51 protein-coding genes and 1 riboswitch (1 of these 52 only partly in view) are annotated in these 56,961 nt (G+C 68.8%); of the genes, 14 read left to right on the top strand and 37 right to left on the bottom strand.

Going from position 1 to position 56,961, the window contains the following annotated elements; translation table 11 throughout:
- Window positions 1-308: 308 nt before the first annotated feature.
- The 3 genes from ACFOWZ_RS32375 to ACFOWZ_RS32385 all read right to left on the bottom strand — a co-directional run bounded on the left by ACFOWZ_RS32375 (window position 309) and on the right by ACFOWZ_RS32385 (window position 3,603).
- Complete coding sequence (locus ACFOWZ_RS32375; protein ID WP_382377749.1) at window positions 309-1,649, bottom strand: polysaccharide lyase 6 family protein; 1,341 nt, start codon at window positions 1,647-1,649, stop codon at window positions 309-311.
- Between the two features lie 135 nt (window positions 1,650-1,784).
- Window positions 1,785-3,125 (bottom strand): polysaccharide lyase 6 family protein, encoded by a 1,341-nt coding sequence (locus ACFOWZ_RS32380; RefSeq protein WP_382377750.1) that lies wholly within the window; start codon window positions 3,123-3,125, stop codon window positions 1,785-1,787.
- 43 nt (window positions 3,126-3,168) lie between these two features.
- On the bottom strand, window positions 3,169-3,603 hold the full coding sequence (locus ACFOWZ_RS32385; RefSeq protein WP_030468079.1) for an NUDIX hydrolase: 435 nt from the start codon (window positions 3,601-3,603) through the stop codon (window positions 3,169-3,171).
- A 72-nt stretch (window positions 3,604-3,675) separates the two neighbouring features.
- On the opposite strand from ACFOWZ_RS32385, the gene ACFOWZ_RS32390 reads away from it, so the two are divergent.
- Complete coding sequence (locus ACFOWZ_RS32390; RefSeq protein WP_382377751.1) at window positions 3,676-4,608, top strand: SPFH domain-containing protein; 933 nt, start codon at window positions 3,676-3,678, stop codon at window positions 4,606-4,608.
- A complete protein-coding gene (locus ACFOWZ_RS32395; protein WP_382377752.1) occupies window positions 4,608-4,814 on the top strand; it encodes a hypothetical protein in 207 nt (68 codons plus the stop codon). Before ACFOWZ_RS32390 ends, ACFOWZ_RS32395 begins: the two co-directional genes overlap by 1 nt.
- A gap of 160 nt (window positions 4,815-4,974) precedes the next feature.
- On the opposite strand, the gene ACFOWZ_RS32400 is transcribed toward ACFOWZ_RS32395, so the two are convergent.
- On the bottom strand, window positions 4,975-5,703 hold the full coding sequence (locus tag ACFOWZ_RS32400; protein ID WP_382377753.1) for a PIG-L deacetylase family protein: 729 nt from the start codon (window positions 5,701-5,703) through the stop codon (window positions 4,975-4,977).
- 143 nt (window positions 5,704-5,846) lie between these two features.
- On the opposite strand from ACFOWZ_RS32400, the gene ACFOWZ_RS32405 reads away from it, so the two are divergent.
- The 3 genes from ACFOWZ_RS32405 (at window position 5,847) to ACFOWZ_RS32415 (ending at window position 9,402) form a co-directional block, all read left to right on the top strand.
- A complete protein-coding gene (locus ACFOWZ_RS32405; protein WP_382377755.1) occupies window positions 5,847-8,111 on the top strand; it encodes a glycoside hydrolase family 3 N-terminal domain-containing protein in 2,265 nt (754 codons plus the stop codon).
- A 122-nt stretch (window positions 8,112-8,233) separates the two neighbouring features.
- A complete protein-coding gene (rpsT, locus tag ACFOWZ_RS32410) occupies window positions 8,234-8,500 on the top strand; it encodes a 30S ribosomal protein S20 (RefSeq protein ID WP_030468084.1) in 267 nt (88 codons plus the stop codon).
- A gap of 95 nt (window positions 8,501-8,595) precedes the next feature.
- A complete protein-coding gene (locus ACFOWZ_RS32415; protein ID WP_382377757.1) occupies window positions 8,596-9,402 on the top strand; it encodes a class I SAM-dependent methyltransferase in 807 nt (268 codons plus the stop codon).
- 46 nt (window positions 9,403-9,448) lie between these two features.
- Here ACFOWZ_RS32415 and ACFOWZ_RS32420 read toward each other — a convergent pair whose 3' ends face one another.
- Genes ACFOWZ_RS32420 through ACFOWZ_RS32430 form a run of 3 tightly spaced genes read right to left on the bottom strand, consistent with a single transcriptional unit; the run spans window position 9,449 to window position 10,319 of the window.
- On the bottom strand, window positions 9,449-9,658 hold the full coding sequence (locus ACFOWZ_RS32420) for a DUF2283 domain-containing protein (RefSeq protein WP_382377759.1): 210 nt from the start codon (window positions 9,656-9,658) through the stop codon (window positions 9,449-9,451).
- On the bottom strand, window positions 9,646-9,960 hold the full coding sequence (locus tag ACFOWZ_RS32425; protein WP_382377760.1) for a DUF4258 domain-containing protein: 315 nt from the start codon (window positions 9,958-9,960) through the stop codon (window positions 9,646-9,648). The genes ACFOWZ_RS32420 and ACFOWZ_RS32425 overlap by 13 nt, the downstream gene beginning before the upstream one ends.
- On the bottom strand, window positions 9,960-10,319 hold the full coding sequence (locus ACFOWZ_RS32430) for a hypothetical protein (protein ID WP_382377762.1): 360 nt from the start codon (window positions 10,317-10,319) through the stop codon (window positions 9,960-9,962). Before ACFOWZ_RS32430 ends, ACFOWZ_RS32425 begins: the two co-directional genes overlap by 1 nt.
- 170 nt (window positions 10,320-10,489) lie before the next feature.
- On the opposite strand from ACFOWZ_RS32430, the gene ACFOWZ_RS32435 reads away from it, so the two are divergent.
- Window positions 10,490-11,281 (top strand): helix-turn-helix domain-containing protein, encoded by a 792-nt coding sequence (locus ACFOWZ_RS32435; protein WP_382377763.1) that lies wholly within the window; start codon window positions 10,490-10,492, stop codon window positions 11,279-11,281.
- On the opposite strand, the gene holA is transcribed toward ACFOWZ_RS32435, so the two are convergent.
- Entirely contained in the window at window positions 11,266-12,243 is a 978-nt protein-coding gene (gene holA / locus ACFOWZ_RS32440) for a DNA polymerase III subunit delta (RefSeq protein WP_382377765.1), read from the bottom strand. The genes ACFOWZ_RS32435 and holA overlap by 16 nt on opposite strands.
- 78 nt (window positions 12,244-12,321) lie before the next feature.
- Window positions 12,322-12,452, top strand: a riboswitch (SAM riboswitch).
- An 11-nt stretch (window positions 12,453-12,463) separates the two neighbouring features.
- On the opposite strand from holA, the gene thrC reads away from it, so the two are divergent.
- The gene (gene thrC, locus ACFOWZ_RS32445) at window positions 12,464-13,720 is read left to right on the top strand and encodes a threonine synthase (RefSeq protein ID WP_382377766.1); all 1,257 of its coding nucleotides are present in this window, start codon (window positions 12,464-12,466) and stop codon (window positions 13,718-13,720) included.
- Window position 13,721: 1 nt separating this feature from the next.
- Here the strand turns inward: thrC and ACFOWZ_RS32450 are convergent, their stop codons facing one another.
- The 10 genes from ACFOWZ_RS32450 to ACFOWZ_RS32495 all read right to left on the bottom strand — a co-directional run bounded on the left by ACFOWZ_RS32450 (window position 13,722) and on the right by ACFOWZ_RS32495 (window position 24,233).
- On the bottom strand, window positions 13,722-16,517 hold the full coding sequence (locus ACFOWZ_RS32450) for a DNA internalization-related competence protein ComEC/Rec2 (RefSeq protein WP_382377767.1): 2,796 nt from the start codon (window positions 16,515-16,517) through the stop codon (window positions 13,722-13,724).
- A gap of 679 nt (window positions 16,518-17,196) precedes the next feature.
- The gene (locus tag ACFOWZ_RS32455; protein ID WP_382377768.1) at window positions 17,197-17,880 is read right to left on the bottom strand and encodes a helix-hairpin-helix domain-containing protein; all 684 of its coding nucleotides are present in this window, start codon (window positions 17,878-17,880) and stop codon (window positions 17,197-17,199) included.
- Window positions 17,881-17,967: 87 nt separating this feature from the next.
- Window positions 17,968-18,861, bottom strand: coding sequence for a DegV family protein (locus ACFOWZ_RS32460; RefSeq protein WP_382377769.1), 894 nt, complete (start codon window positions 18,859-18,861; stop codon window positions 17,968-17,970).
- A 20-nt stretch (window positions 18,862-18,881) separates the two neighbouring features.
- On the bottom strand, window positions 18,882-19,631 hold the full coding sequence (octT, locus tag ACFOWZ_RS32465) for a diglucosylglycerate octanoyltransferase (RefSeq protein WP_382377770.1): 750 nt from the start codon (window positions 19,629-19,631) through the stop codon (window positions 18,882-18,884).
- Window positions 19,592-20,197 (bottom strand): histidine phosphatase family protein, encoded by a 606-nt coding sequence (locus ACFOWZ_RS32470; RefSeq protein WP_382377771.1) that lies wholly within the window; start codon window positions 20,195-20,197, stop codon window positions 19,592-19,594. The genes octT and ACFOWZ_RS32470 overlap by 40 nt, the downstream gene beginning before the upstream one ends.
- 8 nt (window positions 20,198-20,205) lie before the next feature.
- The gene (rsfS, locus tag ACFOWZ_RS32475) at window positions 20,206-20,589 is read right to left on the bottom strand and encodes a ribosome silencing factor (protein WP_030468098.1); all 384 of its coding nucleotides are present in this window, start codon (window positions 20,587-20,589) and stop codon (window positions 20,206-20,208) included.
- Between the two features lie 142 nt (window positions 20,590-20,731).
- Window positions 20,732-20,935: a transcription antiterminator/RNA stability regulator CspE gene (cspE, locus tag ACFOWZ_RS32480; RefSeq protein ID WP_030468099.1), complete on the bottom strand. Its 204-nt coding sequence runs from the start codon at window positions 20,933-20,935 to the stop codon at window positions 20,732-20,734.
- 85 nt (window positions 20,936-21,020) lie between these two features.
- On the bottom strand, window positions 21,021-21,602 hold the full coding sequence (gene nadD, locus ACFOWZ_RS32485; RefSeq protein ID WP_382377773.1) for a nicotinate-nucleotide adenylyltransferase: 582 nt from the start codon (window positions 21,600-21,602) through the stop codon (window positions 21,021-21,023).
- Window positions 21,603-21,781: 179 nt separating this feature from the next.
- Entirely contained in the window at window positions 21,782-22,951 is a 1,170-nt protein-coding gene (locus tag ACFOWZ_RS32490; protein WP_382377775.1) for a cytochrome P450, read from the bottom strand.
- Between the two features lie 16 nt (window positions 22,952-22,967).
- Window positions 22,968-24,233, bottom strand: a complete 1,266-nt coding sequence (locus tag ACFOWZ_RS32495) for a glutamate-5-semialdehyde dehydrogenase (protein WP_382377776.1) — start codon at window positions 24,231-24,233, stop codon at window positions 22,968-22,970.
- A 213-nt stretch (window positions 24,234-24,446) separates the two neighbouring features.
- Here ACFOWZ_RS32495 and ACFOWZ_RS32500 point away from each other — a divergent pair, with 213 nt between their 5' ends.
- The gene (locus ACFOWZ_RS32500) at window positions 24,447-26,531 is read left to right on the top strand and encodes a RecQ family ATP-dependent DNA helicase (protein WP_382377777.1); all 2,085 of its coding nucleotides are present in this window, start codon (window positions 24,447-24,449) and stop codon (window positions 26,529-26,531) included.
- Window positions 26,532-26,690: 159 nt separating this feature from the next.
- Window positions 26,691-27,632, top strand: coding sequence for a PrsW family intramembrane metalloprotease (locus ACFOWZ_RS32505; RefSeq protein ID WP_382377778.1), 942 nt, complete (start codon window positions 26,691-26,693; stop codon window positions 27,630-27,632).
- Here ACFOWZ_RS32505 and ACFOWZ_RS32510 read toward each other — a convergent pair.
- The gene (locus tag ACFOWZ_RS32510) at window positions 27,629-29,836 is read right to left on the bottom strand and encodes a choice-of-anchor P family protein (RefSeq protein WP_382377779.1); all 2,208 of its coding nucleotides are present in this window, start codon (window positions 29,834-29,836) and stop codon (window positions 27,629-27,631) included. The two genes, ACFOWZ_RS32505 and ACFOWZ_RS32510, sit on opposite strands and share 4 nt — an antisense overlap.
- Before the next feature lie 143 nt (window positions 29,837-29,979).
- On the opposite strand from ACFOWZ_RS32510, the gene ACFOWZ_RS32515 reads away from it, so the two are divergent.
- Complete coding sequence (locus ACFOWZ_RS32515; protein WP_382377780.1) at window positions 29,980-31,170, top strand: cytochrome P450; 1,191 nt, start codon at window positions 29,980-29,982, stop codon at window positions 31,168-31,170.
- Here the strand turns inward: ACFOWZ_RS32515 and ACFOWZ_RS32520 are convergent.
- Window positions 31,148-31,558, bottom strand: a complete 411-nt coding sequence (locus ACFOWZ_RS32520; protein WP_382377781.1) for an anthrone oxygenase family protein — start codon at window positions 31,556-31,558, stop codon at window positions 31,148-31,150. The two genes, ACFOWZ_RS32515 and ACFOWZ_RS32520, sit on opposite strands and share 23 nt — an antisense overlap.
- Before the next feature lie 81 nt (window positions 31,559-31,639).
- On the opposite strand from ACFOWZ_RS32520, the gene ACFOWZ_RS32525 reads away from it, so the two are divergent.
- Window positions 31,640-32,542 carry an AraC family transcriptional regulator gene (locus ACFOWZ_RS32525; protein ID WP_382377782.1) on the top strand — a complete coding sequence of 301 codons (903 nt, stop codon included), beginning with the start codon at window positions 31,640-31,642 and terminating at the stop codon, window positions 32,540-32,542.
- Here the strand turns inward: ACFOWZ_RS32525 and ACFOWZ_RS32530 are convergent.
- Window positions 32,524-32,898 carry a VOC family protein gene (locus tag ACFOWZ_RS32530; RefSeq protein WP_382377783.1) on the bottom strand — a complete coding sequence of 125 codons (375 nt, stop codon included), beginning with the start codon at window positions 32,896-32,898 and terminating at the stop codon, window positions 32,524-32,526. The two genes, ACFOWZ_RS32525 and ACFOWZ_RS32530, sit on opposite strands and share 19 nt — an antisense overlap.
- Window positions 32,899-32,933: 35 nt before the next feature.
- Between ACFOWZ_RS32530 and ACFOWZ_RS32535 the strand changes: the two genes are divergently transcribed.
- A complete protein-coding gene (locus ACFOWZ_RS32535) occupies window positions 32,934-34,199 on the top strand; it encodes an MFS transporter (RefSeq protein WP_382377784.1) in 1,266 nt (421 codons plus the stop codon).
- On the opposite strand, the gene ACFOWZ_RS32540 is transcribed toward ACFOWZ_RS32535, so the two are convergent.
- From ACFOWZ_RS32540 to ACFOWZ_RS32570, 7 genes are all read right to left on the bottom strand, one after another.
- Complete coding sequence (locus tag ACFOWZ_RS32540) at window positions 34,144-34,341, bottom strand: VOC family protein (protein WP_382377785.1); 198 nt, start codon at window positions 34,339-34,341, stop codon at window positions 34,144-34,146. The two genes, ACFOWZ_RS32535 and ACFOWZ_RS32540, sit on opposite strands and share 56 nt — an antisense overlap.
- 200 nt (window positions 34,342-34,541) lie before the next feature.
- Window positions 34,542-35,669 (bottom strand): glutamate 5-kinase, encoded by a 1,128-nt coding sequence (proB, locus tag ACFOWZ_RS32545; protein WP_382377786.1) that lies wholly within the window; start codon window positions 35,667-35,669, stop codon window positions 34,542-34,544.
- 3 nt (window positions 35,670-35,672) lie between these two features.
- Window positions 35,673-37,124: a GTPase ObgE gene (obgE, locus tag ACFOWZ_RS32550; RefSeq protein ID WP_382377787.1), complete on the bottom strand. Its 1,452-nt coding sequence runs from the start codon at window positions 37,122-37,124 to the stop codon at window positions 35,673-35,675.
- Between the two features lie 102 nt (window positions 37,125-37,226).
- On the bottom strand, window positions 37,227-37,484 hold the full coding sequence (gene rpmA / locus ACFOWZ_RS32555; protein WP_030468120.1) for a 50S ribosomal protein L27: 258 nt from the start codon (window positions 37,482-37,484) through the stop codon (window positions 37,227-37,229).
- A gap of 14 nt (window positions 37,485-37,498) precedes the next feature.
- Window positions 37,499-37,810, bottom strand: coding sequence for a 50S ribosomal protein L21 (gene rplU, locus ACFOWZ_RS32560; RefSeq protein WP_030468121.1), 312 nt, complete (start codon window positions 37,808-37,810; stop codon window positions 37,499-37,501).
- Window positions 37,811-38,050: 240 nt separating this feature from the next.
- Window positions 38,051-41,113, bottom strand: a complete 3,063-nt coding sequence (locus ACFOWZ_RS32565; RefSeq protein ID WP_382377788.1) for a translation initiation factor IF-2 N-terminal domain-containing protein — start codon at window positions 41,111-41,113, stop codon at window positions 38,051-38,053.
- A gap of 226 nt (window positions 41,114-41,339) precedes the next feature.
- A complete protein-coding gene (locus tag ACFOWZ_RS32570; protein ID WP_382377789.1) occupies window positions 41,340-42,065 on the bottom strand; it encodes a TIGR03936 family radical SAM-associated protein in 726 nt (241 codons plus the stop codon).
- Window positions 42,066-42,270: 205 nt separating this feature from the next.
- On the opposite strand from ACFOWZ_RS32570, the gene ACFOWZ_RS32575 reads away from it, so the two are divergent.
- Window positions 42,271-43,686, top strand: coding sequence for a S8 family peptidase (locus ACFOWZ_RS32575; protein ID WP_382377791.1), 1,416 nt, complete (start codon window positions 42,271-42,273; stop codon window positions 43,684-43,686).
- 86 nt (window positions 43,687-43,772) lie between these two features.
- On the opposite strand, the gene ACFOWZ_RS32580 is transcribed toward ACFOWZ_RS32575, so the two are convergent.
- From ACFOWZ_RS32580 to ACFOWZ_RS32600, 5 genes are all read right to left on the bottom strand, one after another.
- Window positions 43,773-45,734, bottom strand: coding sequence for a TIGR03960 family B12-binding radical SAM protein (locus ACFOWZ_RS32580; protein WP_382377792.1), 1,962 nt, complete (start codon window positions 45,732-45,734; stop codon window positions 43,773-43,775).
- A 205-nt stretch (window positions 45,735-45,939) separates the two neighbouring features.
- Entirely contained in the window at window positions 45,940-46,782 is an 843-nt protein-coding gene (locus ACFOWZ_RS32585) for an ABC transporter permease (RefSeq protein WP_382377794.1), read from the bottom strand.
- Window positions 46,779-47,552: an ABC transporter permease gene (locus tag ACFOWZ_RS32590; protein WP_382377796.1), complete on the bottom strand. Its 774-nt coding sequence runs from the start codon at window positions 47,550-47,552 to the stop codon at window positions 46,779-46,781. Before ACFOWZ_RS32590 ends, ACFOWZ_RS32585 begins: the two co-directional genes overlap by 4 nt.
- A complete protein-coding gene (locus ACFOWZ_RS32595) occupies window positions 47,552-48,466 on the bottom strand; it encodes an ABC transporter ATP-binding protein (RefSeq protein ID WP_382377798.1) in 915 nt (304 codons plus the stop codon). The genes ACFOWZ_RS32590 and ACFOWZ_RS32595 overlap by 1 nt, the downstream gene beginning before the upstream one ends.
- A gap of 42 nt (window positions 48,467-48,508) precedes the next feature.
- On the bottom strand, window positions 48,509-49,303 hold the full coding sequence (locus tag ACFOWZ_RS32600) for a hypothetical protein (RefSeq protein ID WP_382377800.1): 795 nt from the start codon (window positions 49,301-49,303) through the stop codon (window positions 48,509-48,511).
- 114 nt (window positions 49,304-49,417) lie between these two features.
- Between ACFOWZ_RS32600 and ACFOWZ_RS32605 the strand changes: the two genes are divergently transcribed.
- Window positions 49,418-50,005, top strand: coding sequence for a GNAT family N-acetyltransferase (locus tag ACFOWZ_RS32605; protein WP_382377801.1), 588 nt, complete (start codon window positions 49,418-49,420; stop codon window positions 50,003-50,005).
- A gap of 109 nt (window positions 50,006-50,114) precedes the next feature.
- On the opposite strand, the gene ndk is transcribed toward ACFOWZ_RS32605, so the two are convergent.
- The 4 genes in view from ndk to pulA are tightly spaced (at most 56 nt apart) and all read right to left on the bottom strand, a layout consistent with a single transcriptional unit that may run on beyond the window.
- Window positions 50,115-50,525: a nucleoside-diphosphate kinase gene (ndk, locus tag ACFOWZ_RS32610; protein ID WP_355555910.1), complete on the bottom strand. Its 411-nt coding sequence runs from the start codon at window positions 50,523-50,525 to the stop codon at window positions 50,115-50,117.
- 56 nt (window positions 50,526-50,581) lie between these two features.
- Window positions 50,582-52,024 carry a DHA2 family efflux MFS transporter permease subunit gene (locus ACFOWZ_RS32615; protein WP_382377802.1) on the bottom strand — a complete coding sequence of 481 codons (1,443 nt, stop codon included), beginning with the start codon at window positions 52,022-52,024 and terminating at the stop codon, window positions 50,582-50,584.
- A gap of 40 nt (window positions 52,025-52,064) precedes the next feature.
- On the bottom strand, window positions 52,065-52,547 hold the full coding sequence (locus ACFOWZ_RS32620; protein WP_382377803.1) for a MarR family winged helix-turn-helix transcriptional regulator: 483 nt from the start codon (window positions 52,545-52,547) through the stop codon (window positions 52,065-52,067).
- 50 nt (window positions 52,548-52,597) lie between these two features.
- Window positions 52,598-56,961: the 3' portion of a pullulanase-type alpha-1,6-glucosidase gene (gene pulA / locus ACFOWZ_RS32625; protein ID WP_382377804.1), read on the bottom strand. It continues 1,036 nt past the right edge of the window; only the last 4,364 of its 5,400 coding nucleotides appear in the window; its start codon lies beyond the right edge, outside the window; its stop codon occupies window positions 52,598-52,600.

Consider the following 56,961-nt stretch of genomic DNA (forward strand, 5'->3'; position numbering starts at 1 on the left):
TCATATTACTGGCTGTGTTTCGGCACGCTGTTGAGTTCTCAAAGAACACGCGCTCACCGGATCCGATCTCCGTTTCCGGAGACTTTCACTCGGGGCTTGTGTTGCTGAAGCTTATTTGGTGTTGCTCGCCGGTGTCAAATCGGCCTCTCAGAGGCTCTTTGTCTTCCGGCTTTGCCCCGCTCGTTCCGGTTTTGATTTCCGGCCCGTTCCGCGCTGGCAGAGAGAACATTACACGGGCCTGTTTCGATCTCCAAATCGGGGGGTCCTGGTGACCGCGAAACGTGCGATCACCAGGACAAACGCTCGTGTCAGGGCGCGGAGACCCCGACATCGGCACTCGTGAGCGGCTTCCGGATCGCCGACGAGCTGTACTCGTCCGCCCCCACATCGGGCTTGCCGACGCGGGACTGCGGGTCGAAGTCACGCGTCACGTACGAGTACGTACCCGCGGAGGTCTCGATCGCAGGGCTGTCCGACGACAGACGCAGCAGACCGTTCGCGTCACCCACCAGCTTCGGGTCGACCGAGCGGTAGCCCGACGAGATGCCGGCAGTCCCACCCCAGATGATGTTGCCCTCGTACTTCACCGTCGAGCCGCTCATCATCTCGATGAACCTCGACGACGAGCCCTTGATGATGTTGTTCGCGAACACGCAGTCCTTGGGCGCGTAGGTATCGGTGTCGTTGTCGACCACGGCGCCCGTTCCGATCAGAGTGTTGAACGCGACGGTCACGCGGTCCGGCCGGTCGTGCAGCTTCGAGGTGGGGCCGCTGTCGGCCTCGGAGCCCCTGCCGAACACGATCGCCCGGTCACCCGAGTTCTCCACGTAGTTGTTGAACACCTTGTGGTCGTTCCCGTGGAACCGGATGCCGCTGCCGAACAGCAGGTTGCCCTCGACCGTGCTGCGGTGGCCGTGACGCAGGACGATGTAGCCCTTGCTGTTGCGGATCGTGTTGAAGCGGATCGTGTTGTCCGATGCCTTCACCGAGATGGCCTCGGAATCACCGTTGGCCTTGTCGAAGAGGTTGTTCTCGATGACCGCGTAGGCGGAGAGCTGCTGCTTGTAGCTGTAACCGAGCCGGATCGACTCGCCGCCGTTGTCCCCGGTGTAGCTGTGGTTGTAGAAGTAGTTGTGGTGGACCTTCGTCCTTTGGGCGATCTTGCCGTCAGGTCCCGCGATCTGCAGGTACACGCCCTGGTTCGAGCGGTTCGAGAACGTGTTGTGGTCGACCTCCACGTCGTTGGCGCTGACGGTGAGCGAGTCACCGTTCTTGTCGCCGTTGAACGTGGTGCGGGTGATGCGGGTCGCCTCCGCCTCCGCCGGCACGGACAGGGTGCTCGTGCCGTTGAAGACGAAGCCCTCGATCGTCACGCCGCGGACCGCACCGAACTCGAAGCCACCGGCGTTGAACACGGCGCCGCCGGCCTGCTTGGCCGCGATGGTGATCTTCGACCTCGTGATCTTGATCGGCTTGTCGGCGCGGTGCACGCCGTTGGCGAGCACGATGCGCTGACCTGCTCTCGCTGAGTTGATCGCGGCCTGCAGGGCGGTCACGTTCGGCACGCTGACGACCGCGGCGTGCGCGGGCGCCTGGACGAGGGACGACAGCAGGGCGGCCGCACCCACTGCGGCCAGTGATCGGATCATTTGCCAACTCCTGTGGTGGCCCAGCGGCGACGGTGGACCGAACGTAGTGCGGAGTTCCTGCGGACGGGGCAGTTCGGCCGGGGCCGCTTGCCCCGTCCAGCAGGGATGGATCCGATGTCTGCCCTCAGGGGCAAGCTACGGCGCTGACGGCCCCACGTCGGCCTTGGTCAGGGCCTTGCGGATCGCCGACGTGCTGTACTCGTCCGCTCCGACGTCCGGCTTGCCGGAACGTGCCTGCGGGTCGAAGTCACGCGTCACGTAGGAGTAGGTGCCGACTGACGCGTCGATGGCCGGGCTACCGGCCGTGAGACGGAACAGCCCGTTGGCGTCCTTCACGAGCTTTGGGTCGATGGAGCGGTAACCGGACGAGGGCATGCTTCCGCCGTTGCCGCCCCAGATGACGTTGCCCTCGTACTTCACGACCGAGCCGCTGTGCATGGAGACGACGCCACCCGACGAGCCCTTGATGACGTTGTTCGCGAGCACGCAGTCCTTCGGCTTGAAGTCACCTCCGTCGCTGTCGACCACCGCGCCGGTGCCGATCAGCGTGTTGAACGCGACCGTCACGCGGTCCGGCCGGTCGTGCAGCTTCGAGGTGGGGCCGCTGTCGGCTTCCTTGCCGGAACCGAACACGATCGCGCGGTCGCGGGTGCTCTCCACGTAGTTGTTGTAGATCTTGTGGTCGTTGCCGTGGAACCGGATGCCGCTGTTGAACAGCAGGTTGCCCTCGACGGTGGTGCGGTTGCCGTGGCGCAGGACGATGTAGCCCTTGCTGTTGCGGATCGTGTTGTAGCGGACGGTGTTGTCCGAGGACTTCACCGAGATCGCCTCGGCGTCGCCGTCCGCCTTCTCGAACAGGTTGTGCTCGATGATCGCGTTCGCGGACTTCGACTGCTTGTGGCTGTAGCCGAGCCGGATCGACTCGCCGCCGTTCGCGCCGCTGAACTGGTGGTTGTAGAAGTAGTTGTGGTGGATCCAGGTCCGTTTGGCGATGTCGCTGCCGGGACCGGTGACCTGCAGGTACACGCCCTCGTTGGTGCGGTTGGAGAACGTGTTGTGGTCGACCTGCACGTCGTCGGCGCTGACGCTGAGCGAGGCGCCGCTCTTGTTGCCGTTGTAGGTGTTGCGGGTGATGCGGGTCGCCTGCGCCTCGGCGGGCACGTCCAGCTTGCTCGTGCCGTCGAAGACGAAGCCCTCGACGGTCACGTTCCTGACGGCGCCGAGCTCGAACCCGCCGCTGGTGAACACGGTGCCGCCGACGGTCTGCGCGGCGATCGTGATGCCGGACCTGGTGACCTTGACGGACCCGTCGTGCACACCGCCGGCGAGCACGAGGCGCTGACCGGGCCGGGCGGAGTCGATCGCGGCCTGCAGGGAGGACGCGCTCGACACGGTGACGACCGCCGCGAAGGCGGGGACGTGGACGAAGGACGACAGCAGGGCGGCCGCGCCGACAGCGGCCAGTGATCGGATCATTCGCCAACTCCAGGGATGGGAAGCTGGCGGCGGTAGGGCCAAACTAGCGCAAGATTCCGGCAGGTGGGGCAGTTCGGTGCAAACCGAGGGCCGTATCGACCGAGGGCACCCTGTCGAGTTGTCCGATGTCTGCGACGGGGAACCACTGCGCGAGGTCGGTCGTGCCGTCCACCTCGTACCGCAGCTCACCACCCACGATCCGGACCTCGTACATGATCCTCAACGCGTGGTAGTCGCGGTCGGCCTCCTCGCGGAGCTCGGAGTCGATGCCGATCAGCCGCAGCACCTCGACCTCGAACCCGGTCTCCTCCTCGAACTCCCGGATGACCGCGTCGTGCGGGTGCTCCCCGTGGTCGATGCCACCGCCGGGCAGGATCCAGCGCTTGCCGTTCGGGCCGAGCCAGCGCGCCAGCAGGATCTCGTCGTCGTCGTTGATGCAGACCCCGTACGCGGCCACGCGCTGCTTCTTCACCCTCATGCGGATCAGCCTAACTGGCGATCACCCGCAAAAAGTGATATCACTTAGCTACTACTTCGATAGGGGGTTCGGATGAGCGCGACGATCGACGCGACAGTGCACATGCCGGCGCCTGTCGTGCGTGAGAAGCACGCACGGGAGCTGCCCGGTCTGCCGATGTTCTTCGCTGGACTGGTGGTGTTGGCCGTGGGTGTGTGGATGTTCGTGCTGGGGGTCATGAAGGCGGAGGAGACCGGCGGCAACCCGCCGGCGGGGCTCCTCATCGCCGCGGTGCTGTTGTTCCTGGCCGCGGCACTGATCATGAGAGGGCTCTTCACCGTCGCGCCCGGCGAGGCGCGCGTGTTGCAGTTCCTCGGCCGTTACGTCGGCACGGTCCGCACAGACGGTCTGCGGTGGGCGAACCCGTTCACCACGCGGCAGAAGATCTCGACTCGGATCCGCAACCACGAGACGGCGACGCTCAAGGTCAACGACGCGGACGGCAACCCGATCGAAATCGCCGCCGTCGTCGTCTGGCAGGTGGAAGACACTGCGCGCGCACGGTTCGAGGTGGACGACTTCGTGCGGTTCGTCGGCATCCAGACGGAGACCGCCGTACGGCACATCGCGACCAGCTATCCGTACGACAACCACGACGAGGCCGGTCTGTCGCTGCGGGAGAACGCGGACGAGATCACCGAGACGCTCGCCATCGAGATCTCGGCACGCGTGCAGTCCGCAGGCGTGAAGGTGATCGAGTCACGGCTCACGCACCTCGCATACGCGCCGGAGATCGCCCACGCCATGTTGCAGCGGCAGCAGGCGGGCGCGGTCGTGGCGGCACGGACCCGGATCGTGGAAGGCGCCGTCGGCATGGTCGAGCTCGCGTTGCAGCGGCTCGCCGAGCAGGACGTCGTCGAGCTCGACGAGGAGCGCAAGGCCGCGATGGTCTCGAACCTGCTCGTCGTCCTGTGCGGTGACCGCTCCACTCAGCCCGTGGTGAACACCGGGTCGCTGTACACCTGATGGCTGAGCGCAAAAGCGTTCTGCTCAGGCTCGATCCGGCCGTGCACGACGCGTTGAGCAGGTGGGCGAACGACGAGCTGCGCAGCACCAACGCGCAGATCGAGTTCCTGCTGCGGCGCGCACTGTCGGACGCGGGCCGGCTGCCCGGCGACGCGAAGAACATGCCTCGCCGGGGCAGGCCGCCGAAGAAGGCCGAGCCCGACTAGCGCCTGTATCGAAGTCCGGTTCGATGAGAGTCGAGCTTGAGGTGGTTCCTGGTGGTGCGGCCGGACGACCCGCATACCGGTGTTGTATGTGGGTCGTCCGGCCGTGCCGCCAGGGGCCGCCTCGGGCCCGGCTATCGCGGATCGGACTTCGATACAGGCGCTAGAGCTCCGGTCGTGCCTGCAGGTCGTGGGCGCGGAACAGCACAGCGTGCTCGACGCCCATCGCCTGGCCGCCCATCGCGGCGATCTTCGGGATGAAGTCCGCGGGGGCGGGATGGCCGGGAAGTGCGGCCAGGTACGCGGCGTGGGCTTCGAGAGAGGCCACGCCGCGCCGCAACGGTTCGCCCGTCACGTCGACGCCGTGGGTCGGGTTGGCGAACGCCGGCTGGAGGTACCAGCGCGGCGAGTGCGGTTCCTCGGTCTGGTCGGGGAAGACCCAGCGGTTGCCCGCGTCCCTGATCGCGTCGAGGGTCGCGAGTCCGGCCGCGCGGTGGTCCGCCTGGTCGAACCCGTACGGCGTCTCGACCTCGAAGCTGCTGCCGAGCACGACGTCGGGCTTGAACCGGCGGATCTCGCGGCAGATGTCCCGGCGCAGGTCGAGTCCGTAGACGAGGACGCCGTCCGGGTGGTCGAGAACGGTCAGGTGCTCGACGCCGACCGCGGCGCAGGCGGCCTGCTGCTCGGCCAGGCGCAGGCGGGCCGTCTCCTCCGGAGGGTTCGGCATGCCGGCCTCGCCTCGGGTGAGCAGGAGGTAGCCGACCTCGATGCCGTTGGCGGTCCAGCGGGCGACGGCGGAGGACACGCCGTACTCCATGTCGTCGGGGTGCGCGACGACGCAGAGCACGCGCTGGAACTCTTCCGGGAGTGCGGGCAATGTCATGAATGGCATCATTCCTTGTTTCAGCGCAGGAGGCTGAACAGGCGTTTCACCAGCATGAAACCGCTCTCACGGAGTTCCCCCGTTCGGCGGGTGTTCCGCCCTGCTCCTCCACGCGATCGTGTGCGGCGGGCGCACGGGAGCGTGGAGGAGTCTTGTCTTTGTTTTCCCGCAGGCGCGCCGGTCTCGGCGTGCTGGGCGTTGCTGTGCTGATCGCGTCACTGACACCGGCTGGTGGTCTGGCGGCGGGCAAAGAGATCTATTTGGACGCTCGGGCGTCGACGGAGCGACGGGTCGAGGACCTGCTGCGGAGGATGACGCTCGAGGAGAAGATCGGGCAGATGGCGCAGATCCGCGTCGGGAAGCTGCGCGGTGACTGCAACAACGCCAACGGTCCGTTGGTCGAGTCCTGCCTGAAGGCGGTGCTCTCCGACGCGCACGTCGGTTCGATCCTGTCCGGCGGTGGTGACGCACCGGTCGAGAACACGCCCAGGGCGTGGGCCGAGATGAACAACGCGATTCAGCGCTATGCGTTGGAGCACAACAGGTTGAAGATCCCGATCATCTACGGCGCGGACGGCGTGCACGGGCACAACAACGTCATCTCCGCGACGATGTTCCCGCACCAGATCGGGCTCGGCGCGACGTGGAACCCCGGTCTGCAGGAGAAGATCGGTGTGTCCGCATCGAAGGCGTTGCGCGCAACGGGTGTCTTCTGGAATTTCGCCCCTGTGTCGGACATCGCGCGTGACACCCGTTGGGGCCGTTACTACGAGACGTACAGCGAGGACTCGTTCCTCGCGGGGCAGCTCGCCGCGGCGAATGTCCGCGGGCAGCAGTCCAAGGTGGACGACACCGCGCAGCTGACGGCGACGGCGAAGCACTTCGCCGGTTACTCGGCACCGGCGAACGGGCACGACCGCGCGGCCGCGCAGATTCCGATCCGGCAGCTGCAGGACGTGGTGCTGCCGTCGTTCCAGGCGCAGTTCGACGCGGGCGTGCGCACGGTGATGATCAACTCCGGCTCGCTCAACGGGGTGCCGGTGCACGCGTCGAAGTACATGTTGCAGACGCAGCTGCGGCAGCGCATGGGTTTCAAGGGCGTCGCGGTGTCGGACTGGCAGGACATGAAGTACCTGGTGGACCGGCACAAGGTCGCGCCCGACTACAAGACGGCGATCGCGATGAGCGTCAACGCCGGTGTGGACATGGCGATGGAGCCGTCGAACGCGGCGGAGTTCACGTCGCTGCTGCTGGCGAACGTGCGCGACGGTTCGGTGTCGCGCGGGCGGATCGACCAGGCCGTGCGGCGGGTGCTCAAGCTCAAGTTCGACCTGGGGCTGTTCGAGAAGCCGTACGTCGACCCCGCCAAGGCGGATGCGGCTGTCGTCGGCGTGGACCGGGACCTGGCGCGGCAGGCGGCCGCCGAGGGCACGGTGCTGCTGAAGAACGACGGCGTGCTGCCGTTGTCGAACGCCGCCAAGAAGATCGTCGTGACCGGGGAGACCGCGGACGACGTGCGCCGTCAGCTCGGTGGCTGGACCGTGGAGTGGCAGGGCGTGCCGGACGACTCGCCGTTGCCGCCGACCGCGACCGTGCTGACCGGTGTCCGCGAGGCCGTTCCCGGTGCGTCCGTTGTGCACGCTGCGACGCCTGCGGCTGCTGTTGCCGAGGCAGCTGGTGCGGACGCGGTCGTCGTCGTCCTGGGTGAGAAGCCCGGTGCGGAGGGCCCTGCCGACACGGAGAACCCGGCGCTGACCGCCGAGCAGCAGGCGTGGGTGGACGCGGTGCAGGCGACCGGCAAGCCCGTGGTCGTGGTGCTGCTGACCGCGCGTCCGCAGGTGCTCGGCGGTGCGGCGGACGCGAACGCGCTGGTCGCGGGCTGGTTGCCGGGCAGCGAGGGCGGCCGGGCGATCGCCGACGTGCTGTTCGGCGCGGTGAACCCGAGCGGCAAGCTGTCGGTGTCGTGGCCCAAGGCACTGGGTGACCCGACGCTGACCTACGACCAGCTGCCGGGCGCGAACACGTCGGCTTCTGCCAAGTACGACCCGCTGTACCCGTTCGGACACGGCCTGTCATACACGTCGTTCGCGACGTCGGGCACCTCCGTGTCCGTTGACCGCTCCACGGGCGTGGTGAAGTTCACGGTGGCGAACACCGGCGCGCGCGCTGGCACCGTGGTGGTGCCGGTCTACGTGCGGCAGCCGGCCTCACCGGTGCTCACGCCCGACCAGCGCCTGGTGGGCTGGAGTCGTGTGGAACTCGCTGCGGGACAGTCGGAGCAGGTCGAGGTGTCGTTCAAGCTCTCGCAGCTGGCGCTGACGGTCGGCGACGTGGACGGCGACGGGCGGCGTGAGGTCGCGCGGGGCGGTTACGAGGCCGTGGTGGGCGCGGAGAAGGCCACGTTCACGGTGCGCTGAGCAGGCCTGATATCCTTCGTCGTCGTGAACGCGCGGCACTCCGCCGTGGAGGAGAGCCAGCTCAGGCTGGTGCCGACGAAGCGCATCACGAACTCCGGTTTCGACAAGAAGGGTGATGTCGCATGGCGAACATCAAGTCCCAGCTCAAGCGGATCAAGACCAACGAGAAGGCGCGCCTGCGCAACAAGTCGGTCAAGTCGTCCCTGAAGACGGCCATCCGCAAGTTCCGCGAGGCTGCCGAGGCCGGTGACAAGGCGAAGGCCCTGGAGCTGCTGCAGGACGCGTCCCGCAAGCTCGACAAGGCCGCCACCAAGGGCGTTATCCACGCCAACCAGGCCGCCAACAAGAAGTCGGCGATGGCGCTGCGCGCGAACCAGCTCGAGGGCTGATTCCGCTGTAGAGCTTTGCTGAGAAGGGCCCGCTCCGGTGAGCGGGCCCTTCTCGCTGTTCCCAGCCGGTGTGCCTGCACGGTAGGCGTAGATCCATGGAATCGCTTCCGCGGATCGACTTCATCGAGCTCCACGACCTCGACCGCACCCCGGCCGTGCTGCGGACCCTGCACACCGAGTCCATCGCGTTCATCTACCGGCTCACGGATGCCGCGCGGGAGTACTCGCGGCCGTTGGCGCTGGCTCTGCGCACGGGCGCGGACAGCCGGATCGTCGACCTTTGCTCGGGTTCGGGCGGGCCTGTGCCGTTGATCCAGCGGCGACTGCACAAGGAGGGCGTCCACACACACGTGACGCTGACGGACCTGGTGCCGAACGTGCGCGCGTTCGAGCGTGTGCAGGCGGAGAACCGTCGTCGGCTGCCTGACTCGTGTTGCTCCCTGGACTACGTGTCTTCTTCGGTCGATGCCACGGCCTGCCGGATCGAGGGCACGCGCACGATTTACGGCGCGTTCCACCACTTCCCGCCGCCGCTCGCTCAACGGATGCTGCAGAACGCCGTCGACGCAAGACAGCCGATCGTCGTCGTGGACACCAAACGGTCGTTCCTGTATATGTTGCTCTTCCCGTTCCTGCTCACGCTGGCCGTGCTGGTGTCGGCGCCGTTCCAGCGCAATCCCCTGCCGCGTTACCTGCTGCGGCTGGTGCTCACCTACGTCGTGCCGGTGCTGCCGTTCATGATGTTCTTCGACAGCGTCGTGTCGTTCCTGCGCATGTACGGACGCGGTGAGCTGCGGCGGATGGTCGACGGCCTGGACCGCACCGAGTCGTTCGGCTGGACGATCGGCGTCGAACCCGGCTTCACAGGCGCCCAGTACCTGATCGGGATTCCGCGACGGTGAGACGGCGGAAGGGGCCTCACCCGCGTGGAGTGAGACCCCTTCGTCGTCAGTCGCGCAGTTCCCTCGGCAGCTGGCGCTCGGCGTCGAGCAGTTCGATGCCGAGCAGCTCCCCGTCGGCTCCGAAGTCGAGCACGACAGCGATGCTGCCGTCCTCATCGGTGACGGTGACCTGCTTCGCGGCCTCGCCGGGCCCGATCTCGCGGAACCCGATGTAGGCGGCGTTCACCGAACGGTCCCAGCTGACTAGTTGCGCCATACCGTCACAACGTAGCCGTTGTTGTTGGCAACGACGGTGATCTTGCGATCCGTGTACTTCCACGTGCCGTTGCTCTGCTTCTTGGCGCGGTTGCAGGTGTCGTGCACGACGTTCTCGACGTGGTCGGACGTGATGCGTCGCGCCGCCATCTGCTCCTGGGCGTGCAGGCTGTAGCCGGACACGAAGCACGGCGCGCCCGCCTGCACCTGCAGCACCGGTTCGGGAGGCACCGCCTGCGCGATACCGGTGGCGATGAACATGGCCGCCAGCACGGCGGCGCAGAGCCTGACCAGGCCTGCCATCACGCGTCGTACTCGAAGAGGTAGACGCTCGCGACCGAGCCGGGATGCGCCCAGTCGAACGGGATGCGCTTGCCCTTCGGGCACGCCGCCCTGCTGAACTCCGTGTTGCCGCTCGCGAACACCGCCTTCACCTTCGCGCACTGGCCGTCCGCGTCGGTGTCCTCGACCCAGCCGCTCACGCGGATCTTGCCGTCCCGGCAGCTCAGCTCCCAGTGCGCCTTGGCACCGGACGTCTTCGGGTTCTTGACCTCGCCGCAGCCACCCATCGCGGACATGCCCTCCGCGTTCGCCGTCGCGGCGCCGGACAACGACAAGCCCACCAGTGCCAAACCGGTCAACGCAGCGCGAATTCCACGCACGTCAGCCACCCCTCGTTTTGTGTTGGATTCCGATTCGTTGAGGCACCCGGCCGGGGCGGGACTGAGCTTTCCGAGATCAGCGGCGGTCGTACAAGTGGATGCGGCCGTCCGGTCAGTCCGACCTTGTCCGGCCTGGTCAGGGGCGCCTCCGGACGGCATGATCGGGAGACGTGAACAGCCAGGGGGAGTTCATCGCGTCGTTGCGCGAGCTGAAACAACGGTCCGGCCTCACCTATCGCCAGTTGGAGAAACGCGCCGCCGAGCGGGGAAAGGTGCTGGCGCGCAGCACTCTGGCCGACGTGCTCGCGGGAAAGCGGCTACCGGCACCGGACGTGCTGGACGCGTTCGTGCACGCGTGCGGTGAAGGTGACCAGGTCGACTCGTGGCAGCAGGCCCGCGCCTCGATCGCCGAACCCGCTGCGACACCGGCGGTCCAGCGACGTCGTTCGGTGTGGTGGTCGGCGGCTTCCGCGCTGGTGGTCGTCGCCGCGGCGGGCACCTGGTTCGCGGTGTCCGGTGGCCGGGACGCGCCCGCCGGCACCTCGGTCCCGACCTCACCGGTGCGGATCAGGCCGGTCGCCGCGCCGGACCTGTGCCTGACCGACGGACACGTGCGCGACGGCCGCTACGGCCCGCTAGTGGCCGTGCAACGACCGTGTTCCGCCGTGGCACCGCAAACGACCACGCTCGAACCACTCGGTTCCGGCGCGTACCGCATCGCGTGGCACCACCCGCAGTTCGGCAAGGGATGTCTGAAGGTGCTGGAGGACGGTCTGCTGGAGCCGTGGGACGACTGCACCAAAGCCACGCCCTTCACCCTCGAACACTCGGAGGCCGAGTACACCCTGCGCGTCGAAGGCCGCGGCTGCGTCGGCATCGCGGGCACGGGCGAGAGCGCCGAGGCACTCGTCGGTGCGTGCGATCAGCGGTTCATGATCGACACCGCTCAACGACGGCCGTGAGCGGCCACGATCCTGAGCACGGCACGCTCCAGCGCGTAGTCGGCGTCGGCCGCCACACCCTTCACGTCGGCGTTGAGCCCCGCGACCACCTGCATCGCGTCGGCGAGACCGGACTGGTCCCAGCCGCGCGCCTGGGCCTGCGCCTTCTTGATCTTCCACGGCGGCATGCCGAGCGGACCCGCCAGGCTGAACGGGTCGGCACGGCCCACCGCGGACACCCGCGCGACCGTGCGCACCGCGTCCGCGAGCGCGTCCGCGACCAGCACGTGCGGCACGCCGAGCTGCATGGCCCAGCGCAACGCCTCCATGGCTCCCGCACGGTCACCGGTCACGGCCTTCTCCGCGACCGCGAACCCGGTCACCTCGGCCTTGCCCTGGTGGTAGCGGCGGATCTCGTCGACCGTCACCTTGCCGTCGGTGTCCGACACGAGCTGTGACGCCGCGGCGGCGAGCTCGCGCAGGTTCGTGCCCACGGCGTCGATGAGCGTGGCGACGGCCTCCGGATCGATCTTGCCGCCCGCCCGCCGCACCTCGTTGCGCACGAACGCCTCCCGCTCACCGGGCTTGGTGATCTTGGCGCACTCGGTGACCGCGGCACCGGCCTTCTTCAGCTGTCCGGGCAGGTCCTTGGCCGCCTTGCTGCGACCACCGCCCGTGTGCACGACGACGAGCGTGACTCCGTCCGCGGGCGCCTTGACGTAGGAGAGCACCGTCTCGGCGATCTCCTTGGTGATGTCCTGCGCGCTCTGCAGGACGATCACGCGCCCCTCCGCGAACAGCGACGGGCTCACCAGCTCGGCCAGCTCGGGAGGAGTGAGGTCAGTCACCTGCACACGGGTCAGATCGGCGTTCGGATCGACCTCGCGTGCGGCCTCGAGCGCCGCCCGAACAGCACGTTCGACCAGCAACTCCTCCTCGCCGACGACGAGGTGCAGTGACTCCGGTGCGCTCACGCTCCGCATCCTCCCACGTCCCGGATCGTGGACGTCGGTGGCTGAGCCGCGGACTGTTGCCGTAGCTTGGTGGCCACAACTGAACACCGCTCATCCAGAGGGGCAGAGGGACCGGCCCGAAGAAGCCCCGGCAACCGGCGTCAGCAGCAGTGCATCACTGCGCGCGGACGATCACGGTGCCAATTCCGACCCGTTCGATTTCGCGGGAAAGATGAGGAGATACCTCGCGATGACTGCTGTCACTGTGCCCACGAGCACGACCTTCGACCTCGGCCCCGCCCGTGCACTGCTGTGCCGTGAGTGCGGAAATGAGACCCCTCTCGCTGCTGAGTACGCCTGTCTGGAATGTTTCGGGCCGCTGGAAGTGGCCTACGACTTCGGCAGGATCCGGCGCGAGGACATCGAGGCCGGCCCCAAGTCGATCTGGCGCTACCGCGGCCTTCTCCCCGTTCCGTCCACTGTGGAACAGCACCCGAACACCGACCCCGGCGGCACCCGCCTGGTCAAGGCCGACAACCTCGCCAAGGCCCTGGGCGTCCGCAAGGTCTGGGTGAAGGACGACACCGGCAACCCCACCCACTCGTTCAAGGACCGCGTGGTCGGCGTGGCCCTCGCCGCGGCCCGTGAGCTCGGCTTCAAGGTCCTGGCCTGCCCGTCCACCGGCAACCTGGCGAACGCCGTCGCCGCGGCCGCCGCCCGCGCGGGCTGGCAGTCGGTCGTGCTGGTTCCCTCCTCTCTCGAGCGCGCCAAGATCCTGATGAGCGCGGTCTACGAAGGCGCCCTGATCGCCGTCGACGGCAACTACGACGACGTGAACCGCCTGGCCCAGGAACTCGCCGCGGAGCACGAGGACTGGGCGTTCGTGAACGTCAACGTCCGCCCGTACTACGCGGAGGGCTCGAAGACCCTCGGCTACGAGGTCGCCGAGCAGCTGGGCTGGCGCCTGCCCGACCAGATCGTGGTGCCGATCGCGTCCGGCTCGCAGCTCACCAAGGTCGACAAGGCGTTCCGCGAGCTCGGCCAGCTCGACCTCGTCGAGGCCACCCCGTACCGCGTGTTCGGCGCCCAGGCCACCGGCTGCAGCCCGGTCTCCGCCGCGTACAAGGAAGGCCACGACGTCATCCGCCCGGTCCGCCCGGACACCATCGCCCGCTCGCTGGCGATCGGCGCCCCGGCCGACGGCCCCTACGTCCTCGACGCGGTGCGCCGCACCAACGGTGCCATCGAGGACGTGACCGACGAAGAGGTCGTCGAGGGCATCAAGCTCCTCGCCCGCACCGAGGGCATCTTCGCCGAGACCGCCGGCGGCGTGACCGTGGCGACGGCGAAGAAGCTGATCGAGGCGGGCCAGCTCGACCCGGACGGCGAGACCGTGCTGCTCATCACCGGCGACGGCCTCAAGACCCTCGACGCGCTCGGCGACACGATCGGCCCGCGCGCGACGGTTCCACCGTCGGCCGAGGCCGTCATCAAGGCGCTGGGCTAAATCACCTCCTTCCGGTCCGGGGACGCTCACACGTCCCCGGACCGCGTTGTGTCAGAAGGAAATCGCGTCGGTCCTGAGCCAACCGGTGCGCGGAAAGCGTTGCAGGCCCTCCATCACGTGCGGTCCGACCGGGCTCGCCTCCGCGCGCCACGCCACGATCCGTTGCGGCCACGGGCATTCCGCCTTGAGCGCGTTGTAGTGGTAGTCGTGCCAGGCCTGCGGCGTGATCCTCAGGTCGTCGTCGAACACGTACTCCGACATGAGGTCGTAAGCCTCCTCCGGTTTCGCGGCCTTCGTGGGCGGCAGCACGTGTGTGGTGATCGCCTTGTACGTGAGCGCGCGCGTGCCGTCTTCGAGCGTTTCGCAGATGTAGAAACCGAAATCGGGTTTCAGCTCTTCGTGCGGCCACGGCGTGGCGGAGTAGTTCATCTGCCACAGCGCCCACGCGAGCCCCGGTGTGCCACCGGGGATCGGGTAGCGCCCGTTGAACAGCCTGACCCAGACGTCGTTCATCTCTTCTCCTTCGTACGATTCGGTTTCCTGGCAACACCGCCAGGTCGCCGTCCTTGTCCGTGCGCAGCACCAGGGCGCCTCCCGCCCGCAACACGTCGAGCACGTGCGGGCTCGGATGGCCGTACCTGTTGCCCGTGCCGACGCTCACCAGCGCCACTCGTGGCCGCACGGCCTTGAGGAACGCGGGCAGCGAGTACCGCGAGCCGTGGTGCGGCACCTTGAGCACCTCGGCCGCGAGATCCCGCTCCCCCAGCAACGCCGCCTGGCCGGCCAGCTCGACGTCACCGGTGAGCAGCACGCGACCCGCTCTGGTGTGCGCTTTGAGCACCAGCGAGTAGTCGTTCACCATCGTGTTGGTGTCCTGGGCGACCGGTGGCCGCCGCGGTCCGAGCACCTCCAACTCCAGTCCTGGCAAGGCGAACCGCTCGTCCGCCTTCGGTTCCACCACCCGCACACCGTGTGTGCGGGCCTGCTCGCTGACCTCCCTCCACGCCCACGCGGGCTCCTTGAGCGGACCCACCGCCACCGCACCCACCGCACGCCCGGTGAGCACCGCGGCGAGACCGCCGACGTGATCCGCGTGCAGATGCGTCAGCACCACGAGCGGAATCCTCTTGATTCCCAACGTCTTCAGGCACCGGTCGACCGCACCGGGATCGGGCCCGGTGTCCACGACGACCGCTCGGTCCGCGTCGTCAGTGGCGAGAACGAGCGCGTCGCCCTGCCCGACATCGCAGCTGACGGCCTTCCACCCGTCCGGCGGCCAGACCGGCGCCACGACCTTCAACGGCACCAGCACCACGAACCCGCCAACGAGCACCGCGACGACCAACGTCCGCGTCTTCTTCAGCCGCAGCAACAACACTGTTGCCGCCACGACAGCGACCAACGCGATCGCCCCGACCCACCCCTCGGGCCAGCTGACCGACGCACCGGGCACGGCCGCCGCCTGCCGCCCGACCTGGATCAGCCAGGTCACCGCGGGCCCGGCGACGTGGGCCACCAGCTCCGCAGCTCCGGGCCAGAGCGGCGCTGTCACCGCCGCCACCACGCCCAGCACCGTCGCCGGCGCGACCACCGGCCCGGCGACCAGGTTGGCCACCACCGACACGAGGCTCACCTGACCGGACAGCCCGGCCACCACGGGAGCCGTGGCGAGACTCGCGGCCGTCGGCACCACGATCGCCTCGGCCAGTCCGTTCGGCACACCGCGTTGCTTGAGCGCCCGCGCCCACTTCGGCGCAACGAGCACCAACGCCGCCGTCGCGACCACCGACAACGCGAACCCCGGATCACCACCCAGCGCCGGATCAACGAACACCAGCACCAGCACGGCCGCCGCGAGACTCGGCAACGTGGACCGCTCCCGCCCCAGCACCAACGCCAGCAAGGCAACGGCACCCATGACCGCGGCCCTGAGGACGCTGGGCTCTGGCCCTGCCAGGACCACGAACCCGACGAGCGCCACCATCGCCGCAACGGCCGCCTTCCGCGGCCCGAGACGTCGCAGCAGCAGGTAGACCGCCCCGCACACGATGGCGAGGTTCGCGCCGCTCACCGCCAGCAGGTGAGCCAGGCCCGCGGTCCGGAACTCATCCACGATGCGCGGCACCATCTGCTCGGTGTCGCCCACCACGAGCGCCGGCAACAGCCCGGCCTCCTCGTCGCCGAGAACGCCACTGGCTCGTCGCAGGCCGTCGCGGAGCTCATCCGCCCAGCTCTGCCAGACCGGAGGCGGCTGAGGGTCGATCGGCGGGCCGCGGACCCTCAGCATCGCCGAGGCCAGGTCACCGCCCCGGGGTGGAGCGAGTGTGCCTTTGACCGTGACTTCCTGGCCTGGCAACAGATCCCGCCACTTCGCCGCCGGTGCGAGCAGCACGAGCTGGGCCCCGTTCGCGGTCGCGGTGATGACGACGTGATCGACACCGGCCTGGTGGCCGCCGAAGCCCTCGGCCCGGATGCCGCGCGGTCTGGTGCTGAGCTCGACGGTCAGGGTGGTGCTGCGGCCTTCGTTGGCGGCCAGGCGAAGCGGGTGGGTTTCGGCCCTGAGGACGTGACCGCCGACCCAGGCTGCTGCTACCGGTCCGGAGATCAGAAGGGCTATCGCGCAGGTTCTGGTCCACCACGCTCTGCGCCACCCGACGAAGCCGATCGCTCCGGCTGTCAGTCCGGTCAGGACTGCCGCTTGCCAGCTGAGGAACAGGCCGGTCGCGGCGGTGGTCCAGACGGATGCTGCGGCCGGGACCAGGCGGTGGTCGTGGGCTATCTGGTGTTTGCGGACCATCCGGGCCTCCCCTGGGTGGCGCTGGGATCAGGGGTTGGGCTGCCTTGCCGGGGTTGGGGAGGGCTCGGGGTCTGGTTGTGGTGGGTGGCTTTGGGCTGATTGGTCGCGGAGTGGCCGGTGGGGTCGTGGCGGGGCTGGGTGGGGAGGTGAACGGACATGAGTGGCTCCTGATGAGGGGAACTAGGGGTTGTCTGGGTGGGGCGGGGCTGGCCCGCATGAGCGGTCAGCAGGCGAAGGACGACGGGCGACGGCCGGCAGACGGCTGCGGGATGATCGACGATCTTGAAGCGGCGCACGTAGGTGAGGCGGACGGATTGACGGGCTCCCGACGAGCAGGGTTAGGAGGTTGCATCACACAAGCGGCACCGCGGACGCTCCGGCGCCAGAGGGAGTGGGTAAGGCGGCGGGAGCGAGGGTGGCTGGTAGGCGGTCAGCAGGCGGCGGACTGCGGTTGTCAGGAGGCTGGGGCGGCGGCGTCTCGGGGTGGCGGGGCGGTGGAGGGGGAAGTCGAGGCTTACGGCGTGGGGGTGGTTGTGGTCGGTGTGGAGGGTTGTGGGCCGGGTCAGGTGGTGGAACTGGGCTCTCGTGCGGGTGTAGTGGGCCACGGCCGTGGTCACGGTCAGGTGGTGGAGGTGGGCTTTGGTGCGGGCGTAGAGGGCCAGGGCTGTGGTGGCGAGGGTCATGTGTGGACCAGGTCGGCCAGCTTGGCCAGCTTCGAGTCGCCTATGCCTTCCACGTCGCGGAGGTCGTCCACTGAGGCGAACGGGCCCTTGCGTGTGCGGCGGTCCACGATGCGTTGGGCCGTCACCGGGCCCACACCGGGGAGGGCGTCCAGTTCTGTCGCGGTGGCGGAGTTCAGGTTCAGCTTCGACGGGACGGCGCCTGCTGGGGCCTGAGGTGGGACGCCTACCGCGACCTGTTCGCCGTCGGTGAGTTTGCGGGCGAGGTTCAGGTCGTGGAGGTCGGTGCCCGGTTTTGGGCCGCCAGCCAGGCGGACGGCGTCGGCCACTCGGGCGCCTGACGTCACCGTCACCAGACCTGGGGTGGCGACCTCGCCGATCACGTTCACGACCAGTTCGGGGGCCTGGGCCGTGGTGCTCACCAGAGCCAGGACGGGCGCCTGCTCCGCGGCGGGGCTCTGCCACCAGCTGCCCAGGCCGATCACGGTGCACGCGACGGCTATGCCGAGAGCGAGGAGGCCTCGGCGCGGGAGACGCGGCAGGCGGAGACGGCGGCGGGGTGGGCCGTGCTCGTCGGAGTCCTCCGAGCGCGCGAAGACCAGGGTCGGGTCGGCTCTCACTCTGTCGGCCAGGGCGGCCAGGCGTTCGCTCGGGCGGTCGTCCGGATGGGGGCGGGGGAACATGCGGGGGACGTTACGGAGCGGGAGGGGTGGGGAGGTGGGGCGAGTTGCGGGGCTGTGGATTACTCGCTGGTTGTGGACAGGTCGCGATCACTCACGGCTCGGGGACGGGGAATTGTCGGGGGTCTGTGGGAGGCTGTCGGGTCCTCCCGGCAGCACCACCACGCCCAGCACCCCTGGGCCCGTGTGAGCGCCGATCACCGCGCCGACCTCGGAGATCACGCATCCCGTGGAGCCGGGCAGGCGCTCGTCCAGGCGCGTCGCCAGTTCCGCGGCGCGTTCGGGAGCGGCCAGGTGGTGCACGGCCAGGCCCACCGGCCCGTCACCCGCCGCGGCCGCCGCAAGGTCGACCAGACGGCCCACGGCCCGGCTCATCGTGCGCACCTTCTCCAACGGCACGATCCGGCCGTCGTCCATGTGCAGCAACGGCTTCACGGCCAGCGCGGTCCCCACCAGCGCCGCCGCCGTGCCGATCCGCCCGCCCCGGCGCAGGTGCTCCAGCGTCTCGAGGCAGAAGAACATCCGGCTCTCCCGGGCAGCGGACGACGCGGCCTCCTCGACCTCGGCGTGCGATCGCCCGGCGGTGACAGCGGCACAGGCGCGCAGCACCGAGAACCCGAGCCCCATGCCCGTCGAACGCGAGTCGACCACGCGGATGCGAGACGGGTCGATCTCCTCGGCCGCCAGCCGTGCGGCCTCCCACGTGCCGGACAGCTCACGAGAGAGATGGATCGACACGACCGCATCGGACGACGACAGCACGTCCCGGTACACGTCAGCCATCTCGCCCGGTGTGGGACGCGACGTGGTCACCCGGCGGTGCTCGGCCAGGGCGGCGGCCAGCTCGAACGGGCCGAAGTCCACGCCGTCGAGACGTCCGGCGCCGTCCACGGCCACGTGCAGCGGCACCACGGTGATCGAATGGCGCTTCGCGAACCCCTCGGGCAGGTATGCCGTGGAGTCGGTGACGATGGAGATGCGCACGAGCGACGAGCCTACGGGGCTCACTCCTCCGAGGGACTCAACGCCACGGACGAGATCAGCGCGGCCATCGCCTTGCCGACGAGCTCGTGCCCCTCCCAGCCCCAGTGCATCCCGTCCGGATTCCCGGCACCTGACCGCACGTGCTCCCCGATCACAGCCGGCAGGTCCAGCAACGGCACCTCCGCACGTGAGGCCCACCCGCGCACGGCCGCAACCGCAGCCGCGTGTCCCTGATGCGCGGACGCGTACGTTTCCGCGCGGTGCACCGACGGCACGATCCCGATCGTCGGCATCGTGTACTGGAGGTTGCGCACCGACTGCAGCATGTCCCGCAAATAGCGCGCGGTCAGTGCAGGAGGCAGCGCCGCGCGCGCGTAGGGCGCCAACAGCGGTTGAGCCGTCTTGTAGCACTCACGAACCCACCGCCGCAGCCAGTCCGGCCGCACATAACGCAGCCCCTCGCGCAGATACGTGGGCAACGGCGAGGGCAGCGTGTCCATGCTGCCCACCGCGAACACCAGCACGTCCGTACGAGGCAGCAACGACCAGATCCGCGGATCCCCGGTCAACGCCCACCAGGCATCGCGTGCCGTCCACCCGAACCCGGCCGCCAGCTCCGCCGAACCACCCAGCTCCGCGGCGCAGATGTTGTGCCACAGCCGAGGATGATCAGCGGGTAACGGCCCGGACGGCCCGAAGAACGACAGCGAGTCCCCGAGGACGAGCAGTCTCAACGCGTGGTGCCCGCGTTGTACGACGTCAGCCGCCACCGGTCGTTGCGGCGGGTGAACACGGTCCAGTGGCAGTTCGAGATGCCGCCGAGCTGCGACCAGGTCTGCACCGGCAGGTCCAGCAGGCGCCCGGTCAACGCGCTGATCAGGCCACCGTGCGCGCACAACATGACGGTCCCGGAGAACTCCGCGTCCACTTCCTGCACGACCTGGATGGCTCGCTCGGCCACCTCGACGCGCGACTCGCCGTCCGGCGGTGTGAAGGTGGGATCGGTGCGCCAGATGGTGACCTGACCTGGCCACTCCTGCTCCACCTCAGCGACGTTCAGCCCCTGCCACTTGCCCAGATGCGTCTCGCGCAGCCGTTCGTCGATCCGCAGCGGGATCTCCGTCGACGACGTGAACACCCCGGCGGTGTTGCGCGCGCGTTGCAGGTCGGACGCCACGACGATCTCCGGTTCGAACCCGGCGAGCACCGGCACGGCGAACCTGGCCTGGTTCAGGCCGGTCTCGGTGAGCGCCGAGTCCAGATGACCCTGCAGGCGACCTGTCGCGTTGTAGTCGGTCTCACCGTGCCGCCACAGCACGAGCCGGCTCAGGGCCATCTGCTACCTCATTCAGCCGTGGAGTCGGCGGGGACGTCCGCTTCGAACTCGATGCGCGGGCAGTCCTTCCACAGCCGCTCCAGGCCGTAGAAGCTGCGCTCCTCGACGTGCTGCACGTGCACCACGACGTCGACGAAGTCCAGCAGAACCCACCGGCCCTCGCGGGCCCCTTCGCGGCGCACCGGCTTCGTGCCGGCCTCCCGCAGCTTCTCCTCGATGTTGTCGACGATCGCGCCGACCTGCCGCTCGTTCGGAGCGGACGCGATCACAAACACGTCCGTGATCACGAGCTGGTCGGAGACGTCGAGCACCGTCACGTCGTGCGCCTTCTTGTCGGCCGCTGCGTTCGCCGCGACCAGCGCCAGCCGTCGTGCCTCGTCGGTGGCTGCCACGTCACTCCTCTGACTTCCGGCGAGCGTCGATACGCCCACACGAGTTACTGAGGGTACCGGCGAGCGCCAACGGGTACTTCGCGCCCAAGCATGACGAAGGCCACCTCAGCGCCCTGAGGTGGCCTTCACGTGCCGCCGAAGCTTAGAGCGGGCGGACCTGCTGGGCCTGCGGCCCCTTCTGGCCCTGTCCGACCTCGAACTCGACCTTCTGGTTCTCCTCGAGCGAGCGGAACCCCTTGGACTGAATCTCCGAGTAGTGCACGAAGACGTCAGCCGAGCCGTCGTCGGGGGCGATGAAGCCGAACCCCTTCTCGGCGTTGAACCACTTCACGGTGCCTGTAGCCAAAGTCTTGCCTTCCACGAACCAGCAACAACGCGATGATTGTTGCTCCCCGAGACCACGGATGCACGCGAAATCCACTCGAACGTGGTCACGACTCGGAGTACAAGCCCGTTTTGGCGATGTACTGGACCACACCGTCTGGGACCAAATACCAAACCGGCTGGCCGGAAGCAGTGCGTGCGCGGCACCCGGTGGACGAGATGGCCATGGCCGGGACCTCGATGAGCGAGACGGCTCCTGGCGGCAGGTGATGGTCGTCCAGCGTGTAGCCCGGACGGGTGACCCCGATGAAGTGGGCGAGCTCGAACGCGTCGGCGGCGCGCTTCCACGACAGGATCTGCTCCAGCGCGTCGGCGCCGGTGATGAAGAACAGCTCCGCGTCGGGGTACTGCTTCTTCAGGTCCGTGAGGGTGTCAACGGTGTACGTGGGGCCTTCGCGGTCGATGTCGACCCGGCTGACGGAGAAGCGGGGGTTGGACGCGGTGGCGATCACGGTCATCAGGTAGCGGTCCTCGGCGGCGGAGACCTCTCGCGATGCCTTCTGCCAGGGCTTTCCCGTCGGCACGAAGATCACGCGGTCCAGGTCGAACCTGGCCTGCACCTCGCTGGCGGCCACGAGGTGGCCGTGGTGGATGGGGTCGAACGTGCCACCCATGACGCCGATGCGCATCAAAACAGCGTAGACCGGCGCCGGGCCGCTCCCGTGGCCCGGCGCCGGTCGTGCTGATCACACCGCACGGCCCTGAGGGAGGACGGGCCGTTCGGGTCGCGGCCCACCCCGAAGCAGAGCCGCGTGATGGAGGAACGCACGCGTCCGTCCCCCATTACGCGACTCGGCCAAGATTTTCCTCACCAGGCCACGACGAGCCGCACAGGGCCCCTGACCAGCGAACCCTTGCGAAACTCGACGGGTTCCGCGAGCCGCAGACCCGGCATCCTGCGCAGGATCGCACCGAGCGCGACCTGCAGCTCCATCCGTGCGAGCTGCGAACCGAGGCAGAAGTGGATGCCGTGCCCGAACTGGAGGTGCTGGCCCACCTCGCGCTCCACGTCCAGTTCGTCGGCGTTGGGATAGATCGACTTGTCGTGGTTCGCCGACGACAGGACCACCAGCACGGCGTCGCCTTCCTTCACCAGCGCGTTGCCGACCTGGACGTCCTCGGTGGCGATGCGGGTGAAGCCGGCGGCGCTGCCGAGCGGGATGAACCGCAGCAGCTCCTCGATCGCGTTGGGCAGCGTCTCCGGGTTCTCGCGCAGGCGTTTCATGGCGTCCGGGTGCTCGAACAACGTGATGACGCTGTTCGCGAGCATGTTCGCCGTCGTCTCGTGGCCGGCCACCAGCAACGTGATGCCGAAACGGACCAGTTCGTCCTCACTGAGGCGGTCGTCGTTGTCACGAGCCGCAACGAGCGCACCCATCAGGTCGTTCGTGGGCTGCGCACGGCGTTTGGCGACGAGGTCGGTGAAGTAGCCATAGAGGCTCATCATGCCGTGCATCGCCTCTTCGGGCGTGTGGCCACCGATCGTGGACAACACCTGGTTCGACCACGTGCGGAACTCGGCGCGGTCCTCGAACGGCACGCCGAGCAGCTCGCAGATGATCGTGATCGGGAACGGCATCGTGAAGCCCTCGACCAGGTCGCCGGGGTTGTCCAGGCGGTCGAGCAGCTCGTCGGTGATCTGCTGCGCGCGCGGCCGCAGCTCCTCGATCCGACGCACCGTGAACGCCTTCGACACCAACCGGCGCATGCGCGCGTGGTCCGCGCCGTCGTGCGTGAGGATGGACTCGCCCGGTGCGATGAGGGGCTGCATCCTCGGCACGTCCTGGTTGACCGTTCGCGCTCGGCTGAACCTCGGGTCGCCGAGGACGAACTTCGTCTCTTCGTAGGACGTGACGAGCCAACCCTCGCCGCCGAACGGGAACGTCACGCGCGAGACGGGTTCCTCACGCCGTAAACGTTCGTAGGTCGGATCGAGGGTCAGGCCGTCGGGTTCGGAGAACGGATACGTGGGAGCCATGTCTCCGAAGGTAGAGCTACGCCTTCGGGCGGGTGTGTCCTTCGCCCCACACGACCCATTTAGAGGACGTCAGCTCGGTTAGGCCCATCGGGCCGCGCGCGTGCAGCTTCTGCGTGGAGATGCCGATCTCCGCGCCCATGCCGAACTCCGCGCCGTCGGTGAACGCCGTGGAGGCGTTGACGAACACCGCCGCCGCGTCCACACGGGCCGTGAACCTGCGTGCTGCTGCGACGTCGTTCGTCACGATCGCTTCGCTGTGGCCGGAGCCGTACGTCGCAATGTGCTTCACCGCGTCGTCGAGAGAGTCGACAACCTTCGCCGCGATGTCGAGGCTCAGGTACTCGGTGCCCCAGTCGTCGTCGGTCGCCTTTTCGACATGCGGCTGCTGAGCGAACTGCTCGTCGCCGTGGATGGTCACGCTCTCCTGCTGCAACGCCTTGGTGATGCGCGGGACGAACTCCGCCGCGACGTCTTTGTGCACCAGCAGCGACTCCGCGGCGTTGCACACGCTCGTGCGGCGCGTCTTGGCGTTGAGGACGATGGCCTCGGCCATGTCGAGGTCGGCGTGCGAGTCCACGTAGACGTGGCAGTTGCCGACGCCGGTCTCGATCGTGGGAACCGTCGCCTGCTCGACGACCGCGTTGATCAGACCGGCGCCACCGCGCGGAATCACCAGGTCGACCAGGCCGCGCGCGGTGATGAGGTGCGTGACGGACGCGCGGTCGTGGCACGGCAGCAGCTGCACGCAGTCGGCCGGCAGGTTCACGCTTTCGAGTGCGTCGCGCAGGACGGCGACGAGCGTGGTGTTGGAGTGCTCGGCGGTCGAGGAACCGCGCAGCAACGCGGCGTTGCCCGACTTCAGCGCGAGACCGGCGGCGTCGACCGTGACGTTCGGACGGCCCTCGTAGACCATGCCGACGACGCCCATCGGGACGCGGACCTGCTTGAGCTCCAGACCGTTCGGGAGGATGCCGCCCTGGATGACCTCGCCGACCGGGTCGTTCTGTCCCGCAACGGTTTCGAGGCCCTTGGCGACGCCTTCGATCCGGGCCTCGGTGAGGGTGAGACGGTCGAGGATGTTCTCCGGGAGACCCGCTGCCCTGCCCGCTTCGAGGTCCTTCTGGTTGGCCTCGATGATCTCTGGCGCGCGCTGGCGGAGCGCGGCGGCCATCTCCTGGAGCGCGGCGTCCTTGCGCTCGCGGGTGGCGAGGACGAGTTCGTCGGCGGCGACGCGGGCGCGGCGAGCTGCCGCGTGCACCTGGTCGCGCAGGTCATCAGTCACCCTTCACACATTACGACCCGTGTGTGGACAGCAGAGAACGGGTTTCCCGGACCGCGAGTTCGCGTCGGTCGTCCGGTCACCTCTTCGGGGCAACCGCCGAAGGCGATTCGGGCCGAAGCGGTGGCCGGACGACCGACCGAGGGCGAACTCGCCGCCGTCTGCGGAGCAGCGGCAATCTGAAACTGTCAGACCTGCCTGGCAAGCTTGCTCCCCATGGACGACATCGCACTGCGAGAACTGGCGGAGGAGCGGCTCCGGGCACTGGCAGGCCCTGAGGCCGTGCTGCGCGAGGACCAGTGGACCGCGATCCACACCCTCGTGGCCCAGCGCCGCAGAGCGCTCGTCGTCCAGCGCACCGGCTGGGGCAAGTCGGCCGTGTACTTCATCGCGACGGCGTTGCTGCGTCAGCTCGGTGAGGGACCCACGGTCATCGTGTCGCCACTGCTCGCGTTGATGCGCAACCAGATCGACGCGGCGGCACGGGCGGGTGTGCACGCGGTGACGATCAACTCGGCGAACACCGACGAGTGGGACGCCGTACAGGAGCAGGTCGCGGCCGGCGACGTCGACGTGCTGCTGGTGAGTCCGGAACGGCTGAACAACCCCGATTTCCGGGACGCGGTGCTTCCTTCCCTGACGGCGTCCGCGGGCATGCTCGTCGTCGACGAGGCGCACTGCATCTCGGACTGGGGGCACGACTTCCGGCCGGACTACCGCAGGCTGCGGACGTTGCTGACGGAGCTGCCACCGGGCGTGCCGGTGCTGGCGACGACGGCGACGGCGAACGACCGGGTGGTGCACGACGTCACCGAGCAGCTGGGGCTCGGCGCCGACGAGGGCACCCTGGTCCTGCGCGGGCCGCTGGACCGCGACAGCCTGCGTCTCTCGGTCGCGCTGCTGCCCACCGCGGAGTCGCGCCTCGGGTGGCTCGCGGAGCAGCTCGACCGGCTGCCCGGTTCCGGGATCATCTACACCCTCACGGTCGCGGCGGCGGACGACATCGCGGCGTTCCTCGCGTCACGGGGCTTCGCGGTGGCCGCGTACTCGGGCAAGACCGAGCCCGCCGAACGCGAACGCGCCGAGGAGGACCTGCTGAACAACCGGGTCAAAGCGCTCGTCGCCACCTCTGCGCTGGGCATGGGTTTCGACAAGCCGGACCTGGGGTTCGTCGTCCACGTCGGCGCGCCCTCCTCCCCCATCGCGTACTACCAGCAGATCGGGCGCGCGGGCCGCGGCGTCGAACGCGCCGAGGTGGTGCTGCTGCCGGGCCACGAGGACCGCGACATCTGGGCGTACTTCGCCTCGCTCGCCTTCCCCGCGGAGGTTGTGGTGAGGCAGGTGCTGTCCGCGCTCGACGGTGCGGGCAGGCCGCTGTCGACGGCGGCGCTGGAGCCGATGGTCGAGCTGTCGCGCAGCAGGCTCGAGGTCGTCCTGAAGGTGCTGGACGTCGACGGCGCGGTGCGGCGCGTGCGTGGCGGCTGGGAGTCGACCGGGCGGCCGTGGGAGTACGACGGCGAGCGGTACGCGCGCATCGCGGAGGCGCGCAGGGCCGAGCAGCAGGTGATGATCGAGTACCTCCGCACCGGCTCGTGCCGGATGAAGTTCCTGCAGGACCAGCTCGACGACCCGACCGCGCGCGAGTGCGGCCGCTGCGACAACTGCACCGGAGAGCGGTTGTCGGTCGAGGTGTCCGAGACCGCGGCCGGCGCTGCTCGCGAACGGCTGTTGCGACCGGGCGTGGACGTGGCCCCGCGCAAGATGTGGCCGACGGGCATGGCCGCGATCGGCGTCTCGCTGTCGGGCAAGATCGGGCCGTCGGAGGTCGCGGCCACGGGCAGGGCCCTGGGCAGGCTCACCGACATCGGCTGGGGCAACCGCCTGCGCGACGTGCTCGCCGACGGGGTCGACCAGGAGATCCCGGACGACGTGTTCGCGGCCTGCGTGAAGGTGCTGTCGGCGTGGGGCTGGGACGAGCGGCCGGTCGGCGTGGTGACCGTCGGTTCACGGCGGCGGCCCGCTCTGGTCGGCAGCTTCGGCCAGAAGATCGCGTCCATCGGCCGGCTGCCCCTGCTCGGCACCGTGTGGCTCGGCGAGTCGACGCACCGTGCCAACAGCGCTCAGCGGCTGGCAGGGCTCGTTCGATCGGGCGAGACACCGGATCTGTCCGGTGTGGACGGTCCGGTCCTGTTGGTGGACGACCACATCGACACCGGCTGGACGATGACCGTGGCCGCTCGGATGCTCAGGAAGGAGGGGGTGCCATCGGTTCTGCCGTTCGCGTTGGCCGTCACGAACTGAGCACCGGGTCGGGTCCGAGGGCGCCGCAACCACGGCACGAGGCTCCTGGCAACAACATCGCGAGCACCAGTTCGATGTCGGGTTCGGGCACGTGGAGCAGGTGAGAGGCCGGCTGGCACCGAGTTGTCCTGATCGGCACCGCACGAGAAACTCCGCCCCATGGTGATGCCGGTACCCACCACGCGCCCTCGCAGGTCGTGGTTGCGGATGTTCTTCGTCGGATCGGCTCTGTGGGTCGCGACGGTGGTGATCACCTACATCACCGGCAACGCCAACCTGATCCCGACCATCGTGCTGCTGGGCAGCTTCCTGGTTCCGGGAACGTTCGTGACCTGGGCGTTCGAGCACAGCCACTCCGGTGAGGTCACCGGCGAGCTGGTGTTCCGGACGTTCGCGGTCGGTGGTGTGCTGGGCGTGCTGGGCGCGTCGTTGCTGGAGACGTATCTGCTGCATCCGTCGCCACTGCTGTTCGTCGGTGTCGGGTTGATCGAGGAGATGGTCAAGCTCGCGGCGCTGGCGTTGCTGACGCGGCACCTGGCTCACAAGTCGTGTCGTGACGGGCTGGTGCTCGGGGCGAGCGTCGGGTTCGGGTTCGCGGCGTTCGAGTCGGCCGGGTACGCGCTCACGGCCACGATCACCGAGAACGGGTTGTCGCTGATCGACCTGGTGACGACGGAGTTGTTGCGCGGGTTCCTCGCTCCGTTCGGGCACGGGTTGTGGACGGCGATCCTCGGTGGCGTGTTGTTCTCGCGCAGTGCTCGCGAGCACTTCATGTTGACCGGGCGGCTGTTCTGGGCCTACCTCGGTGTGTCGTTGCTGCACGCGTTGTGGGACTCGATGAACAGCATCGCCGTCCTGATCACCATGGTGCTGACCGACCAGCCGTGGCAGGAGCAGGCCCTCGAGGCCGGTTACATGCCACAGCCGACGGCGGTGCAGGTGCAGCTGTTCACTGCCTTCACGTGGCTCGGGCTCGCGTTGATCTCGGTGGTCGGGCTGGTCTGGCTCTGGAGGCTGGTGCGTGCTTCGCGGCGGGAGTTCGCGCCGGTGCGCGGGTATCCGTTGCGCACCGACGCGTCGTGGTGGCCTGGTCCCCGCTAGCAGTTGTGGACGCCGGACGTCGCGGCCGACACCACGAGGTCCACGCCGGGCAGGGTGATGTGCGCGCCGTTGACCTTGAGGCCGCCGGGAGTCGGTACCTGTTCGTTGATCACGATCTTGCCGCCGGGCAGCGGGATCGTGGTGTTGGGCGCCGTCGTGACGGTGACCGGGAGGCCCGCCACGGTGAGCGCGCCGATCGTGACGGTGCCGGTCGCGCCGCCGCACGTGCTGCGTGACGTTGCCACGACGTCTCGCAGGGCGACGACGCCGATGCCGAGTTCCGCGACCGACGTGCGTGTGGTCGAGGTGCCGGGTGCCAGGGTCGTGATCACCGACGTGCACAGCGCCCAGGCGTTCAGCGGTGCCGAGACGGTCGCGGTGCACGGTGGTGCGGTGGTCGTGGCTCGGGCGACGCGGACTTCGCCGGTGTCGGGGGTCGGTGCCACCATAAGGCCGAGGGCTCGTCCGGAGACGCCGAAGCCGCGGCCGGTCATGTGTCGCAGGCCCACCGCGGCGGACGTCTGGCTCGGCTCGTAGAACTGGTCGCCGGCGAAGGTCGCCGTCACGGGCAGGGTTCCGGCCGCGTTCAGGGGTTGGTCGACGGACGTGATGGTGCACTCCGCCGTGCCCTGGGCGTCCGTGGTGTCCACACAGGACTGCGCGCCGCCGAGGCCGAGCTGGACGCTGCGTCCGGCGACGGGTGTGCCGTCGTCCTCGATCAGCTTGGCGGCGAGCCGGGCTGGTTCGGCGTTGGCGACCGTGGCGTCACCGGCGTAGATCAGACTGGTTTCTTCTCTGGTGACAACGAAATCGACGCCGACATCCGACGGCAGCAGGCCCTTGGTGCCCGCGAAGGCCGCGGTCAACGGATACGTGCCGGCGGGTTCACCCGGCGTGAGAGCGCAGGACGCCACGCCGTCGGCGTTGGTGGTGCCGGTGCAGGTCTCGGCGTTGTTGAGCTTGAACGCGACAGGCTGGGAGGCAACGGGTGCACCGAGGACCGTCAGGCGGGCGGACACCGTTGCGGGGTCGTGGAAGTCGCCGGTCAGGGCGCCGGTGTAGGTGAGCGTGGTCGGTTTGCGCGTCACCTCGAACCGGACCTCGGTGCCCGACGGCTGGTGCGTCACGTCGCCGCCGAAGCCGATCGCCAACGGGTAGATGCCCGCGACCTCGTCCGGCGTGATCGAGCAGGACGCGACGCCGTTGGAGTTCGTCGTGCCGACACACGTTTCGGTGGCGTTGAGGCGGAACACGAGCGGGGCGTTCGGCACCGGTCCGCTCGCCGCGGTGAGGCGCGCGGACAGCGTCACCGGTTCGCCGGTGAAGCCGGAAGCGGGACCGGTGTAGGTGATCGTCGTGGACTCGACGAGGTAGCTGATGGTCACCGACGGCTCGTCGGTGGTCTCCTCGAGCGCGAAGCCCGACACTCCGGCACCGGCGTGCCCGGAGCCGTTGCCGCCGTCTCCACCGTCGACCGCGACGATCAACGGGGTCGGTGCCGGGAAGCCGGACGCGCCGCCTCCGCCACCGAACCAGCCACCGCCACCTCCTCCCCCGCCGCCACCACCGGCGGTCGCGGGATTGCCGGGCGCACCCACGCCGCCGAGCCCGAAAACGCCGGGGAAGCCGGGGAAGCCACCGGGTCCGGGGATGCCCGGCGAGCCGCCGTTGTTCTCGCCCGCGTTGCCACCGTTGCTGCCCGAGATGCAGCCGATCGCGAAACAGCGGCCTCCCCCGCCACCGCCACCAGGGGCGACGACCACCCTTTCGCAGCCCGCACAGAGCCGCACGTGGCTCGCGCCGCCACCGGCACCGCCCGCGAACGGGGTGCCGAGGCCACCGGACGCGCCGCCGCCGAAGCCGGGTTCTCCGCCGTTCGCGCCGCTGCCGTCGCCGCCGTTCTGGCCGACCGCGACCACGAGTTGCGTCACACCTGCAGGAACGGCCAGGTCCGCCGTGGCGCGGAAGCCCGGTCTGCCGCTCGGGGCCGAGTTGTCGCCGCCGTCGGCGCCCTTGCCGCCACGTCCGCCGATGGTGACCACGCGGAGCTTCGTGACGCCCGCGGGGATCGTGTAGGTCTGTTCGCCGCCGGTCGGGTGGAACGTCTTCGACACGAAGTGGTCGGCGAGTGCCGGTGGGGCGAACACGAGGGTTGCGCCCGTCAAACCGATGGTGAGCGCCATCGCGAGCCTGGCTCGGGACACGGCGGTGCCTTCCGCGCAGTGGGGCCCCGACCCGGCGAAAGGATCTCGCACCGAAGTTCGGCACGGCACGACCTTCACCCGAACGCCACGCGAAGTGAGCCGATCGGACGCCAGGTCCGCCACCATCGCGGTGTGGCAGTGTCGTGGCCATGATTCCGGACGTCGTGCGGTTCCGGCAGGCCGATCTCCTCTCCGCTCTGCACCGGCGGTTCGGGCCGGTCGTGCGGATGGGCCCGTACACCTACCTGCTCGGGCCGGAGGCGAACAGGTTCGTGTTCGCCAACTCCGAGCTCTTCGAGGTGGAGCGGGCGTTCCAGGTACTGGTGCCGGTCGACGGGCCCACGTCGTTGATCGTCAGCGACGGTGAGGACCACAAGCGACGGCGGCGGCTCGTGCAGCCCGCGCTGGTGCACCGGCAGATCGCGAACTACGTGCCGGTCATGGAGGCCAACGCGGAGGCAGCGCTCGACGCGTGGCGGCCGGGGGAGGTCGTGGACGCCTACCAGGAGTTCCGCCGGGCGATCCGGCGCAGCACGATCCACGCGTTGTTCGGCGAAGAACTGGCGCGGGAAGCGGACTTCTTCGGGGCGCACCTGCAGGTGCTGATCAACCTGATCGACCGCAACCCCGCGGTGGTCACGTTGCTCAGACGGACGAAAGCCCCGGCGTGGCGCAACGCGATGAGGGCGCGCCGAGCCGTCGACGCGCGGGTGTACAAGGCGATCGAGGAGACACGTCAAGGCAAGACGACCGGTGACGTGCTCACCTCTCTCGTGCACAGCGATGGGCTGAGTGACCTCGAAGTGCGCGATCAGGTCGTGACGCTCATCGCCGCCGGATACGAGACCACCAGCGGTGCGATGGCGTGGGCCATCTTCAACCTGTTGCGGCACAACGGCGTGTGGGAGCGCGCCTGCGAGGACGACGACTATCTGGCGAACGTCGTGAACGAGACGTTGAGGCTCTACCCACCAGCGGTGGTTTCGGCACGGGTGGCGGCGCAGCCGTTCGAGTTCGCCGGGAAACGGATCAAGGAAGGCACGTTCCTGCTGTACAGCCCGTACGTCACGCATCGGCTGGCCGAGGTGTGGCCGGATCCGCTGCGGTTCGACCCGGACCGCTGGGAACGCAAGCCCGCCCCGCACGAGTTCCTGCCGTTCGGCGGCGGTCCGCACCGGTGCATCGGCGCCGGGCTCGCGACGACCGAGCTCACCGTGATGCTGAAAGCGTTGCTGCGACGGCCGAAGCCGGAACTGCTGAACCAGCGCATCACCCCCACCGGCGTCGCCGCGATGCGCCCCAAGCACGGCCTCAGAATCCGAGCAGCAGGGTGACCGTCGAGGCGAGGCAGGCGACGCCGCGCACGTGGTTCCAGAGCGTCCACGTGCGCAGGTAGGCGGGCCAGTACGCGTCGTCGGTCCTCTCGAGACGGTTGTTCATCGGCACGTTGACGAACATCGTCAGAAGGAACGACCCGACGATGTAGAGCAGGCCGCCCACGACCCTGCCCTGGAAGACCTCGATGCCGCACAGAACGACGTTGCCGAGGAAGACCAGCAGGAACAGCGGGTTCTGGATGCGGACGTTGATCCGGCGCATGGCCGCACGGGCGTCCTCGGCCGGCAGGTCGGCGAGACCGGGCATGACGGCGGTGGAGAAGGCGAAGAACAGACCGGCCACCAGACCGGACGCGGCGGCTGCGATCAGCGTGATTGTCCCCATGGCGTTCACTCTGTCGCCTCACCGCCGGACTCTCAATGACAGTTCATCGCGCAGACTTGCTCGTTCGTCCAGACTGGGTGCATGACGGACGCGCTGGGTGAAGCCCTGCACCTGATGAGGATGTCCGGCACCTTCTACTGCCGGACGGAGCTCACCGAGCCGTGGGGCCTCACGATGCCCGACATGGCCGACTGCCTGTGGTTCCACGTGCTCACCAGCGGCCGCTGCGAGATCGAGGTCGACGGCGAGGTCACCGAGCTCGAACCCGGCGACGTGCTGCTCGTGCCGGGCGGCGAAGGCCACCGGTTGTTCAGCGCTCCCAACGCCGAGACACCACTCGTCACGACGTTGCCGCACACGTTCGAAACCGACAACTACGCAATCCTCCGACACGGCGACGGTGGTGCCGTGACGCACCTCGTGTGTGGTGCGGTGCGCTTCGACCATCCCGCCGCGAAGCACCTCATCAACGTGTTGCCGCACGTTCTGTACGTACGTCGCGCCGACGACATGCGCGCCACGATCGACCTCATGGCCGTCGAGGCGAGAACCCTGCGCCCCGGCGGCGAAGCGGTCATCACGAGACTCGCGGACGTGCTGGTGATCCAGACGATCCGCTCGTGGCTCGCCAACGATCCGGCCGCGCGCACCGGTTGGCTGGGCGCGTTGCAGGACCAGCAGATCGGGCAGGCGCTGGCGTTGATCCACCGCGATCCCGCCCAGCCGTGGACTGTCGAACGCCTGGCGCACCAGACGTCGATGTCGCGGTCGGCGTTCGCGGCACGGTTCACCGATCTCGTCGGCGAACCGGCCATGCGCTACGTCACGCGGTGGCGCATGCACGTGGCGATGAACCGCCTACGGGACCGTGACACCACAGTCAGCGAGATCGCCCGTGGCCTCGGCTACGAGTCGGAGGCGGCGTTCAGCCGTGCGTTCAAACGGATCGTCGGGGTGTCTCCGGGTCAGGCGCGCGCGGGCTGAAGCAGGTCCCAGCGATTGCCGTAGAGGTCCTCGAACACGGCGACCTTGCCGTAGACCTCCTCACGCGGGGTCTCCAGGAAGCGCACGCCGAACGCGGTCATGCGGGCGTGGTCGCGATCGAAGTCGTCGGTGTTGAGGAAGAACCCGACGCGGCCGCCGGTCTGGTCACCGACCCGTGCGGCCTGCTGCTTCGTGTCGGCCTGGGCCAGCAGCAGCGACGCGCCCTCACCGGCCGACACCACGACCCAGCGCTTCTCGCCTTGCGGCGTGTCCTCGACCAGCGTGAATCCGAGTCCTTCCACGTAGAAGCGGATCGCCTCGTCGTAGTCGCGGACAACCAAGGTCACCAAAGCCATAGATCGCACACCACTGAGTGTGTCAGGGTGCGTCCATGGCGGTTACATCGGAGACGCATCGACTGCCCGTCCGGACGCTGGTCGCATCAAGCGCCGGAAACGCCGTGGAGTGGTACGACTGGGGCATCTACACGGCCTTCAGCATCTACTTCGCCACCCAGATCTTCCCGGCGGGCAACGAAACCGCCGCGCTGCTCAGCACGTTCGCCACGTTCGCGCTCGCGTTCTTCTTCCGGCCCTTGGGCGGCTATCTGCTGGGGAGGTTCGCGGACCTCAAAGGACGTCGCACCGCGATGCTGCTGACGATCGTGCTCATGTCCGGCGGTTCCGTCGCGATCGGACTGTTGCCGACGTTCGAGCAGGTCGGCTGGCTCTCACCGGTGCTGCTCGTGCTCGCCCGCATCGCGCAGGGCATGGCGCTCGGCGGTGAGGTCTCCAACGCGTCGGCATACCTCGCGGAGATCGCACCGGCGGACCACCGCGGGCGCTACTCGTCGTTCTTCTACATCTCGACGGGCGCCGCGGTGCTGATCGCGTCGCTGCTCGGGTTCTTCCTGTCCCGCAACCTCGACAAGGCCGCGATGGCCTCCTACGGGTGGCGCGTGCCGTTCCTGATCGGCGGCGTGCTCGGCCTGATCGGGTTGTGGCTGCGGCGCGAGCTCAAGGAGACCGAGCAGTTCGAGGACAACAAGGCCAAGGCGCAGAGCCTGCGCAACCCGCTGGTGATGACGCTCAAGGAGCACCCGAAAGCCGTCGGGCAGCTCATCGGCATCACGTTGCTCTCGACGCTGAGCTTCTACACGTTCTTCTCGGCGCTGACGCCGTTCGCGGTGAAGACCAAGGGCGCCAACGACATCGACGTGTTCCTGGCGTTGTCGATCGGCACCGTCGTGTTCATCGCGTTGCAGTACCCGATGGGGTGGATGGCGGACCGCTACGGCCGCAAACCGCAGATGCTCGGGTGGTCGGCGGCGATGGCGTTGCTGGTCGTGCCGCTGTCCACGCTGGTCAAACCGGGCCTCGCGAACCTGGTGATCGTGTTCTGCGTCGGCCTCGGGCTCTACACCGCGCTGACGTCGATCGCGCCGGCGATCATGAGCGAGCTGTTCCCGACGGAACTGCGCGGGCTCGGCATCGGCGCCTGGTACAACCTGACGGTCGCGCTGTTCGGCGGCACCGCTCCGCTGGTCATCCAGGCCGTCGGCGGGACGGTGTTCTTCTGGTACGTCGCGGTGGCCGCGGTGATCACGTTCCTGGTGGTGCTGACGCTTCCGGAGACAAAGGGTGTTCAGTTGAGCTGAGGCAGAACTCGTTGCCCTCGGGGTCGGCCAGCACGAACCCGTCGCCGTCGCGGCTCACCACCGACGCACCGAGGTCGAGGTGGCGCGCGTGCTCGGCCGGCGTCGCTGCGCGCAAGGCGGGAGGGCTGCGGGACTTGTCCACAGATCGCCGAGCGGTGGGTTGACAAGCCGTTTTCGCAGCTAGGCTCTGACGTAGTGGCCGGTCTGGCCCCCTGGGTGGGAGGGGCGTGCCGTCCGCCGTGATCTTGAAGCTCGTGGTCGGAGTGGCTGGCGCCGCTGCCAGGACTGGGCGAGCGGCGCCACGTCAGCCAGTTCGAGCTGATCTGGGAAACCGAGCCGCGGTCAGCGGTGCAGCGGCACCAGGTCATCCGCGTGCACGACCTCGCGGCGCTGCTCCTCCGGCAGGTCGTGGGTCTTGCGGCCGATCAACGACGGCAGCTCCGCCGAGTCGTAGCCGACCACGCCGCGGGCCACGACCTCGCCCGCGAGGCTGACCAGCTCCACGACGTCGCCTGCTTCGAAGTCGCCGTCCACGCCCGTGATTCCGGCCGCCAGCAACGAGCGGCGCCTGCCCACCACCGCGGCTACCGCGCCGTCGTCGAGGTGCAGGCGGCCGTTCGCGTCGGTCGCGTAGCCGAGCCAGAAGCGGCGGGCGGTCAGGCGGGAACCCGTTGCGGCGAAGGCGGTTCCCACATCGGCGGAGGTCAGTGCGCGGTGTGCTTCGGTGGCGCTGGTCAGCAGGACCGGGATGCCTGCGGAAGAAGCCAGGCGGGCGGCGGCGAGTTTGGAGGCCATGCCGCCGGTGCCCAATCCTGAAGCGCCCACCGTTCCCGCCTGCACACCGTCCACATCGGACGCCGAGGCCACCTCGGAGATGCGGACGGCGCCGGGCTTGCGCGGGTCGCCCGAGTAGAGGGCGTCCACGTCGGACAGCAGGAACAACGCGTCGGCGCCCACCAGATGTGCCACCAGTGCGGCCAGGCGGTCGTTGTCGCCGAAGCGGATCTCTTCGGTGGCAACGGTGTCGTTCTCGTTCACGACCGGAACGGCGCCCAGGGCAAGCAGGCGCGAGAACGTGCGCTGGGCGTTGCGGTAGTGGGCACGGCGCACCACGTCGTCGGCGGTCAGCAGGACCTGTCCGACGGTGAGGTTGTAGCGGCCGAACGAGTTCGCGTACGCGTGCGCCAGCGTCAGCTGCCCGACGCTCGCCGCGGCCTGCTGGGTGGCGAGGTCGCGCGGGCGGCGGGAGATCTTCAACGGCGCCAGGCCCGCGGCGATCGCACCGGAGGACACCAGCACGACCTGGCTGCCCGCGGCGCACCGGGCGGCGAGGGCGTCGACCAGCGCGTCGAGGCGCGCCGGGTCGAGGCCGCCCTCGGCCGTCGTCAGAGAGGAAGAACCGACCTTCACCACGATGCGGTTCGCCGAAGCGACCGCGGTGCGCGCTTGTGAGACCGCGGGGGCCGTCACGGTTTACTCCTCGTCGAAGTCGTCGCCGTAGTCGCCGGGCGCGCGGCGGGCCTTCTTCAGGGCCTTGCGCTCGTGGGCGCCGATGCGGTCGTTGCGCTCGAGGCGGGCGTCCGTGCCACGTCCGGTCATCGTCATCGCGATACCGGCCGGCGTGGTCGGCTCCCAGTCGAACACCAGGTCGCCGATGGTGACCTGGCAGCCCGGGATGGCGCCCATCTTCACGAGCTTGTCCTCGACACCCAGCCTGCTCAGGCGGTCCGCGAGGTAACCGACGGCTTCGTCGTTGGAGAAGTCGGTCTGGCGGATCCAGCGCTCCGGGCGGTCGCCCTTGACGATGAAGCCACCCTCGACCGAGGGGTCCTCGGTCACGGTGAACCCTTCGTCGTCCACGGCGGTCGGCCGCAGCACGATGCGGGTCGATTCCTTCTTCGGCTGGGCGGCGCGGTACTCGCGCACCACCTCGGCGAGCTTGAAGGAGAGCTCGCGCAGTCCCTCGCGGGACACCGTCGACACCTCGAAGACCGGCAGGCCGCGGGCCTCGATCTCGGGGCGGACGATGTCGGCCAGGTCCTTGGCGTCCGGGATGTCGATCTTGTTGAGGATCACCACGCGCGGCCGGTCGGCCAGGTTGCCGCCGAGCGACGGCGTGTACTGCGCCAGCTCGTTCTCCAGCGCGTCGATGTCCGCGATCGGGTCGCGGCCGGGCTCGTAGGTCGCGCAGTCGACGACGTGAGCGAGCACGGCGGTGCGCTCGATGTGGCGCAGGAAGTCGAGGCCGAGGCCCTTGCCCTGCGACGCGCCGGGGATCAGGCCGGGGACGTCGGCCATCGTGAAGATGGTCTCGCCCGCGGTGATCACGCCGAGGTTCGGCACCAGCGTGGTGAACGGGTAGTCGGCGATCTTCGGCTTCGCGGCGGAGAGCACCGAGATCAGCGACGACTTGCCTGCGGACGGGAACCCGAGCAGGCCGACGTCCGCGACGGACTTGAGCTCCAGCACCAGGTCCCGCGTCTCGCCCGGCTCACCGAGCAACGCGAAACCGGGGGCCTTGCGGGCCTTGGACGCCAGAGCGGCGTTGCCCAGGCCACCGCGGCCACCGGCGGCGGCGATGAGCTGGGTGCCCTCGCCGACGAGGTCCGCGACGATCTCGCCGTCCTCGGTCAGCACCACGGTGCCGTCCGGGACGCGCAGGACCAGGTCCTCGCCGTTCGCGCCGTCACGGTTCGCACCGGCACCGGCCTTGCCGCTGGTGGCGGAGGCGTGCGGGCGGAAGTGGAAGTCCAGCAGGGTGTGCACCTGCGAGTCGACGACGAGCACGACGTTGCCGCCGCTGCCACCGTTGCCGCCGTCCGGGCCGCCGAGCGGCTTGAACTTCTCGCGATGCACGGAAGCGCAGCCGTTGCCCCCGTTGCCGGCGGCAGCGTGGATCACCACCCGGTCAACAAAACGAGCCACGGAACTACGTCCTCTCAAGAGTCTTGAACAAGCAACAAGGGGCGGTGCCGGAAGACCGGTCCCGCCCCTCGTCGAGGTCTAACTACGTTGCGGAAACGGTCCTCAGACCGCGACCGGAACGATGTTGACGGTCTTGCGACCGCGCTTCATACCGAACTCCACCGCACCCGGCAGCAGGGCGAACAACGTGTCGTCCTTGCCGATGCCGACGCCGACGCCGGGGTGGAACTTGGTGCCGCGCTGGCGGATCAGGATCTCGCCGGCCTTGACGACCTGACCGCCGAACCGCTTCACACCCAGGTACTGGGGGTTGGAGTCACGGCCGTTGCGGGAACTGGACGCACCCTTTTTGTGTGCCATGAGAAGTCAGGTCCTCACTTACCGGTGATGCCGGTGACCTCGACGCGGGTCAGCTTCTGGCGGTGACCCTGGCGCTTGTGGTAGCCGGTCTTGTTCTTGAACTTGTGGATGCGAATCTTCGGGCCCTTGGTGTGCTCGACGACCTTGCCGGTCACCGAGAACTTCTCCAGGGCCGCCGCGTCAGCGGTGACGTCAGTGCCGTCGACCACGAGCAGCGTCTGGAGGGAGATTTCGGTGCCCGGCTCGCCCTCGAGCTTCTCGACCTCGACGATGTCGCCGACAGCGACCTTGTACTGCTTGCCGCCGGTCTTGACGATCGCGTACATCAGGACGGAAGTCTCCTGCTACTCGATGGTGACGGGCCATGCGCCAACCCATCTGGGAAGTTCACCAGAGGGGGCACACGACAGGACCCGTCGGATGGCGGGCCGTCGACAAGGTTACGGGAGTGGGTACTGCCGGAGCAAACCGGGGTGCCCTGATCGCGTTCCCGCAGGCTGTGCGGTCCCTCACAAGGCAAAACCGGGGCCGCCCGCAGGCGACCCCGGTTCCACTTCCCTGGCAGCTCAGTCCTCCTGGACCGGCGGTCCCGCGGGCCGCGACACGGCGCGGCGCCTGCGGGTGGTGGTGACCACCGGTGCGGGCATCTGGACCTCGGGCTGCTTCGGCACCTCGACGACCACCGGAGCGGGCGCCTCGTGCGCGACCGGGGCACCGGCGGCGCGCTTGGCCGCACGACGCCGCGGACGGGCCGCAGGAGGCTCCACGGGCGCCACAGGGGCCTGGGCCACGGGTTCGGGCGCGGCGACCGGCTCGGGAGCCGCCACGGGCTCCTGCGCGGGCTCCTCGACCGGCTTGGGCAGCTGTGCGCCGATGCGACCGGTCACGACGGGCGCCTGCACGGGCTCGTCGACGGGCTTGGGCTGCTGCGCACCGATGCGGCCCGTCACGGCGGGCTGCTGCGCGCCGATCCGGCCGGTCACCAGCGGACGCTCGGGCTCCGAGGCCACCGGCTCGACGAGCTCCTCGGCCGACTCCTCGATCACCTCGGCGGCAGGCTCCTCCGCCGGGCTCTCGACGACCGGCTCGACCTCGACCGGGGCCGGGTCCTCCGCGACCTCGTGCGGCACGGTGCCGTTGACCGCCTGCTCCTCGACCACGACCGCGTCGACGACCGCCTGCGGCTCCTTGTCGCGGCGACGGCGACGACGGCGACGACCGCCGTGGCTGTCGTGCTCCTGGTCCGCGGCGACCACGCCCTCGGAGACGTCCTCGGGCTCGCCCGGCTCGACGACCTCGGGAGTCTCAGGCTCGACCGGCGCCTCGACGGCCGCCTCGACCACCTCGGCCGCCTGCTCCGAACCGCCCTTGTTGCGGCGCGACTTGCGGCCACCGCCCTGCGGCTGCTGCTGGCCGCCGCCGTTGCCACCGCCGTGCGAGTGCACGGGCTCGGTGGACACGACGACGCCGCGGCCGCGGCAGTGCTCACACGTCTGGCTGAACGCCTCGAGCAGGCCGGTGCCGACCCGCTTGCGGGTCATCTGCACCAGGCCCAGCGAGGTGACCTCGGCGACCTGGTGGCGCGTGCGGTCACGGCCCAGGCACTCGGTCAGGCGGCGCAGCACCAGGTCGCGGTTCGACTCCAGGACCATGTCGATGAAGTCGATGACGATGATGCCGCCGATGTCGCGCAGCCGGAGCTGGCGGACGATCTCCTCGGCCGACTCCAGGTTGTTGCGAGTCACCGTCTCTTCGAGATTGCCACCCGATCCGGTGAACTTGCCGGTGTTGACGTCGATGACCGTCATCGCCTCGGTGCGGTCGATGATCAGGTAGCCGCCCGAGGGCAGCCAGACCTTGCGGTCGAGCGCCTTCATCAGCTGCTCGTCGATGCGGTACTCGACGAACGCGTCGTTGTTGCCGACGTGCTTCTTCAGGCGGTCCTGCAGGTCCGGCGCCACGTGGCGGACGTAGCCGTCGATGACGTCCCACGCCTCGTCGCCCTGGACGACGAGCTGGGCGAAGTCCTCGGTGAACAGGTCGCGGACGACCTTCACCAGCAGGTCCGGCTCTTCGTAGAGCAGCGTCGGCGCCTTGGTGGAGGTGCTCTCGGACTTCTCCTTGATGACCTTCCACTGCGCCTGCAGACGCGTGACGTCGCGCGCCAGCTCCTCCTCGGAAATGCCCTCCGAGGCGGTGCGGATGATCACGCCGGCGTCCTCGGGGACGACCCGCTTGAGGATGTCCTTGAGGCGCTTGCGCTCGTTGTCCGGCAGCTTGCGGCTGATGCCCGTCGCACCGCCGCCCGGCACGTAGACCAGGAAGCGGCCGGGCAGGCTGATCTGGGTCGTGAGGCGCGCGCCCTTGTGGCCGACCGGGTCCTTGGTGACCTGGACGAGCACGGAGTCGCCGCTCGACAGCGCCTGCTCGATCTTGCGGGACTTGCCCTCGAGACCGGCGGCGTCCCAGTCGACCTCACCGGCGTACAGCACGGCGTTGCGGCCGCGGCCGATGTCGATGAACGCGGCCTCCATGCTCGGCAGCACGTTCTGCACGCGGCCGAGGTAGACGTTGCCCACGATCGAGCCGCTGCCCGACGACGTGACGAAGTGCTCGACCAGCACGCCGTCTTCCAGCACGCCGATCTGGGTGCGGTCGCCGCGCTCGCGGACGACCATCGTGCGGGCCACGGCCTCGCGGCGGGCCAGGAACTCGGCCTCGGTCAGCACCGGGGCACGGCGGCGGCCGGCCTCGCGACCGTCACGGCGGCGCTGGCGCTTGGCCTCGAGGCGCGTCGAGCCTCGGATGCTGCGCACCTCGCTCTGCGCGGCCTCGGAGTCGGCCTTGTCGTCACGCGCGTCGCGCGACTCGCGGACGTGCACCACCGTGTTCGGCGGGTCGTCCTCGGACGTCACGTCGTCGTCCGCGCCGGTCTTGCGGCGGCGGCGACGGCGGCGGCGACGGGTCGAGCTCTCGTCGCCCTCCTCGTCGGTTTCGTCGGCGGCTTCGGTCTCCGAGGTGGCCTCGGCGTCCTCGGCCTCGTCGGTCTCCTCGCCACCCGCCTCGGCGTCCGTGCCCTTCCCGCGGCCACGGCCGCGGCGGCCACGACGACGGCGGCGACGGCTGTCGCCCTCGTCCTCGCCCTCGGCCTCCGCTTCCGCCTCCGCGGCGTCGAGCTCGTCCGCGGCGATCTCACCGACGGACTTCTCGTCCTGCGCCGGCTCCTCCTCGACGACGAAGGGCGACGCCGCCGCCTTCGGCCGTTCGATCGGCTGCGGCGGCATGAAGACCGCCGTCGGTGCCGCGAAGATCGGCGCGAGCGCCGGCGCCTCGAAGGCGGGGACCGCGGGCGGTTCGTAGTCCTCGGTGACCTCACCGGTGACGACGTCGTCCCAGTCCACCAGGGTCTCGGCGACCTTCAGCGCGACGTCGCGGCTCACGCTCGACTGCGCGCTGCGGGCGACCTCACCGAGGTCGGCCAGCGCCGTCATCACGTCCTTGCTGCTGACGTCCAGCAGCTTCGCCAACGCGTGCACCCGCAGCTTGTCCGGCAGGTCCGCCAGCTCAGGGCGTGCGGCAACCACACCCTGCCCGCCGGTGCCACCGGCAGGCTTTTCCGTGTTCGACATGCAGCTCCTCCACCCCCGGGCGCGTCCCGTGAGGACGCGGCCGCGCAGGGGCCTCTCTTGTCTCTCTCCACCGCTGCTCGCGGCGGGAATCCTTGCCTCGCGCGCAGTGGCGTGGCGCCAAACCGGGCGCACGCTTGCGCAGGTCCCACGACGACGCCGCTGTCAGCGCCGCTCCTCCTGTTTGCGTCGCGGCTGGCGAGGACCAATCAGACACCGTCTGCGCTCGTCAGGACTCTCTGTCCTGTTGGAGCGGGTCCACCAGCCTGCCTTCGTCGTCGAGCCGTCCCTGCGCCATCCGGGTTGCTCTCGCAGGTACCGGCGGCACGAGATCGGCGACGACACGAAGCGCATTCAGCACGTCGTCGGGTCGGACGGTAGGCGTTACCTGCCGAACGACCGTCATGAGTATCCCACACGGTTGTGACAATCCGGCCTCATCGTGTCCGGCGTCGCTCGAACGTGGTTCGACCAGCGCTGACACGACGGCGGGCCGCACGTCGAGCATCTTCGTGCCGCTCTTGGTGAGCCGTTCGACTTCGACGGACTCCGCCGCGAGGAGGACGCTCACCGCTTTCGCGAGCTCAGCGGGCTCGACCCCGTCGAGCTCGATCCGCCACTCGCTCGCGTCGATGCGCTCGGTGAGGTTGCCACCGTGCGCCTGCACGATGTCGACGACGTCGATGCCGGGCGGCAGGGCCTCGTCGAGCGCGATCTTCAGCGCCTGCGGGTCGACCCGTTCGACCACCGACACCTCGACGTACTCCGCCTCGCTGGCGACACCGGTTGGCGCGGCACCGACCCACGACACCTTCGGGTGAGGGCTGAAGCCCTGCGAGTACGCCATGGGTACGCCTGCCCTGCGCAGCGCACGTTCGAACGTACGAGCGATGTCGCGGTGCGAGGTGAAACGCAACCTCCCCCGCTTGGTGTAGCGGAGGCGCAGTTTCTGCACGGCTGCGGCAGACGGGTTGTTGGGCTGGTGGCGGCTCAGTGGTGCTCCCGAGAGGTGTTCCGACGGGTGAGCGGTCCCATCGGCGCAGGCTGTTCGTCCGGTAGGACGGTACCGTGAACCCGATTCAGAACGTTCAGCTTGTCTAGATCGTTGCGCGTGGTTACGGTCCGGCTGACTGGACGCCTTGCCAACCTGGAGGTCCCTGGTGCCTCTGCTCCACCGCGCACGGGCGGCGGCTCTGTCCGCGCTGCTCGCTGCCGGGTGTTTGGCGGCGTCACTTCCCGCCGGCGCGGAGCCGGCGGTCTCCTCGTGCATCCAGCCGGGCCCGCTGCTGCGCTACCTCGTGGTGTTCTCGCAGTTCACGACCCCTGAGGTGGCGAACGCCGAGATCACGGAAGCGTGCGGCACCACGACCGTCTACTACCCGGAGATCGGCGTCGCGGTGGCCACGTCACCCGACCCGGGATTCCTCAAGATGATCGGCCCGCAGCGCGCGTACAGCGCCCAGGCCGAGAGCGTCAGGAAGTCGGTGAAGCGGAAGAAGGACGACACCGAGCTGCTGAGGCCGTCCGGTGTCCGCTCCGGCGAACAGTGGGACATGGATCTCATCAAGGCACCGGCCGCGCACGAGATCAGCACGGGTTCGAAGTCCGTGGTCGTGGGCGTGCTGGACTCCGGTGTCGACCCGCGTCACCCCGACCTGGTCCAGGCGCTGGCCCCGGAGCTGTCCGCGGGCTGCCTGACCGGCAAACCGGACACGTCACCCGGCGCGTGGGCCCCGACGACCTCCGCCCACGGCACGCACGTCGCCGGCACCATCGCCGCGGCTGACGACGGCCGCGGCACCACGGGCGTCGCACCGGGCGTGCGCATCGCGTCCGTGAAGGTCGTCGACGACGACGGCTTCATCTACCCCGAATACGCGGTGTGCGGCTTCATGTGGGCCGCCGCACAGGGCATGACCATCACCAACAACAGCTACTTCATCGACCCGTACCTGTTCACGTGCCAGAGCGCGCCTGGTCAGCGCGTCGTGTACGAGGCCGTGCGTCGTGCCGTCGACTACGCCACCTCCCGCAACGTGCTCACGGTCGCCGCGGCGGGCAACAACGCGGCGGACCTGTCCAGGCCGGGCCGTGACTCGGTGTCGCCGACGAACGGCGACGCGCAGACGCGTCCGGTCGACTCGACCTGCGTGGTGCTGCCCGCGCAACTCAAGAACGTGGTCGGCGTGTCGGCGGTGGAGTCGACCAAGACCAAGGCGGGCTACAGCTCGTACGGACTCGGCGCGATCGACGTGACGGCGCCGGGCGGCGACTCGCGGACGCAGGGCGGGTGCGTGCTGTCGACCGTGCCGTCCGGCTACGACTACTCGTGCGGGACGTCGATGGCGACCCCGCACGCGGCCGGGGTGGCGGCGCTGATCGCGTCGACGCATCCGGACACCGACGCGCTGTCGCTGGGGCGCATGCTGAACGCGCAGGCGGAGACGTTGGCGTGTCCGGCCGACTACGACCTGAACGGGACCGGGGTGCAGGACGCGTTCTGCACCGGGTACTCGGAGTACAACTCGTTCTACGGGCACGGGCTCGTGGACGCGTTGGCCGCCGTCACGAAATAAGCCGCCAACGCTCGTACGAAGTGCACGCGGGGAGCTTTCGTTCGCTCTGGCCGCACGAAAGGGCCCCGCGTGCCGTCAGCTGAGAGCTATGAGGTGAGCGACGGGTTCTTCACCGGCGAGCCGACGCCGACCGGGGAGATCGGCAGCAGCTTGCGGCCCGTCGGGCCGACCTCGATGTCCGTGCCCATCGCCGGGCAGACACCGCAGTCGAAGCACGGCGTCCAGCGGCAGTCGTCCTGCTCGCGCTCGTCGAGCGCGTCCTGCCAGTCGGCCCAGAGCCATTCCTTGTCGAGGCCCGAGTCGAGGTGGTCCCAGGGCAGGACCTCCAGCTCCTCGCGCTCGCGGGTGGTGAACCAGGCGAGGTCGACGCCGAGCGGCTCCAGCTCCCGCGCGGCCATGGTGGTCCAGCGGTCGTAGGAGAAGTGCTCGCTCCAGCCGTCGAACCGGCCGCCGTCGCGCCACACGGCCTCGATGACCTTGCCGATGCGGCGGTCACCGCGGCTGAGCAGGCCTTCGATGAGGCTCGGCTTGCCGTCGTGGTAGCGCATGCCGATGTTGCGGCCGAGGCTGCGGTCGGCGTTGACGGCCTCGCGGAGCTTGCGGAGCCTGTCGTCGACCGTGTCCGGGTCGCACTGCGGGGCCCACTGGAACGGCGTGTGCGGCTTGGGCACGAAACCGCCGATGGAGATCGTGCAGCGGACGTCGTTGCGGCCGCTGGCCTGGCGTCCGGCGCGGATGACGTTCTTCGCCATCTCCGCGATCTGCAGGACGTCCTCGTCCTCCTCGGTGGGCAGGCCGCACATGAAGTACAGCTTCACCTGGCGCCACCCGTTGGAGAACGCCGCCGACACCGTCCTGATGAGGTCCTCTTCGGACACCATCTTGTTGATGACGCGCCGCATCCGCTCGCTGCCGCCCTCGGGCGCGAAGGTGAGACCGGAGCGCCTTCCGTTGCGGGACAACTCGTTCGCGAGATCGATGTTGAACGCGTCGACGCGCGTGCTCGGCAGGCTCAGGCCCGTGTTCGTGCCCTCGTAGCGGTCCGCGAGGCCCTTGGTGATCTCGGCGATCTCGCTGTGGTCGGCGCTGGACAGGCTGAGGAGTCCGACCTCCTCGAAGCCGGTCGCCTCCAGTCCCTTCTGGACCATGGCGCCGATGCCCTCGATGGACCGTTCACGCACCGGGCGGGTGATCATGCCCGCCTGGCAGAAGCGGCAACCGCGGGTGCAGCCGCGGAAGATCTCGACGCTCATCCGCTCGTGCACGCTCTCGGCGAGCGGCACCAGCGGCTGCTTCGGGTACGGCCACGCGTCGAGGTCCATCGTGGTGCGCTTGAACACGCGGTACGGCACACGGTCGCGGTTCGGCACAACGCGCTGGATGCGGCCGTCCGGCAGGTACTCCACGTCGTAGAAGCGCGGGATGTAGACGCCACCGGTCTCGGCGAGCCTGGTCAGCACCTCGTCGCGGCCGCCGGGGCAGCCCTCGGCCTTCCACGTCCTCACGATCTCGGTGATCTCGAGGACGGCTTCCTCACCGTCGCCGAGCACCGCCGCGTCGACGAAGTCCGCGATCGGCTCCGGGTTGAACGCCGCGTGGCCACCGGCGACCACGATCGGGTCGTCCTCGGTGCGGTCGGCGGCGTGGATCGGGATGCCCGCGAGGTCCAGGGCCGTGAGCATGTTCGTGTAGCCCAGCTCCGTCGCGAAGCTGATGCCCATCAGGTCGAACGCCTTCAACGGCCGGTGCCCGTCCACCGTGAACTGCGGGACGTCGTGCTCACGCATGAGCTTCTCGAGGTCCGGCCACACGGCGTACGTGCGCTCGGCGAGCACGTCCGGCAGCTCGTTGAGGATCTCGTAGAGGATCATGACGCCCTGGTTGGGCAGGCCGACCTCGTACGCGTCGGGGTACATCAAAGCCCAGCGCACGGACGCCGCGTCCCAGTCCTTGACGGTCGCGTTGAGCTCCCCGCCGACGTACTGCACCGGCTTGGAGATCCGCGGCAGCAGTGGCTCCAACCTGGGGAAAACAGACTCGACACTCACGCTTCCAGAGTAACGGGCCCTGTGCCAGTGCCGCGATCGGCAGCCTTTGCCCCGTATTCGGTGGTCAGACGGGTGCATCGCGGTGCCGGCCCCACGTCCTCATCCTGGTTGGCTGTGGACGTGGGGCCGGTGCCGCGAGGCGCCCTGCTGAGCGCCGAAGACACGGCAAAGGTTGCCGATCGCGGCACAGGGCGCCGAATCGCGGTCAGTCCAGCAACAACGTCCCCAGGCGCCTCGCCGCCACCACCGTTCCCACGGCCGCCATCACCACGAAGTACGCGACGTGACCGAGCATGCCCCAGCCGACAACGCCCAGCGTGAGCCCGCGCATCAGCTCGATCGCGTGGTAGAGCGGCGTCCAGCTGACCACCGCCTGCAACCAGCCGGGGTAGACCGACAGCGGGTAGAACGTCGTCGAGAACAGGAACAGCGGCAGCACCGCGAGCTGCACGAGGTCGAAGTCCTGCCAGGACCGCATGAACGTCGTCGCCGCCATGCCCACCGCCGCGAACGCGAACGCCACCAGCAGCGCCACCGGCAACGCGAGCAACGCCCACGGCGAGGCGATGAGCCCCATCCCGAGCATCACCGCGAGGAACCCGGCCGAGTACAGCCCACCGCGCAGCAACGCCCAGGAGATCTCCCCGATCGCGATGTCCATCGGCCCCATCGGCGTCGTGAGCATCGCGTCGTACAGCTTCACGTACTTGAACTTGAAGAACACGTTGAACGTCGCGTCGTACACGGCCCCGTTCATCGCGCTCGCCGCCAGCAGCGCGGGCGCCACGAACGCCGCGTAGCTGATCGGCCGCCCGTCCGGCCCGGCCACCGAGCTCACCATCTGACCGAAACCGAGCCCGAGCGACCACAGGAACAGCAGTGGCTCGAACGCCCCACCAACCAGCACGAACCAGGCCCGCCGGTTCACCAGCGCGGCCCGTTCCACGAGCATGCTGGCCTTCCCGCCGTACAGCCCCGGCGGGATCACGCGCCACAACAACCCGACGCTCGCGGGCGCGGCCTTCTCTCGATCGAGGGTCTGCGTCATACCGCCAGCCTTCGGTGGAAGGTCTTCACCGCGAGGGCGATGCCCGCGGCCGTCATCGCCGTGAGGAACGCGATGTGCCCCAACGCCGGTAAGAGGTCCAACGTGCCGAACGCGGTGCCGCGCGCGAGCTCGATGCCGTGCCATGCCGGCGTCAGCCACACCAGCGGCAACAGCCAGTCAGGCAGCTGGCTGACCGGGAAGTACGCGCCGGTGAACAACATCATCGGCATGAGCACGAACCGGAAGATGGTGGTGAAGCTGTCCGGTTTGTCCAGCCGCGCGCTGTAGGCGATCAACGGACAGGCGAACGCGAGCCCCGCCAGCGTCCCGAGTGGAACCGACAGCAGCAGTCCCGGCCCGGCCGCCGCTCCCAGCAGCGCCGCGATGACCACGAAGACCGCCGAGCGCGCGAACAACTGCGACCCGATCCACAACACCTGCCCGTAGAGCACCTGTGCGGGCGTGATCGGCGTGGCCACCATGCCGACGTACGTCTTCTGCCACAGGAACGCCGACATGATCGCGTACGTCGACTCGAACGTGGCCCCCTGCAACGCCGTGACCACCACCAACGCCGGCGCGATGTACTGCAGGTAGGGCACGCCCCCGATGAGCGCCGTCGACTGCACCTGCGAGCCGAACCCGATCCCGAGCGCCAGCAGGAACAGCACCGGCGTGAGGAAGCTCGTCACCACCGTGGCCCGCCAGTTGCGCCGGTACCACGTCCAGTGCTTCTCGAAGCCGAACCAGGAGGCCCTCAACGTCTGCATCAGTCCACCAACGTCCGGCCGGTGAGCTTGAGGAACACGTCCTCCAGTGAACTCCGCCGAACCAGGCTCTGCACCGGCTGCACCCCGGCCTCGTGAACCTTGCCGAGCGTGTGTTCACCGTCCTGCGTGTAGAGCAGCAACCGGTCCGGCAGCACTTCGACCCGCTCGGCGAACCGCTCGAGGTCGGGCTTGGGCGCCCCCGGCTGGAACCGCAGCTCCAGCACCTCCCTGGTGGAGTACCGCCCGATCAGCTCGGCGGGCGACCCCTCGGCCGCGATCCGCCCGCCGTCCATGACCACGAGCCGGTCGCAGAGCTGCTCGGCCTCGTCCATGTAGTGCGTGGTGATGATGAGCGTGACGCCGTCCTGCTTGAGCCGGAACAGCCTGTCCCACAACAGGTGCCGCGCCTGCGGATCCAACCCCGTCGTCGGTTCGTCGAGCAGCAGCAGCTCGGGGTCGTTGACCAACGACCGCGCGATCGTCAGCCGTCGCTTCATCCCACCGCTGAGCGGCTCGACCTCGTGATCGGCCCGGTCCGAGAGCTGCGCGAACTCCAGCAGCTCCGTCGCCTTCTCGCGACACTTCTGCCGCGACATCCCGAAGTACCGCCCGTAGACCTGGAGGTTCTGCCGGACCGTGAGCTCGGTGTCCAAATTGTCCAGCTGCGGCACCACCCCGAGCCGCGCCCGGATCTTGGGCCCGTCGACGTCCGGATCCATGCCGAGAACCTTCAACTGACCACCCGTGCGCCCGGACACGCACGAGATCATTCGCATGGTCGACGACTTCCCCGCCCCGTTGGGCCCGAGAAACCCGAAAGCCTCCCCGCGCCGCACCTCGACGTCGATGCCGCGCACGGCTTCGAACGTCCCGAAGTGCTTGGTCAGCGCCTTGGCCTCGACGAGGTTCTCCACCCACCCGACGTTAGCCAAGGGGTCCGACAATTTTCGACGCAATTACCGTCCGAGACAGTCCGGTCGCTCCGTGCCGTTGCCGTTGCGGTACTCGACCCGCACCGCACCGGTGTCCAGCTCGACCGCGGTCCGCCGATCCCCCACGGCGCTGAGCACGTAGAGCCGGCTGCCGTTCGTCCAGATCAGCCGGAACCCCTCGTAGTGGAACCGGTACCCGGCGCCGGCGCTGTCCTCGCGCTCGCAAAACCGACCGTGCACTTTCCTGTCCAACAACAACGGCTGTGTGCTGTGCACCGAGACCCACGTGCCGTGCGTTGCAATCAGCTCGGCATTGGCGTTGCCGTCTCTGCTGGCAGTCGCGAATCCGTGCCCCACCAGCACGAACACCATCATCAAAGCCAACGTCGCATCGACTGCGTACATCCGCATCGGCAAAGGCCCTGCTGCGTACACCCGCTCAGAAAGCCGAACCCTCCGGTGGACCAACCAACATCCCCACAGCACCACCATCGCCGTGAACATCGTCAGCGGATGAGCACGTCCCCCACCACCAAGCGCCAGCACACCAAGCGCCCCCAACGCGACCAAGGCACCAGCCCTGCGCGCCCACCACCGCCGCCTCGCACTCACCGCCGCTACCTCGGCAAGGCAGATCAGCAGGAGCGTGACGAGAATCAGCACGACTCCGCCGCTCGACCACAACCACACCGTCACACCGGTGCTCAGGAGATAGTCCAACGGAGGCCGCGACGACATCCCGCTGAGTCCGAACTCGTACAGCAACGCCCGCTCCCGCGACCACGCGTAGAACACCAGAAACGCACTGAAGAACGTCAACGGCGACACCACCGCCAACACAGAACTGGTGACAGTCCACCCGTGACGAGAGTCGGCCTCTCGCCTGATGGGATGTCCGGCAACCTTGGGACGCATAAGGCCAGAATGCGTCGCATGGGTATCGAACTGCGGTGGCTTTCGGAAGCCGACGACCGTCTGCGCTCCGAAATTCACACCGTCGTGCACGACGTGGTCGCCTCAGGCGGCGCCGTCGGCTACCACGAGCCCCCAACCCTGGAACGCATCTCGCTGTGGCTGGACGGCGTCCTGAAGCAGGTCCGCGACCACGACGCCGCCTTCGCCACCGCCACGGTCGACGGCGTGGTGCGCGCAGTGGGCCTGTGGCGACGCGGAGGCACCGCCGTCTTCCAGCACCGCGCCGAGATCCAACAGATCATGGCCCACCCCAGAGCGCGGGGCCTGGGCCTGGGCAAACTGGTGGTCGCGGGCCTGATCGACCGAGCCCGCGAGGCAGGCATCGAGATCGTCATGCTGGGCGTGCGCGGCAACAACCACGGCGCCATCGAGCTCTACGAAAGCCTGGGTTTCCGGGAGTACGGGCGAATGCCGAACGCGATCGCGGTGGGCAACGAACGGTGGGACGCGGTGGACATGTACCTGCCTCTCGGACATCCGGAGGGGACAGTGCTGAACGGCGCTAAGGCAGGCGGACTGGGAAGCAGCCCGCGCCGAACCGCCTGATACAGCGAGGGCAAAGCCGAGCAAACCCGCCAACACAACAAGACCACCTACGGACCCGGCACAAAACAAAACGGCCCCGGCACAAAGCCGAGGCCGTTCAGCAAAACCCTCAGAGGTTCGGGAACCAGATCTTGATCTCGCGCTCCGCCGACTCGGCGGAGTCCGACCCGTGCACCAGGTTGTACTGGACCTCCAGCCCGAAGTCCCCACGAATCGTCCCCGGCGTCGCCTTCTCCACCGGGTCGGTGCCACCAGCGAGCTGACGGAACGCCGGGATGGCCCGAACACCCTCCACGACCAGCGCGACCAGCGGGCCACCGGTGATGAAGTCGACCAGGTCGTTGTAGAACGACTTGCCGTCGTGCTCCGCGTAGTGCTGCTCGGCGGTGGCACGGTCAGCGGTGCGCAGCTCCAACGCGGCGAGCTTGAGGCCCTTGCGCTCGATGCGGGCGATCACCTCGCCAACGAGACCACGCTCGACGCCATCGGGCTTGACCAGAACCAGGGTGCGCTCGGACACGACGGACAACTCCTTGCAAAACAGGAACGGGAAGTGCCGACAGGGTAGCGAAGCCGCTAGTGCACCAGCACCGGCTGGGCCTCGCGGTCCGGCGAGACCTGCCGCAGCACGAACACCGCCAGGCCCAGCGCCACCGCCACGAGCACGGCGGAGATCCAGAACGCCAGGTGGAAGCCCGACGTCAGCGCCTCCAGCCGGCCGACGCCCGACGCCAGCAGCGACGACGTGTACGTGGTCGAGGTGGTCGCCAGCACCGCCAGGCCGAGCGCGCCGCCCACCTGCGCGGTCGTGTTCACCAGGCCCGACGCCAAACCTGCCTCGTCGTGCGAGGCACCGGACATCGCCAGCGACATCAGGGCCGGGAACGACAGACCCAGGCCGATGCCGAGCGGTGCCACCGCGGGCAGGATGTGCGGAACGTACGAGCCGTCCACCGGCACCTGCGTGAACACCACCATGCCGACCAGCATGAACAGCAGGCCCACGATCAGCATGTTCCGCTCGCCGAACCGGGTGTTCAGGCGTGCCGAGAGCGACACCGAGAACACCGCGATCGCGCCGGCGACGGGCATGAACGCCAGGCCGATCTGCAACGGCGTGTACGAGAGCACGAGCTGCATGTACAGCGTGCCGAGGAAGAACAAGCCGAACATGCCGGCGACCATTGAGATCTGCACGAGGTTCGCGCCGGTCACGTTGCGGGACTTAAAAACCCGCAACGGCAGCAACGGCTTCACGGCGGTTCGCTGGCGCCACACGAAGCCCACCAGCAACGCCACCGCGACGGCGCCCAGGCCGAGCGTCTGGACCGAGCCGAAGCCGTAGTGCTCCGCCTTGACGATCGTGTACACGCCGAGCATCACCGCGGCCACGATCAGCAGCGCGCCGAGGACGTCCGCGCCCTCGCGCAGGCCCAGCCCCACGGACGAAGGCACCAGCCGCACCGCCGCAATCGCTGCCACGAGGCCGATCGGGATGTTCACGAAGAAGATCCAGTGCCACGACATGGCGTCGGTCAGCACGCCGCCGAGCAGCAGGCCGATGGACGCGCCCGCCGCCGCCACGAAGCTGAACACGCCGATGGCGCGCCTCTGCTCGTCCGGCTCCGGGAACATCGTCACGACCATGCCCAGCGTCACCGACGTGGCCAGAGCGCCACCGGCACCCTGGACGAAACGAGAAACGATCAGCATCTCCGCGCTGAACGACACGCCGCACAGCAGCGACGCGACCGTGAAGACGCCGAGGCCGAGCAGGAACACCTTCTTGTGCCCGATCAGGTCGCCCAAGCGCCCGGCGAGCAGCAGCAGACCGCCGTAGGCGATCAGGTACGCGTTCACGACCCAGGCCAGCCCGGCCTGGCCGAACTTGAGGTCTTCCTCGATCGCGGGCAGTGCCACGTTCACGATCGTCTGATCGAGAACGATCATCAACATGCCCGCGCACAGCACGATCAGCGCCAGCCAGCGCGAGTCCGTCTTCGATCCCCCTGATGTCATAAGAGGAACCGTAACAGATAGTTTTGTACGGGACTATCTATTACCCAACTGCATGACGCAGAGCACGTTTGCGCGGCGGCTTCTCACACGGCATCGGCGTGCTCAGGCGGCCCTCCAACAGGCGCGTCAAGCCCTTGACCAGGCCATCTCGCTCGTCGGAGGGCAACGAAGCCAGGACGCTCTCGTAGACGTCGGCCACGACCCGGTCGCCCTTCGCCACCATCTCCCGGCCCAGCTCGGTCACCACGACCACGCGCGCACGACGGTCCGACGGCGACGGCTTGCGCTCGGCGTATCCCGCCGACTCCAGGGCGTCCATCGTCACGACCATGGTCGTCTTGTCGATGCTGACCAGGTCCGCGATCTCGGACTGCGTGCGATCCGCGTCCAGCGCGCTGGACAACACGCAGCGGGCTCGCGGAGTCAGTCCGATCTCCGCGAGCCTCGCCGTCAGCTCTGTCTCCAGCGCGTGTCCCGTCAGATGCAGCAGCATCATCAGGTCAGTACACCCCGTCGTGCCCATGAGCACTACGGTACCAAATAATCTGCAAGCAAAACTATTTGTGAGCCCAACTACCTTTCGAGCACCACGACCGAACGTGCTGCCCCCGCCCGCTTCTCGCTGGTCACAGGCTTCCAGTCACCTGCGGGCAGCGTGACGGCCTGGTCCGTCGGGTACGGGTTGATCACCACGACGAGCCCGCGCCGAGCCGGGTCCACGTCCGGGCCGACCGTGTCGTCGACGTGCATGACGATCACACCGGACGCCGCGGCCGGGAACGACACCTTCTGCTGCACCAGGTCGGCCGACCCGAGCGAGAACAGCGGCGACGACTGACGAATGCGCAGCAGCTCCAGCGTCGCGTCCAGCGAGGCCTTCATGTCCGCTGACGACGGCTTCGGCCCGGCCAGCAACGGCTTCGCGTACGGCCACTTCGACTCGTTGTCGGCCTTGGGCGGCAACCCGCGACCGAAACCGTTGTCGCGCAACGACGGGTCGTAGGGGTTGAACCAGTCGCCGGAGTCGTAGCTGTTGCGGTCCAACGACTTCGAGCGCAGGAACTCGGTGCCCGCGTGCACGAACGGCCGCCCCTGCCCGAGCAGCGCCGGCGCCAGCGCCACCGTCTGCATCTTCACCCGATCAGCCAAAGAAGTCTCGGGCTTCAGCTTGTAGGTCAACGCGTCGAACAACGTCTCGTTGTCGTGCGCGTCGACGTACGTGATGGCCTCCAACGGCTGCCCGGTGTACCCGGCAGGCGAGCCGTTGTACCGAACATCCCGTCCCGAAACCACCGGCCCGGCCGTCGACTGGAACCGGTACGACGCCATGTTGCCCGCCATGCCGAGCTTCACGAGGTCGCTGTAGTTCTCCAGCCGTGCGGCGACATCACCGTTGGCGGGTGAGGAGTTCACGTCCCCGGCCAGACCGGAACCGATGCCCTGCACGCGCGGGTCGTCGTCGAACGGCCCACCGCCGCGCACGGCGTCACGCAGCCGGTCGCTGAACGTGCCGACGCCCGTGCCCGCCATGTTCGCCTGGGTCGCCTGCTCGAACCGGGCGTTGCCGGCGACCTCGCCGAAGTCCCAGCCCTCGCCGTAGACGCCGATCCTGCGCCCGTCCACGCCGTCCTTCTCCACGGTCAGCGCGTCCAGAGCCGCCCGCACTGCCAGGATGTTCGCCTTCGGGTGGTGGCCCATCAGGTCGAACCGGAACCCGTCGACCTTGTAGTTGCGCGCCCAGCGCACCACCGAGTCCACGACGAGCTTGCCCATCATGGCGTTCTCGGTCGCCGTGTTCGCGCAGCACGTCGAGTTCGCGACCGACCCGTCGAGGTTGAGCCGCTGGTAGTAGCCGGGCACAACCTTGTCCAGCACAGAGGTCGGCGCGTCGCCGAACGCCGCTGTGTGGTTGTAGACCACGTCCACCACCACGCGGTTGCCGTTGTCGTGCAACGACTTCACCATCTCGCGGTACTGCTTCGACCGCGCCCAGCCGTTCTGCGCGTCCGCCGTGGCGTACGAACCCTCCGGCACGTCGTAGTGGAACGGGTCGTAGCCCCAGTTGAAGCCGTCACGTGCTGCCACCGCACCCACACAGGCCTGCTGCTGGTCCGAGTCCGCGGGCAGCGACGGCAGGTCACAGGCCGGAGTGGCCTGCTCCGAGCGCTTCTCGGGGATCGTCGCGATGTCGAACGTCGGCAGCAGGTGCACGGTGTCCATGCCCGCGGCAGCCAGCGTCTTGAGGTGCTTCATGCCGACGGAGTCGCGGTGCGTGAACGCCTTGTACGTGCCACGATCCGCCGCGGGAACGGACTGGTCGTTGATCGAGAAGTCCCGAACGTGCAGCTCGGTGATCGCACCACCCATGCCCTTCGCCACATCGCGAGACCACCCGGCGGGCATCGACCGGCTGTCCTTGAGGTCGGCGAACTGCGAGTGCGTCGAGTTCACCGACAGGGCGACGGAGTACGGGTCGGTGACCACGACCGTGCGCTGCCAGTTGGTGACCTCGAACTGGTAGTACCTGTTCTTCCAGTTGCCGGAACCGGTCCACGAGCCCGAGGCGTCGTCGCGCTTGAGCTGCACGACCTTGTGGGGTTCGCCGGACGGCTGGTCGAACAACCGCAGCTTCACGTTCTGAGCGGTCGGCGCCCACAACCGGACCGACGCGCGGTCGTGGTCGAACGTCGGCCCGAACGTCAGTTTCGTTGCGGCAGCGGCATAACGGTCGTCGAGCACGCCCGCGATCTGCACGCCCGTGCGGTGCCGGATCGCGCCGCCCGCGTCGACGTGCACGGCGGAGAGCTTGTCCCGCAACGCCTCGTCGACGAACCCGCGCACGGCGAACACCGGCTTGCCGCGCAGGTGCGGGAACTGCGCCGGCACCTCCTCGGTCGTGGGAGACAGCCGCAGCACCCGTGAGCCGTACTCGAGCCGGTAGCCGTCGGACTGGACGGACGGCACGTCCCACACGACCTTGTCGCGGGAGATCCAGATCGCCTTGGCCTTGGTCAGGTCGTCATCGGCAGCCGGACCGGCGTTCGACGGCAGCAGGTACGTCTCGTTGCCCTGCAACTGCCACACCTCGTTCCCCTTCTGCCCCAGGTCGAGGAACTGGTCGGGTCCGGGGTCCTTGGTGTCGCCGCGGTGGATGATGTAGCTCAGTCCCGCCGCGCCCGCGGCGAGCGGCACTGACCAGTACACACCGAACGCGTCCCGCCCGTCAGGCACCCGCGACTGGTTCCAGCCCGGAGAGGGCTCCGCGGACCCCGTCCAGTGGTACATCGTCCAGTCGGTGTAGTCGCCGTCCGCGCGGTTGTAGTGGATCACCGCCCGGTTCTCGGCAGCGGCCTTCGTGGCGTGCACCCTGCCGTTCGCGACCCACGAGTGGCCGCTCGTGAACTTGCCGGAAGCCTCCACGGTCGTGCCGCGCACCACCGAGAAGTCGGTGGTCGGCGGCAGCTCGGCAACACCGTTCGTGAACGGCACGTCCGCCCGTCCGGCAACGCGCACCACGGCTCCGGTGGCGTCACCGACGTAGTGCACGACCGCCTTGCCCGTCGCCGCCTGCTCCGAGGCGAACACCGGCGTCTGCCCCTGCTTCAGCCACACCTCGGGCGTCACGCTCGGATCGACGAACCGGTCAACCGACGTGTCCTTCTCGTCGCCCTTGTGCGCGATGATCCCGACGGACTTCGCACCCGGCTTCAGCTTCACCCACGCGAAGCGCCCGTAGGAGTCCTCCCCCGCGAACGGCAGCGGCGCGTTCCAGTCGACCGGCGTCTCGATGTCACCCCAGGCGTGCAGACCCCAGCCGTCGTAGTTGTCGCGTGCGTAGTGCACGACCAGCCAGTCCGGGTTCTTCGTGCCGGGATCCGGCACCGGCGGCGCGGCGACCAGCGAGACGAACGCGCCGTCCGCACCGATCTCCCCCGACTTCGCCACGACCCGCAGCTCGACGCGCTTGCCCACCGCGGCGCCCGGAAGTGCTGACAGGTCGGCGAAAACCCGGTACGGGGCAGCGTCGTCGGTGCCGAGCACGGTCCAGTCGCTGGTGCCTTCAACGCGCGCCGCGAACGTGGCTGCCGCGTTGGGCGCGCCGATGCCGTCCGCCCGGAGCTCGACCCGCTCGTCCAGCACGGTTCCCGCCGCCGGAGCGACCAGCACGGGCGACGGCTTCGACGCCGTCACATCGCTGGTTCCCTTGAGCACCACCGTCGACAGCGCGGGCACGGTCACCGTGACGCGGCCGTTCTGGACCTGCGCGTTCTCGAACGCCGCCGAGGACACCGGCACGGTCACGGTCGCGGGCGAGGTGCCCGCGTTGGCGACGACGAGGTGCTCACGGCCGAGGATGCGGCTGAACGCGAACACGTCACCGTCGGCGTACCGGAGCACCTGGTTGCCGTCACGCCACACGGGGTCGCGGTCGACCTGGGCCGCGAGTGCCTTGAGCTGCTGGTACAGCGGGTGCGAGGTGTTGAAGTTGTCCTGAGCACCAGTTCGATCTGACCCGACCAGCTTCTCCGCCACGTACTCCGGCGTCTTGGAGGCGAACATGTCCTGGCGTGCCAGCTTGTCGCCGCCCGTGCCCGCGAAACCCTGCTCGTCGCCGTAGTAGACGACCGGGTTGCCGCGCCACAGGTACATCAGCTGGTTGCCGAGCTTGAGCCGTTCCAGCAGTTCGGCGTCCGAGATGCCGGGACGGTCGTTGCGGATCATCCACGCGATGCGGCCCATGTCGTGGTTGCCGAGGAACGTGGGCAGCGACGAGGCGTTGGAGTCGGCGTCGGTGTAGCGGTCGTCGTCCAGCAGCACCTCACCGAGGCGCTGCGCACCCTTGCCGGACAGGAAGCTCAGCGCGCTGCTCTGGAACGGGAAGTCGAGCGTGGCCTGCATCTTTCCCGCGGTCGTGTACTTCGAGGTGTTCTCCGGGG

Source organism: Lentzea rhizosphaerae (genome assembly GCF_042649515.1).
Taxonomy (GTDB): Bacteria; Actinomycetota; Actinomycetes; order Mycobacteriales; family Pseudonocardiaceae; genus Lentzea; species Lentzea aerocolonigenes.

Excerpts from the sequence above, each read along its gene's own strand:
- ACFOWZ_RS32585 (WP_382377794.1), bottom strand. The coding sequence starts at position 46,782 with ATGACGCAGACCCTCGATCGAGAGAAGGCCGCGCCCGCGAGCGTCGGG.
- ACFOWZ_RS32490 (WP_382377775.1), bottom strand. The coding sequence starts at position 22,951 with ATGGCTCCCACGTATCCGTTCTCCGAACCCGACGGCCTGACCCTCGAT.
- ACFOWZ_RS32415 (WP_382377757.1), top strand. The coding sequence starts at position 8,596 with ATGGAATCGCTTCCGCGGATCGACTTCATCGAGCTCCACGACCTCGAC.
- rpsT (WP_030468084.1), top strand. The coding sequence starts at position 8,234 with ATGGCGAACATCAAGTCCCAGCTCAAGCGGATCAAGACCAACGAGAAG.
- ACFOWZ_RS32615 (WP_382377802.1), bottom strand. The coding sequence starts at position 52,024 with ATGACATCAGGGGGATCGAAGACGGACTCGCGCTGGCTGGCGCTGATC.
- rplU (WP_030468121.1), bottom strand. The coding sequence starts at position 37,810 with ATGTACGCGATCGTCAAGACCGGCGGCAAGCAGTACAAGGTCGCTGTC.
- ACFOWZ_RS32420 (WP_382377759.1), bottom strand. The coding sequence starts at position 9,658 with ATGGCGCAACTAGTCAGCTGGGACCGTTCGGTGAACGCCGCCTACATC.
- ACFOWZ_RS32530 (WP_382377783.1), bottom strand. The coding sequence starts at position 32,898 with ATGGCTTTGGTGACCTTGGTTGTCCGCGACTACGACGAGGCGATCCGC.
- ACFOWZ_RS32535 (WP_382377784.1), top strand. The coding sequence starts at position 32,934 with ATGGCGGTTACATCGGAGACGCATCGACTGCCCGTCCGGACGCTGGTC.
- ACFOWZ_RS32390 (WP_382377751.1), top strand. The coding sequence starts at position 3,676 with ATGAGCGCGACGATCGACGCGACAGTGCACATGCCGGCGCCTGTCGTG.
- ACFOWZ_RS32500 (WP_382377777.1), top strand. The coding sequence starts at position 24,447 with ATGGACGACATCGCACTGCGAGAACTGGCGGAGGAGCGGCTCCGGGCA.
- ACFOWZ_RS32605 (WP_382377801.1), top strand. The coding sequence starts at position 49,418 with ATGGGTATCGAACTGCGGTGGCTTTCGGAAGCCGACGACCGTCTGCGC.
- ACFOWZ_RS32400 (WP_382377753.1), bottom strand. The coding sequence starts at position 5,703 with ATGCCATTCATGACATTGCCCGCACTCCCGGAAGAGTTCCAGCGCGTG.
- ACFOWZ_RS32375 (WP_382377749.1), bottom strand. The coding sequence starts at position 1,649 with ATGATCCGATCACTGGCCGCAGTGGGTGCGGCCGCCCTGCTGTCGTCC.
- rpmA (WP_030468120.1), bottom strand. The coding sequence starts at position 37,484 with ATGGCACACAAAAAGGGTGCGTCCAGTTCCCGCAACGGCCGTGACTCC.
- ACFOWZ_RS32425 (WP_382377760.1), bottom strand. The coding sequence starts at position 9,960 with ATGGCAGGCCTGGTCAGGCTCTGCGCCGCCGTGCTGGCGGCCATGTTC.
- holA (WP_382377765.1), bottom strand. The coding sequence starts at position 12,243 with ATGCGGAGCGTGAGCGCACCGGAGTCACTGCACCTCGTCGTCGGCGAG.
- ACFOWZ_RS32470 (WP_382377771.1), bottom strand. The coding sequence starts at position 20,197 with ATGGCCCTGAGCCGGCTCGTGCTGTGGCGGCACGGTGAGACCGACTAC.
- nadD (WP_382377773.1), bottom strand. The coding sequence starts at position 21,602 with ATGCGCATCGGCGTCATGGGTGGCACGTTCGACCCCATCCACCACGGC.
- ACFOWZ_RS32565 (WP_382377788.1), bottom strand. The coding sequence starts at position 41,113 with ATGTCGAACACGGAAAAGCCTGCCGGTGGCACCGGCGGGCAGGGTGTG.
- ACFOWZ_RS32395 (WP_382377752.1), top strand. The coding sequence starts at position 4,608 with ATGGCTGAGCGCAAAAGCGTTCTGCTCAGGCTCGATCCGGCCGTGCAC.
- ACFOWZ_RS32450 (WP_382377767.1), bottom strand. The coding sequence starts at position 16,517 with ATGGTCCGCAAACACCAGATAGCCCACGACCACCGCCTGGTCCCGGCC.
- ACFOWZ_RS32520 (WP_382377781.1), bottom strand. The coding sequence starts at position 31,558 with ATGGGGACAATCACGCTGATCGCAGCCGCCGCGTCCGGTCTGGTGGCC.
- thrC (WP_382377766.1), top strand. The coding sequence starts at position 12,464 with ATGACTGCTGTCACTGTGCCCACGAGCACGACCTTCGACCTCGGCCCC.
- ACFOWZ_RS32380 (WP_382377750.1), bottom strand. The coding sequence starts at position 3,125 with ATGATCCGATCACTGGCCGCTGTCGGCGCGGCCGCCCTGCTGTCGTCC.
- ACFOWZ_RS32590 (WP_382377796.1), bottom strand. The coding sequence starts at position 47,552 with ATGCAGACGTTGAGGGCCTCCTGGTTCGGCTTCGAGAAGCACTGGACG.
- ACFOWZ_RS32385 (WP_030468079.1), bottom strand. The coding sequence starts at position 3,603 with ATGAGGGTGAAGAAGCAGCGCGTGGCCGCGTACGGGGTCTGCATCAAC.
- ACFOWZ_RS32505 (WP_382377778.1), top strand. The coding sequence starts at position 26,691 with ATGGTGATGCCGGTACCCACCACGCGCCCTCGCAGGTCGTGGTTGCGG.
- ACFOWZ_RS32525 (WP_382377782.1), top strand. The coding sequence starts at position 31,640 with ATGACGGACGCGCTGGGTGAAGCCCTGCACCTGATGAGGATGTCCGGC.
- ACFOWZ_RS32455 (WP_382377768.1), bottom strand. The coding sequence starts at position 17,880 with ATGTTCCCCCGCCCCCATCCGGACGACCGCCCGAGCGAACGCCTGGCC.
- ACFOWZ_RS32620 (WP_382377803.1), bottom strand. The coding sequence starts at position 52,547 with ATGGGCACGACGGGGTGTACTGACCTGATGATGCTGCTGCATCTGACG.